Source organism: Mesorhizobium sp. M0045, assembly GCF_040323385.1.
Lineage (GTDB): Bacteria > Pseudomonadota > Alphaproteobacteria > Rhizobiales > Rhizobiaceae > Mesorhizobium.
Genome location: NZ_JAMYUY010000004.1, coordinates 338,517 through 396,187, shown reverse-complemented (window position 1 = coordinate 396,187; position 57,671 = coordinate 338,517). Strand labels below are relative to the sequence as shown.

The window sequence follows — 57,671 nt, the reverse complement described above, 5'->3', positions numbered from 1 at the left end:
CAACGTAATGTTCTCCCAGCGCGGTCAACTCGTCACCGCGCATTCGGCCGATCAGCTCGACGGTTTCAGCCACCGCGCCAACGTCATGCGGCTGAACGGCATCGACGCCGACATCCTCGATCGCGAAGACGTGCGCCGGCTGGTGCCCTATCTCGATTTTTCCGACACCGCCCGCTTCCCGATCCATGGCGCCATCTTTCAGGGCCGCGCGGGCACGGCACGCCACGACGCCGTCGCCTGGGGCTATGCGCGTGCCGCCGACAGCTATGGCGTCGACATCATCCAGAACTGCGAGGTGGCAGGCTTTGTCCGTGACGGCGACAGCATCGTCGGCGTCGAAACGACGAAAGGCCGGATTGGCGCCGGCAAGGTCGGCCTCGCGGTCGCTGGCCACACGTCCGTGCTCGGCGCCAAGGCTGGGCTTGAACTGCCGATCGAAAGCCATGTGCTGCAAGCTTTCGTCACCGAGCCGCTGAAGCCGCTGGTAGATCACGTCGTGGCCTATGGCGCCGACCATTTCTACGTCAGCCAGTCCGACAAGGGCGGATTGGTCTTCGGCGGCAATCTCGACGGCTACAATTCATACGCCCAGCGCGGCAATCTCGGCGTCGTGCGCGAAGTGGCGGAGGCAGCGATTGCGCTGATGCCATGCATTTCGCGCGTCCGCCTGCTTCGACATTGGGGCGGCGTCATGGACATGACCCCCGATGCTAGCCCGATCATCTGCCCGACGCCGATCGAGGGTCTCTATCTCAACGGCGGCTGGTGCTATGGCGGCTTCAAGGCGACGCCGGCTTCCGGCTGGTGCTTCGCCCACACGATCGCCACCGGCAAACCGCATCCCTTGATCGCGGCCTACGGGCTCGATCGTTTCCGCACCGGCCAGACGCTCGACGAGGCCGGCGCCGGCCCTTCAGCCTGGCTGCAATAGGAGGCGGGACAAAATGCTGCGCATCGAATGCCCCTGCTGCGGCCCGCGTGACCATGACGAGTTCCGCTATGGCGGCGATGCCTCGGTCAAGCGTCCGGCCCATGACGATCCCGATCCGGAGGCCTGGTACCGTTATGTCTATGTCAGGACAAACCCGGCCGGCCCGCACCGTGAATTCTGGCAGCACGTGACCGGTTGCCGGCAATGGCTGGTGGTCGAACGCGACACCCGCAACCATGCCATCGCAGCCGTCGACTTCGCTAGAAAATTGCGGGCCAGGAAATCAACTCTCAGGAAGTCACCGGCATGAGTTCAAACCGCAAACGGCTGTCGGTGGGTGCCCGCATCATTCGCGAGCAGCCGGTCGAGTTTACCTTCGACGGCCGCAAGCTGGCTGGATATCGCGGCGACACACTTGCCTCCGCGCTGCTCGCCAATGGCGTCACGCTGGTCGGGCGCAGCTTCAAATATCATCGCCCGCGCGGCATTTTTTCCGCCGGGCCCGAAGAGCCGAATGCGCTGGTTACGCTCGGGACCGCCGGCAGGCGCGAGCCGAACCTGCCGGCGACCACACTGGAACTCGCCGACGGCATGGTCGTGGAGAGTCAGAACCGCTGGCCATCGCTTGCCTTCGACATGCAAAGCGTCAACGGGCTGTTAGCACCGTTTCTGTCCGCCGGCTTCTACTACAAGACCTTCATGGGCCCAACGCGCCGCGCCTGGATGTTCTACGAGCACTTTATCCGCAAGGCTGCCGGTCTGGGCAGAGCCGGCACCGGCGCGGATCCCGACCACTACGAGGTTCGTCATGCCTTCGCCGATGTCGCCATCGTCGGCGGCGGCCCGGCGGGATTGTCGGCGGCGCGGGCGGCCGCCGCGGCCGGCGCGCGGGTCGCGCTGATCGAGCAGGATTTCCTGCTTGGCGGCCAGCTTCTGGCGGAACCGTCCGACAGCGCAGCCGCCGCATGGCTGCGGCAGGCCGAGGCCGAGTTGGAGGGCTTCGAAACCATCAGGGTGATGAAGCGGACGACCGCTTTCGGCAGCTATGACGGCAATGTCCTTGGACTGGTCGAACAGCGCGATCCAACCAATCCGCAGCCGAATGGCGAGACACGGCAGACGGTCACCATGCTGCGCGCCCGCTCGATCGTTTTCGCCACTGGCGCCATTGAGCGGCCGATGGTGTTCTCGAACAACGACCGGCCCGGCGTCATGCTTGCCTCGGCCGCCCGGACCTATCTCAACCGTTTCGCCGTCCTGCCGGGCAAGAAAATCGTCGTCGCCACCACCAATGACGGTGCCTGGCGCACCGCCTTCGACTATGCCGCAGCCGGCGCGGAGGTGACGGTTGCCGATCTGCGCCCCGTCCCGCCCGCAGCACTTGCCGCAGAAGCCGCACGGCTCGGCGTGGTGGTGCGGGCCGCAACGCGCATCGTCGACCTGCATGGCGGCCATGCGATCAGGCGCGTAACGCTCAATGGTCCGGAGGGACAATCTTCGGCCGCCTGCGACCTGGTCTGCATCTCCGGCGGCTGGTCGCCAACCGTGCATCTCACCTCACATCTCGGTGTCAAACCTGTGTATCGCGACGACATTGACGGCTTCGTGCCGGGCGTCCTTTCAGCCAGCCAGTTCGGCGCCGGCGCAATGATAGGAGCCTACGCGACCGCCGCTGCCGTCGAGGACGGCCATCGCGCCGGCATCGAAGCGGCAGCCTCCTGCGGCAAGTCGGCGCCAGTGTCCGCTCCATCGAAACTCGATCTCGGTGAGACCGGCTCGAGCGTCCTTCGCGAAGCCCTGCCCGCTGGACGTGGAAAAGCCTTCGTCGATTTCCAGATGGACGTGACGACCGGGGATATCGAGCTCGCCCATCGCGAGGGCTATGAATCGGTCGAGCACCTGAAACGCTACACCACGCTCGGCATGGGCACCGACCAGGGCAAGACCAGCAATTTTCCCGCACTTGCCGCGATGGCAGCGCTGCGCAACACAACGATTCCTGAGACCGGCACCACGACCTTCCGCCCGCCCTATACGCCGGTTGCCATCGGGGCGCTTGCCGGGCGCGCCATCGGCCATCATTTCAAGCCGATCCGCCGCACGCCGATGCATGACTGGCACGTGGCGAACGGCGCCGAGATGCTCGAGGTCGGGCTCTGGATGCGGCCCTATTTCTACCGGCAGTCGGGACGTGACGTGAACGACGCCTATGTCGCCGAAATGCGGAATGTGCGCCAGGCCGCGGGGCTGATGGACATCTCCACACTCGGCAAGATCGATGTCCAGGGCCCGGATGCGGCAATCTTCCTCGATCGCGTCTACGCCAACGGCTTTGCCAGACTGGCGGTAGGCCGCGCCCGCTACGGCATCATGCTGCGCGACGACGGTATCGTCTTCGACGACGGCACCACGACGCGGCTGGCGGAAAACCGGTTCTTCATGACGACCTCGACCGCCAGGGCCGCCGATGTGCTGTCGCGTCTCGAATTCCTGCTCGACACGGCCTGGCCGGATTTGCGTGTGGCCGTCACCTCGGTCAGCGATGAATGGGCGGCAATGTCGGTTGCCGGGCCTAACAGCCGCGCAATCCTCGGTGCTGCTTTTCCTGCCCTTGACGTTTCCGATGAGGCACTTCCGCACATGGGACTACTCGAAAGCGAGTGGGAGGGCCGTGGGCTCCGCATCTTGCGTCTCAGTTATTCCGGCGAGCGCGCTTGCGAAATCTATGTCGGCGCCACTGCCGGTGAACAGCTCTGGAGCCGTCTGCTCGAAGCCGGCAGACTGCTCGAGCTGAAGCCCTACGGCGTCGAGGCGCTTGGCGCGCTGCGGGTCGAAAAGGGCCATGTCGCCGGACCGGAGATCGACGGGCGCACGACGCTCGACGATCTCGGCCTCGGCCGCATGGCCGGCAAGCGCAGCGGCTTCGTCGGCGACGTCCTGCGACGGCGCCCTGCCCTCCAGGCCCCCAACCGACAGCGCCTGGTCGGACTGGAATGCATTGAGGACGGAAAACGCCTGCGCGGCGGCGCCATCCTGTTCCTGCCGGATGAGAAACCCTATGGCCATGGGCGCGGTCGCGTCACCTCCGTCACTTTCAGCCCCGAACGCGGCCATTATGTCGGGCTGGCCCTGCTTGCCGGTGATGTCGCGGCAGAAGGAAGCGAGGTCGTAGCAGTTTATCCGATGAAGGCCGAAACGGTTCGCGCCCGCCTTGTCTCGCCGGTATTCGTCGATCCACAGGGAGAGCGGCTGCATGGCTAGCTTGACCTCTTCTCGGGATTTCAGCCTGTCCGTGGCAGATTGTCCGCTTATCCAGATCGAGGGCTGGGACGCGACATTGACGCAATTCGAAAAGAGCCTCTCGGCGCCGCTGGGCAAGAAACTTCCCGCTTCTGTCGGAGAGACGGTTCGCCGCAAGGGGCTTCTAATTATCCGCGTTGCACCTCGCCGCCTCTGGCTGGCTCTCGACGACGGCACGCAAGCGCCTGCCTTCGTCGTCGACCCCGATCTCGGCTGTTCCGTTCCCCTCGCGGAAGGTCGTGTTCGTTTGAAAATGGCCGGCGCTGGTATCGCAAGGCTTCTGTCCGGCTGCATTGCCGTCGACTGGCACGCGCCGGCCGCCGCTCCGGGCCGCGCCGTGCTGACATCCTTCCATCACGTGTCCGTGCTCTTCCTGCGCACCGGCGAGACCGCGTGCGAACTTATCGTGCCGCGAAGTTTTGCCCGCAGCCTCGCGGATTGGATCGCCGACGGCTAGCCCTGGCCGAGATCCGCCAATTCGAGGGCGCAGCTGAGGTCCGCCTAACTGACGGCAAAGCTGCAACGGGCTACTAGGCCCTCGCCAGGCGCAAGCACCGACAGTCCATTCCATTTGTCGATCGAACCACGATTGTGAGCATCGACAGCATGACTGACCGGTTCAAAACAGAAGAAGTCGCTCTCGTCCGATGGCGAATAGACCAGGTAGAAATTCAAGGGCGATGAAGCTTCAATCCGCAGGCTGCAACTGTGCTCCGGCCACAATATGGTGGCGACGCCGCTCCAACCGGCAAACAGATTGTTTATCCATCCACTCGGCAATACGAGTGGGGCGCCGAAATCCCAATCGGCATGGGTTTTGACTTCCACAAACCGTTCAGGGAGATGGTTGGGCAGTTCGAGACAAACCTGCGAGGCCGGCGCATGAAGCGCGGTTCGTGCCGTTCTCGGGAACCATGGATGGATGCCAAGCCCGAACGGCAATCTGATCGATGCCTGATTGACGATGCGAAGCTTCAACTCGAGCCCCTGTCCGGCCAGCGCGTAGCTCACCTCGGCGCGATATCGGTATGGGCCGGGCCCGTTGCTGATGAGGGACAGCTTCGCGTTGTCCTGCGCTACGCTGTCGACGTCCCACTCGCTGGAAAATCCGTTGCCGTGGATGGGAAATGGCTCGCCTGCAACATTGGCAGGCAGTTCGTGGAATTTGGAGTCGAATGTGAACCCGCCGCCTGAGATGCGATTCGACCATGGCAAAAGCAGGTTGCAGGCAAGGTCGAACGGGTTGCTGCTCCCGCCGTTTGGCCAAGGCCTGAAGAGCGGCACGCGCCCATAGACCAGTCTCGCAAGACCGGCCCCAAGCGCTGGGACGATTTCAGCAGACAGGTCTCCGCTTCTGATCTTGATCGTCCCGACCATCACGTTCAGACGGTATCGGCCTTGGCAGCGGCGATCGGCTGTTGACGGCGGCCTTTGCGAGCCACTGCAAGAAGGTCGTTCGACGCGATCCCGATGAGCGCCTTCATCTGATCGTGAGCGTCGTCGGCCCTGCGCATCCTAATTGCCTCCAGCACGTCGCCATGCGCGCTGAGCGTCTGCTGGTAATTGGCGGTGGCCGATGTGGTCAAGCGGAAGGAGAAGCTGAGGGCGGCGGCAAGCATATTGCCGAGATTGGCGAACACCGGGTTGCGGCTGGCACGAAGGATGGCGGTATGAAACCTGACGTCGGCGTCGAGACACGCAGCGAGATCGTCCTGCGGAGCAATGCGCATGGCTTCATAGGCCGCTTCGATGACTGCGAGATCGCCTGACGTCGCCATCTTGGCGGCAAGTTGGGCGGCAGCGGGTTCAATGACCAGTCGCGCTTCGATCAATCCGCGGACGAAATCGAGGTCGGGCTCGATATCGCGCATCCATTCCAGAACCTGTGCATCCAGCCTGTTCCATTCGCTCGACGCGCGCACACGCGTCCCGGCCCGCTTGCGTGCCTCGATCAGTCCTTTCGCCGAAAGCGTCAGAAGAGCATCGCGAAGTGCAGTGCGGCTCGCCCCGTAGATGACGCAAAGTTCGGCTTCCGTTGGCAGCACGGAATGCTGCGCGTAGGAACCGGCGAGGATGCGCTGTCCTAGATCGCGTGCGATGCGATCCTTGAGCGATGACGTGGTGCCATCCGCGGCAGGAATGTCCTGCTTGCCCTGGCCAGTCGAAGCGATCGCCGCGTCCATCGTCATGTCCTGTTCAAGTGGTACTCGGCAATTACCACAGCAAGTATCAGCAGCGAGCCCTTGGCAAGCAACTGATAGAAGGTTGGCACGGACGTCAGTATCATCCCGTTGTTGAGGACGCCAATGATGGCGACGCCCAGCAGCGCGCCGATGATCGTACCCTTGCCGCCCTGCAAGGCGCAGCCACCCAGCACGGCCGCTGTGATGGCCTCGAGTTCCAGACCTTGGGAACCGGATACGGGCTGCCCCGAGCCGGTACGGGCAGCCAACAGAATCCCGGCCAATCCGGCCGCCACGCCACTCATGATGTAGATGCCGACGCGGTAGCGGTTGATGTTGATGCCGGAGAAGCGCGCTACAACGGGATTGCCGCCCAAGGCATAGATGTTACGGCCAACGATCGACCGGGCAAGGAAGAGATGGAACACGATCGCGGTCAGCAAAAGAATCCAGATCAGCAGAGGCAGGCCGAGGATTCGCCCGATCCCGATGAAGCGGAACGTGTCGCTGAAGATCGCGATCGATTGCCCATCGGACATGATGAATGCGATGCCGCGGAAGATCGCCATCGTACCGAGAGTCGCGATGACTGCGTTGACCCGCCCATAGGTGATGATGATGCCGTTCACAAGACCGGCAAGACCGCCCAGGACCAGGCCGGCAACAATGCCCACCGCAGGCGAGCCCGTCGACTGGATGGCCATTGCCGTCGATACAGTGGTCAGACCAACAATTGCCCCAACGGCGATATCAAGTCCGCCCGCGACAATGACCACCGTCTGGCTCATCGCCAGAACGCCCAGGATGGTGATGCCGAGGCCGATGTTCAGCAGGTTTCGGCTGGAGAAGAACACATCGCCTCTGATCGTGCCGAAGATGAGCACGAGGATGGCGAGAGCAACCAGAAGGCTTATGTTGTGAATGCCGATGCGCTCCGCGATGCGCAAGGAGGCGCGCCTTTTGTCGGTTTGTGCTGTTGCTGTCCTGAGCTCAAGGCTATTCACTGAATTTGTCCTCCGAGCGATGGTACAGATTGCGGCATTGCGTGTTTCAGGATCGTCGCCTCGTCGATGTCGGGGCGGGAAAGTTCGGCGGTGATCCGGCCTCCAGCCATGACGAGCACCCTGTCGGCGAGCCCGATCAGTTCCGGCATTTCCGAGGAAATCAGGATTATGCCGATGCCGCTGGCGGCGAGTTCATCGATCAGGCGATAGATTTCCGCCTTGGCGCCGATGTCGATGCCGCGGGTCGGTTCGTCGAGGATGAGAAGCATAGGCTGCCGCGCAAGCCAGCGCGCGAGAACGACCTTCTGTTGATTGCCGCCCGACAGTTTCGAAACCGGTTCGTCGAGGTTAGGCGCCTTGATCGACATCTTTGCTGCGAGCGGTGAGACAATCTCCAGCGCCTTGCGCCGGTTGAAGAAGCCGAAGGTCGACGTCCTGTCGGGCACGCAAAGCGAAGCGTTGTCAAGAATGCTGCGGAACAGCAGCAGGGCTTCGTGCTTGCGGTCTTCCGGGGCGAAGCCGATGCCCGCCACGATCGCTGCATGCGGGCTGTTAGGGCCAACGGGCACGCCATTCATCGTTATGGTTCCGCCGAGGCGCCGATCATAGCCGACGATCGCCTTCGCCAGTTCGGATCTGCCCGCCCCCATAAGGCCGGCGATGCCGAGCACCTCACCGCGGCGGACCTTGAGGCTCACATCGGTGACGCGGTCGGTGGTCAGGCCCGCCACGTCCAGCAACGGTTTTCCCGATTGCCACGTCTCGCGCGTAAACAGATCGGCGATGTCGCGGCCGACCATGAGCTTGGCTATGGTCTGCTCGCTGGCACCTGCCGCGGGGGAATCGTCGACCAGCCGGCCATCCCGCAAAACGACAATGCGGTCTGCTAGGTCGATGATCTCGTTCAGCCGGTGAGAGATGTAGACGATCGAAGTGCCCTCTTCGCGCAGCCGGCGGATTACTGAAAACAGACGGCGCGCTTCGTCGTCGGTCAGTGACGAGGTCGGCTCGTCGAACGCGATCAACTGGCCGCCGGCACGTATTGCGCGCATGATTTCGATCATCTGACGCTGCGCCGGACCGAGCGTGCTGCAGAGTTGCCGCGGCCGCATATCCTGTTGCATGCCGAAGGTCGCAAGCACCCGGTCGGTCTGTTCCTCCAGCCTGTGCCAGTCGAGCAGGACGCCCGCCAGCCGCGGCAGTTCCCCAACGAAAATGTTCTCGGCCACGGTCAGGTTCGGAACGATCTCCGGCTCCTGATGGATGACGCGTATTCCGGCTCTGTGGCTGTCGCGCGGTTCGCCGAAAACGATCGGCGTGGAACCGTGCCGCACAGTGCCGCTGTCGGGCCCGAACACGCCCTCGAGAATTCGCATCATCGTCGATTTGCCGGCCCCATTCTCGCCAACCAGGGCGAGCACCTCTCCCGGCCGAAAGGCAATCGAGACGTTGTCGAGCGCCTGCACGACGCCGAAGCGTTTCGATACCCTATCGAGCGAGAAGAAATCCGATTGCGTCAAAGCTCACTCCCGAGGATCGATCCTGTGTCGGTGGCGTGTGTGCGCTGACAACCTGCCGGCCCAAAAAGCGTCATGCGCCCTACGGCGCATGACGCATAGCCGGTTCAGTGGCAGAGCTTGGCTTTGTAGTCCGACGCAAAATTGTCGGCGGTGATGTATTCCGGGTCGGTGAAGGATTGAACCGGCAGCTTCGTTCCATCCTTGATCGAGGCCAGCAGAATCTTCACCGCAAGCGCGCCGTGATTTTCCGAATTGAGCCACATCGTGCCACGGAATGCCGAGGGCTTTCCTGATCCGAAGGCGTCGCAGGCGCGGCTCCCGTCGATGCCTATCCCCATGCCCTGGTCTGCGGTGTAGCCGGCATTCTCCAGTGCTCGCGCACCACCCAGCACGCCATCATCGTTGCATGAGTAGAATATCCAGTTCGTGACGCTGGGATTGGCCGTCAATGTGGTGGTCATCACGTCGATGGCGTTGACCATCGTGTTGTCGTAGGGGACGCGCACGATATTCCCAGGCTTGAAATCGGGCACCGCCTTCAAGAACGCTTCTTCCGCGCCCTTGTTGCGCTGCATGCAGGTATCCGCCTTGCGATCCTCGATCGAGGCGATGCGCACCTCTTTGCCCGCCCAGCCGTCGGCCTTGTAGAGCTTGGCGAGCTCTTCGCCCACCCGCGCACCGATGTTGTAGGCATTCATGCCGACATAGGGGACCTGGGTGCCATCCTGGTAGTAGATATCGTCGTCGACCGCCACCAAGGGAATTTTTGCGGCCTTTGCTTTCTCCGCGATGACCGGTCCCAGCGCCTTGTCGGGGACGACGATGGCGATGCCTTTCACACCATCGCCGACCATCGTATCGAAGGTCGTGATCGTCAAATTGGCGTCGAACTGGACGTCCTGCGACACGAACGCGGCCCCCGCCGCCTCAGCCGCTTTCCTGGCGCCACCAACTTCGGCGACAAACCATGGATGGTCACCCATCTTGTTGATGTAGCCGATCTTGATTTCGTCTGCGCTTGCTGCGCCACTCATCAGTCCGGCAGCCAGTACTGCAAATGTCGCCAAAGCCTTTGTTGTGGTTTTCATGAAGATCCTCCCTGAGCTCTTTGGTGGTTGCTAGTCGTGGTAGAGAACCGAGCGCCCACCATCGATGGTGATCGTCTCGGCATTTATGAACGGCGCTTCGTCCGAAGCGAGGAAAACCGCCGTCATTGCAACCTCGTCCGGCCGGCCAATACGCTTGGGCGGATGGAGGTCGTAGGCTCGCCGCTTCTCCTCGGCGGGGTTCGGGAATGTGTTCCAGTAGGCTTCCGCGATTGGCGTCTCGATATAGCCGGGCGCGATCGCGTTCACCCGGATACCGCGTGCGGCGTATTCGATGGCGAGCGAACGGGTCAGGCCCAAAAGTGCATGCTTGGCGACCGGGTACGGGAACGTATGGGGAATGATCTGGAAGGCGTGACAGCTCGCTATGTTGACGATGGACCCCGAGCCCTTCGCCAACATCGTCGGCAAAACCGCCTTGGCGCAGAACCACGCGGCCTGGAGGTCGAGCTTGAGGCAGCGCTCCCATTCCTCATCCGGCATCATCAATGGTTCGTAGAAGACGTTGGCACCGGCATTGTTGACCAGAATGTCGACGCCGCCATAGGCCGTGATCGTCCGCGCGACCATGTCCGCGACTGCGGATGCGTCGGTGACGTCAGTCTCGACGAACAGAGCGTCCGCGCCTTGTGCCAGCAGTTCGTCGGCGATCGCTTTCCCGCTTGCCGCATTCAGTTCGGCAATAACGGTCTTTGCCCCATGCATCGCAAAGGCGCGGGCCGTGGCGGCACCAATGCCCTGGCCCGCTCCCGTGACGATTGCGATCTTTCCTTGCAGCCGGCCTGCCATCGCATTCACCAGTCGACCACGGTGCCGTCCGGCATGACGGCGTTACGGGCATGCAGCACTTCCTGCTTGAAGGGGTGGCGCGCGATCACGTCCTCATTGACGGTGACGCCAAGGCCCGGCAGTTCGGGCAGATCCCAGCGGCCGGGTTTACGCTGAATTGGCCAGGTGACGACGTCGTCGTACCAGGCGACGGCACCGGACATCTCTTCCTGAATGACAACGTTCGGCGTCGATATGCCGAAATGAAGAGCAGCCACGCCGGCGATCGGGCCAAGCGGGTTGTGCGGCGCAAGGCCGATGCCTGCGGTTTCCGCCATGGCCGCGATCTTCTTCGTCTCGAGCAGACCGCCAGTGTGGCAAATATCAGGCTGGGCAATGTTGAAGGCGCGGGCTGCGATCGAGTGCGTAAATTCGCGGCGCCCGATCAGCCGCTCGCCGGAAGCGATCGGCACGGCCGATCGCGCCGTGATATGCGCCAGTCCGGCAACATCTTCGGGTGGAACGGGTTCTTCCGCGAACATGATGCGGGCCGGCTCGATTGCCTTGAGGTAGTCCATCGCTGCGTTAACCGATGCAGGGCGTCCGTGGAAATCGACCATGATGTCGATATCCGGGCCTACCGCCTCGCGAAGTGAGCCAACCATATTGGCAACGGAATCGACTGCCTTGGCGGGCGATACGTAGTGGGTGTAGGGAACGCAGACGACCTTGACCGCATCGTAGCCTGCTTGCGTCACGATGCGTCCGCGTTCTGCGATGGCATCCGCGGATCCGGTCTCATAGACCGCCTTCATGTCCCCGAGGCCGAGATGCGTGTAGGTGCGCAGATAGTCGCGGACCTGGCCGCCCAGAAGGCGCCAGACGGGGACGCCCAATGACTTGCCCAGGATGTCCCAGAGCGCGATCTCGATGCCGCTGACGGCAGACATTCCCTCGACGCCAAGACGCCAAAAGCCGTGGCGCGTAAGTATCTGGTAGCACTGCTCCACGTTGCGCGGATCTTGCCCGACGAGCAGGGCCTCAAGATCCTGAAGCGCCCCAACGACGGCTCGGGTCTTCCATTCCAGCGTCGCCTCACCCCAGCCAAACAGCCCGGGCTCGTCGGTTTCGACGCGAACGAAGACCCAGTTGCGCATTTCCGCATTGCAGACGCGCGCCTTGATGGCCGTGATTTTCATCGGTCCCCCCAGACCTGCCGTCTTTTTTGAAGGCAATATGTATGATTTATTACAGATAATATGGACGAGTCAAGCGCAACGTCGCTGTGGACCAAGGCCACGCCTCGATGTTCAGCTCGCAACCATCATGTCCTCGCCGCCCATCCAACGCAGGCATCAGCAGCTCACTCAGCTTGCCTGATCAGTATTCGCCAACGTCGATGACAGCCTGGGCAAAGGCTTGCGGGGCTTCTTGAGGCAAGTTGTGGCCGATACCGCCGGTGATGATCCGGTGCGTGTATCTGCCCGAGAATTTCTTGGCGTAGGAACTGCTGTCCGAATGGGGTGCGCCATTGGCATCGCCCTCAGGGTAATGGTCGGCACTGTGATCACGGGAGCTTCGGCCAGCCGGTTTTCCAGAACGTCATACTCCGGCTCGCCATGTGCCAGGCCGAGCCTCCAGCGGTAATTGTGTATGACGATGCTGACGTGATCCGGGTTGTCCAGGGCTGCGGCGCGCTCAGGCCGAGTTCGGTGGCGGCGAACGTCATTGCAGTCGCACCGACAATGCGCCGGCGGCGATGATCAACCGTGTCGGGGGCCTTACTCGCATTCATGATGAAGCCTCTATGACGACCAACAAGCGGGAACGACTATACTGCCCGCATCGGCCGACAGGAAATATTGCGCTTATTTCGATGGTGACTGCGCCGAATCCAGTATTGCAACCACTCGGCCAGGGGGCAGTGCGGCGAGTTCTGACGGAATGTCAGTAAGGTCCAGCATTTCTTCGATTTCCCTTCGGAGAAATTCGAGATGTAGGCCGTCCCCGCGCTTGGAAGCGGCAGGATGTAGCATCCGCAGAAACGGCAGCATGAGAATGACTCCTGATCTTCTGGCGGGGAGAGAGGATATGTTGCGTCTGACCTTATGCTCGGGGCCACCCTCGGCTTTAGGCGAGGCCCTCACGATCCATTGCGATGCGCACAGCCGGTCGGGCAGCCATTCGGGCGCGAAGGGCTTGCAAAGGCGCGGGAACAGGGACGTGGAAGCGGGCCGCCCAAAGCAGCATCACGAAAAGATAAAAATCCGCGACGCTGGGTTTGTCGCCGAACAGATAGTCGGTCTTGAGCCCGTCTGCGAAGAACTCGAGTTGGCTCGTAATCGTCGCGCTCGCCTTGGCCTTTTCAGCATCGCTGCTTTGGTGCCACATCGGCTTGAAGCTTCGATGTATTTCAGTCGAGACATAGGTCAGCGCTTCGAGAACGCGCGTACGGCCCAAAGGCCCTTCCACTCCCAGTGCCGGGTATCGCGACGCGAGCCAATCGAGGACGGCGATGTTTTCCGTCAGCGTTTCGCCGCTATCCAGCACGAGGGCTGGAACATACCCCTTGCGCGTCACGGTGGTGAAATCATCCCCGGAGGCCGTCCGCTTGGTTTTGAGATTGACGGTTTCGCGCTCGAAGGATGCACCAGCCTCCTCCAGCGCGATGTGGTCGGCCAGGCTGCAGGCGAGAGGGCTGTAGTAGAGTTTCACCGCTTTTCCCTTTTCTGAACCCGATTGAATCGCGCTGGTCGTCGTCGGGCGGAAAACCTGCCACGCGAGACAACCGCTCCAAGAACTCGCACTTGGCGGGGACGGCGACTACGACACCGACAGCTAGACGTGCCTATGCCGAGGTATGGTCGGGCTGAAGTTTGGGATCGCCGTGCGCAATGCCGGGGCATATCGGTTATCTGGAGGAATCCAGAACCTTCCATGATGGCATCATCGCCAGCCCGGCCAGTCCTTCGCTCAGGAAATCCTAAACGAAAGTATTGGACGCGCGTGCCGTTGGCACGATGGCTCACACCCGGCCACGGCCGGCATATTCGGCGCGGCATGAGCAGACTGGAAAGGCGAAAGCCGTGGCCTGCTTTTGCTCGATTGCCACCAACGCGATGACGCAGCTTCCAACAACAGGAGTCGCCATCATGGCCGACCTTTCCGAAACCTCCACAGCCGAGCACACATTGCGCGTCGAAGCGCCCGCCGCGATCGAGGTCGACGTCTCGTCGTTGACGCCAGGAATGTCGCTCGTCGTGAAGTGGCGCGGCAAGCCGGTGGTCGTGCGCAACCGCACCGAAAAAGAGATGAAGGACGCCGAGGCGGTCAATCTCGCCGAACTCAAGGATCCAATCGCCCGCAATGCCAACCTGCCGGCCGATGCGCCGGCAACCGACGCCAACCGAACTGTGCCGGGCAAGGAAGCCTGGGTAGTGATGATCCAGGTCTGCACCCATCTCGGCTGCATCCCGCATGGTCAGGAAGGCGATTTCGGCGGCTGGTTCTGCTCCTGCCATGGTTCGCAATACGACACCGCCGGCCGCATCCGGAAGGGGCCGGCACCGGAGAACATGGCGGTACCGGTGTTCCAATTCGTTTCCGACACCAAGATCCGTATCGGCTGAGGCAGGGGCATTTCGATGAGCGGCGACAAATACTCGACCTATACGCCCAAAACCAGAATCGAACGTTGGTTCGACGCCCGCCTGCCACTGCCGCGGCTGGTCTATGACAGCTTCATCGTCTATCCCGTCCCGCGCAACCTGAACTACGCCTATACGTTCGGCGGCATTCTCACGATCATGCTGGTTTCACAGATCCTGACCGGCATCGTGCTGGCGATGCATTACGCTCCTGATACGGGGCTGGCCTTCAATTCGGTCGAGAAGATCATGCGCGACGTGAATTCGGGCTGGCTGCTGCGCTATCTCCATTCCAACGGCGCGTCGTTCTTCTTCGTCGCCGTCTACATCCATATCTGCCGCGGCCTCTACTACGGCTCCTACAAGGCGCCGCGTGAGCTGCTGTGGGTGCTCGGTTGCATCAACCTCCTGCTGATGATGGCGACGGCCTTTATGGGCTACGTGCTGCCTTGGGGACAGATGTCGTTCTGGGGCGCCACTGTCATCACCAACTTCTTCACGGCCATTCCGCTGGTTGGCGACTGGCTCCAGCAGCTTTTGCTCGGCGGCTTCGCGGTCGACAATCCGACGCTGAACCGCTTCTTTGCGCTGCATTACCTGCTGCCATTTGTGCTTGCGGGCGTGGTGACCTTGCATATCTGGGCGCTTCACGTCGTCGGCCAGAACAATCCGACCGGCATCGAGGTCAAATCGAAAACCGATGTCGTAGACTTCACGCCCTATGCCACCGTCAAAGATGCCTTCGGCATCCTCGTGTTCCTGCTCTTCTTCGCCTACTTCGTCTTCTACTTGCCGAACTATCTCGGCCATCCCGACAACAACAGCATCGCCAATCCGCTGAAGACGCCGGCCCACATCGTGCCGGAATGGTACTTCCTGCCGTTTTACGCGATCCTGCGGGCCATCACGTTCAATATCGGGCCGATCGATTCCAAGCTCGGCGGCGTGCTCGCGATGTTCGGCTCGATCGCGGTGCTGTTCCTGGTGCCGTGGCTCGACACCTCGAAGGTGCGCTCGGCGGTCTATCGCCCCTTGTACAGGGTGCTCTTCTGGCTGTTCGTTGCCAATGCCCTCTTTCTCGGCTGGCTCGGCTCCCGGCCGGCGGAAGGCGCATACGTCGTCATGTCGCAACTAGCGACGCTTTGCTATTTCGCGTTCTTCATCATCGCCATGCCGGTGCTCGGGCTGATCGAAAAGCCGCGACGGCTGCCGAATTCGATCACCGAAGCAGTTCTCGAAAAAGACAAGGCCAGCGGCAGAGGCCCGATCGCCGGGCCGGAGACCAAACATTGAACTGGGCATCGCAGTGATCGTTCATGAACTGGTGGAACTCTCCTCTGGTCTATATCGTGTTGCTCGGCTTCGCCGGGATCGTCGTTTGGTCTCTCATCCCCAGACGCTTCGCCAATGCGAAGCTGGTCGTCCAACTCGCCTTTTTCGTCGCGATGTCGGCCATGGTTCTCCACCTGCGCGTCGTGCCGTACGAGGCCGCAGGGAACAACGAAACAACCGGGGGAGCGATCCTCATCGGCTCGGTCAAGCTGCTCTGGTGGGTTCACCTTGCCTGGGCGCTGATCGGATTTGTCCGCATCTATCTCGTCTTTGAGCGAAAGCCGCGCGAGGCACGTCTCCTGCAGGACGTCGTGGTCGGAATCGTCTATGCTGGAATGTTCCTGTCGATCCTGGCGTTCGTCTTTGCAGTGCCGGTCGGAACGCTCATTGCCACGTCGGGCGTGTTTGCCGTCATCCTGGGACTGGCGCTCCAGAATACGCTTGGTGACGTATTTTCTGGGATCGCGCTTAACCTCGGCCGCCCTTACGTGCTTGGAAACTGGATCATTCTGGGCGACGGAACCGAAGGCCGCGTTGTCGAGACCAACTGGCGGTCGACTCAACTCCTTACCCCGACCCACAATGTCGTCGCGCTGCCAAACAGCCTTCTCGCCAAGATCGGGGTAACAAATTTAAGCGGTCCGGACGAGAGCCATGGACTTGCCGTCACCGTCAAGGTGGCGCCAACGAAGACGCCGGCGATCATCGTAGATCTCATGCGCACTGTCTTGCTGAGCTGCAATTCAATCCTCCAGGACCCTTCGCCTTCGGTTACCATCAGAAGCCTGGATGCTGCAGCTATCGAGATCGAGTTGTCGTTTCGCGTCGCAAGTATTGACCAGCGAAATGCCGCTCGGAACGACATCTTCGATCTCATTTATCGCCATTCAAAGTCGACCGGCATGCTGCTGGCGCAGCCACTTTCGGGCTCGATTGCCATGACCAACCGGCCGAGCGACGAGACGGCAGCCTCGCAAGGCTTCACCCCGATCGAGCTTATCAATTCCATACCGGTATTCTCGGCCCTGACCGGGTACCGAGCAGGAGTCGCTCGCCAAAGCGGCCTCGGTTCACACCTACCATAAGGGCGAGATCATCGCACGACAGGGAGAGATGCTGCCGTCGCTCATGATCGTACGGACGGGCGTCATCGTCCGGCAAATTGGCGAGGACGACGATCAACTGCAGGAGATCGGCCGGCTTGCACCTGGCGATTTCTTCGGCGAGACCGGCCTGCTCGCCGGCATCGGCGAGATGTCGAGTTTGCGGGCAATGACCTCTGTCACGGTTTACGAGATAGACCAGGAAAGCTTTGCACCGCTGCTGCACGACCGGCCCGAAATGGCCGAAGATCTTGCCGCGATCCTGTCGATGAGGGTGTCGGCTTTTAATGAAAGCGGCATCGCCGGACAGCACCACGCGAGCTCCAAATTCGCGCTCCTCAAAGCCATTCAGACGGTCTTTCGCGCCGCTTCGTTCAAGCGCGTTCGAGCACCTGGCTGACAAGGCATGCAGAAGGACAGAGATCCATGACCATCCGCCAAAGCGATATCACAGGCATCGATCCAGCCGGCTATCTGTGATTTTGCGGACGGACTGAAGGTAGGGCGCGTATTGCCTCCTCGAATCGCCTCATGATCGGGCCCTTCGTCCTGTTCGACCATTTCGGCCCCGCTATATTCGACGCAGGTCACGGTTTCGATATGGCACCGCATGATAAGGCAGCGGATGGTGACCTCTGCGCCGCGACAGCTTTACGCCGCTAGCACGAGCAGACCACTACGACATCAAGTAGAGAGCGTTCATCGTTTCCTCATCGAGCAAACCGTCGAACCAGACGTCGAAGATTGTCTCGAGCAGGAACTCCTCGTTGCTTGCTTCGGAAAACAGCGTGAGGGACGCGTGCAACTTCTTCGCATCAACGTCACCGAAGACAGCGCGAGCGCTCAGGCCCGAGAGCCGTTGCAGGGTGCCAACGCATTCCCGATAACGGCCTCCCAGTATCGGGGATGAGAGATAGGCGCTGGCTTCGTCGAGCGATGTGATTGCATATGGCTCAGGCGCTGCACCACTTCGCCTTGTGGCCAACCTTGGGAAAATGAACTCCATGTAGGGAGTGCACATCATCCCTCGACGTAGAATGGCCAGCGCGTCGTCGTAGACCGGATCCTGTGCGCTGACGAACCTCTGCAGATCATACTCGTCAGGCATTTGGATAGATCCTTGGGAAACCCTCAACATTCGTGCCCATGACTAGCCGCCGACGACATCTGCATAGTCCGGGTGCTTGGCGAAAAAGCGGCTCATGAAGGGACATTTCAAGATCGCTTTACGGCCGGTTTTGCGGAGCAGTTCGAAGGTCCCGTGGGCCAATTGCGACGCGATCCCCTGTCCGGAAAATTCCGACGGGACTTCGGTGTGTATCAGCGCAACCTTCCCGCCCTCGAGCCGATAATAGGCCGCCGCAAACATATCGCCGGCGATCGGCAGCTCGAAACGGTGCTGTTGGACGTTTTCGACGACTTGTGCATCCATCTTTATCTCTCGATTGTATGTCACGTTTGTCACCGGAGGCAGATTGGCGGGCCGCTATCGCATCGCAGGCAACCGCAGAGTGACGGTCGTGCCTGCTCCAAGTGTGCTCTGAATATCGATGCTTCCGCCTGATTGCTCGGCAAAGTGCTTCACCATCGGCAAACCGACGCCGCCGAGGCCTTCGCTTTTGGTGGTGAAGAACGGATCGAAGGCGCAGACCATCGTCTCGCTGGTCATCCCGATACCGTTGTCCGCGACACGGATATCTACCTGACTGGCGGCGGAGGTTTCAGAGGCCAAGCCGGCATCGATCGAGATGAAACCGCCTTCAGGCATTGCATCGCGCGCGTTGAACAGAAGATTCAGAACGGCATTTTGCAACCCAAAGCGATCGCATCGCACCAAAGGCAGGTCGGACCCGACCCGAAGCTCAAGACCGAAATTGGCGTCCAAGGCGCTCCGTACGAGGGTCTCGATCTCAGCCAGGCAAGCACCTACGTTTGTGTATTCGATTTCAGCGTGGCTCTCTCGGGCCAGGCTGATGGTTTGCCGGACAAGGCCCCCGGCCCGTTCCAAAGCCGTTTTGGCGCCGGCTATTACAGGCCTGAGCGCCGGAGCCGCTTGGATGCTCGGATCGCGGGCCAGGTGGTTCAACGCCGACGAGGCGACCTGAATGAGATTTCCCAGGTCATGGACGATGCCGGCCGTCGACATTTGCACGGACATACCACTTCCAGGGCCATCGGGCGGGCCGTCGAAGACATCTTCTTTTATGTCCGGACGAAACATTTCATTCCCCGCTGGTTAAGTCGTCACCTATTTGCTTCAATACGCTATAATTTTCGACCTTTATTTTCTACTATATCTAAGAAGACGCCGATGCATACTTCCGTATATTCAATCGCGAGACCATGGTCTATTGGTAGCCGATCCCGCTGATGTAGTTGGCAAGTAGCCGTTCCTGCAGTTCCTCTTGTTTAAAGAGCGCCTTCATCGCATCACGGATATCTAGGACGCCTAGCGGTTTCGAGTCAGCCCCGAGCACCGGCACATTCTGCAGGCCTTGCGCGGCCATGGTCTGCCAGACTGAATGAAGATCATCATCGGGACCACAGGACACGATGGACCGGCTCATCAATGCCGCAATCGGCGCTTCTGTTGGCCCTGAATTGGCCAGATGGCGGACAAGGTCGGACTTGCTCAGCACGCCTGCCGCCTCCCCACTGCCGTGGCACACCACGACCAGGCCTATTGCGGGCCTGGAAAGTGAGAGTGCCGCACTGCGGAGTGGAGCGTCGACATCGACCACCATGAGACGGGCCGATATTACTGGATGCAGACTGTCAATGCGCATGACGCCCTCCTGAGAGCGCCTCGCGGCCGCGGCCGGGAGGCTGAGATCGGTTCCAGTGTTGGTCGCCGAGCTCGGCGCCTTTGCCCGGCCGCTCAGAATGGCGCACAAACAAGCGCCATTCTGACCCATTCCAAAGATTAGCTCAGCGCTGCTTTGCTCAGGCCAAACTTCGCATCGCCCGAGCCCGGGACGGGTTTGAAGCCGATGTTCAGACGGTTCCAAGAGTTGACCGCCATGACAACGAAGGTCAGATCGGAGATTTCCTTCTCGGAAAGCTGCGACCTGACCCGATCGTAGATCTCGTCCGGGACACCCTGCTCGGGCAACTTCGTCAAGACTTCCGTCCATGCCAAGGCTGCACGCTCGCGAGGAACGAACAAGGTCGACTCCCGCCAGGCTGCCAGGTGGTAAAGGCGCAGTTCGCGCTCGCCATGAATCTTCGCCTGTTTGACGTGCATATCGAGGCAGAAGGTGCACCCGTTCAGCTGCGCGGCCCGGACGGCAACAAGGTCGCGGATTGGCTCTTCGATCGACCCCTCTCGCGTCGCTCCAAGAAATTCAATAAATTTCTTCAGAAGTTCGGGCGACTGCTCGGCATAACTCGCGCGTTGGGCGGCGGCTTTTCCTTTCGGAGCGACCGGTGACGCTGCAATATTCATTACTTTATCTCCTTGAGGTGTTTGCAATCCATTGCCGCGTAAGGATGACCGGTGAGCCAAATTGTTGCTATCGTGCCCGATGATATGTACTGCCATTCATTAGGTCGGGGCGCCTAAACCGAAGTATAGGCGGTGGAAATTGGCACCTGACCGCTGCCCTCGGCAATTCGCTTTGGCGCAGGCATGCGACAGGCGCAGCGTTTGGGTCACTTGAAAGGCGAGGCTGAACCGACCGGTGTCGATTGAACCTGGATCGAAACTGCGTTCACTCTTCGAAGGGAGCGTTCATCACAAGATCAACTGCCGAAGTCGCTTTGTAGCCTGAAACAAAGCGCTCGCCGAAGTCCCGGGCAAAGTTGTCGTAGGTGGTTTCGGGCCTGATCTCGGCGATATGGCAAAAGCATCGCGTCATCCGCCGCTTCATCCCGAGGCGCGGAAATTCACCGATGATCTTTGCAATCTCGGCTGACGAAACGAGGCTGTATTGCAAGCCGACGACATCGAGACAGATGCCGGCTGTGCACAGCGCCACCTCAGCCTCCTTGTAGAGGCCGATCGACGGCGTCGAGTTGAGGGCGACGCTGTCCCAGATCAATTGGGCGCGCCGCTCGTCGAAGCCGCCTTCCCGAACGAAGGTGCGGGCAAGATCGGCGCCTTCCACTTCGAAACGGCGCGGCCCGGCGAAGTCCTCATTGAGCGTGACGTCATGCAACAGGGTTGCAACGGCAACAACCTCCGCGTCGTGCTGGATATTCTGCATCTGTCCGATCCGGGCCGCGAAAAGCCAGGATCGGACAACGTGGTTGAACAAGTAGGGTTCACATCGCTGGCGGGCATGTTCGATCGCTCGGCCAACAAGCAGTGTATCGGGGACCGAAATCCCCGCAAGTGTGCGGCTGGCGATCGAATTCATGTCACTGACCGTCCCTTCGCATACGCCCCGATAGTCCCAAGGGCCACGATTTCATTTCGCGTTCGTCGTCAGTTCCGTCTCGCTGGTGTCGACGACGAAAATAGCAAGCAGACGAGCGCCTTCCGTCTTGCTGGCGTTTTCGCTGACGGCATGACGGTCGCCCGGGAATTCGGAGAAACTCTCGCCGGCGCGATAAGTCTTCACCGGCCCATCGTTGACCTGGCTTCGGATCGCCCCCTCCAGAACCGTGGCATAGATGAACGCGGATTTGGGATGGGTATGGGCCGGCGACGTACCCCCCGGCGCGTACTCGACGAGCACGGCCTTCATGCTCTTGCCGGGCACGTTTGGAAGGGCCTGGTCGTAGACAAGCTTCACGCTGGCGGCGTCATTGGCCATTGCTGCGGTGACGGAAGTGGCGGTGAGCGCGGCACAGAGAAGTGTTTTGATCATGTCTGGTCTCCTTGTTGTGAGAATGGCCTATCCGATGATTGCTTATTTCGGTGGCGTGTATCGGCTGAGCCAATCATCGAAACGCACGGCGCCGATGCGCGCATTCTCGCCGGGCACCAGCGTTCGGTCGTCGATTGCCACTTGGCCGTAGTAGAGCGCGCCGGGATCCGGGACGACTTTGCGCGGGTCGTTGGTGGCCTTCAGGAAGCGCTCGACAAGTTCGCTCATGCGAACACGCTCCGGGCCGGCAATTTCGATCATGCCGTTCAACGGCGCGGCAAGCGCGACGTCCGCCATCGCATCGGCAACATTATCAGCCGCCATGGGTTGGAAGTAGGCCGGCGACATATGAATGGTATCCCCGACGGCGCCCGTGTTTGCGATGGCGGCGGTGAATTCGAAGAACTGAGTGGCGTGAACGATGGTGTAGGGAATTCCGGATTCCCTGATCAGCTTTTCCTGAAGCAACTTGCCGCGGAAATAGCCCATGCCCTGCAGCCGGTCGGTACCGACGACCGACAGCGCCACGTGATGACGGACGCCGGCGGCCGTTTCGGCGGCAAAAAGATTACGCCCGGATGCCCCGAAGAACTCCAGGGCAGCCTTTTCCTCGAACGACGGCGAGTTCGCCAGGTCGACGACGACCTGCGCACCGGCAAGCGCGGACGCCAGACCCTCTCCCGTAACGGTGTTGACGCCCGAATTCGGCGACGCCGCCAGCACGTCGTGTCCTTTGTTTCGCAGCCTCTCCACGGTCTTTGAACCGATCAGCCCGGTTCCGCCGATGACGACGATCTTCATGTCTGGTCTCCTGGTGTTGCGTGTCTATTTTCGTTGCTCGATCGGATGCAGGCGCTTCCAGCCTGCTATTGACTGACCGATGCAGCAGCATCCTCGATGAGTGACGTGACCTCGTCGGGGTGCGAAACCATGAGCGCGTGGGACGCACCCTCGATGACGACGGTCTTTACCGCGTGCGCACGCTTGGCCATGAAGCTCATGACGGCTGCCGGGATGTTGCGGTCATCCGAGCCGTAGATCATGTAGGACGGCAGCGTCTTCCATGAGGCGACGCCCGAGGCTTCAGCCAGAGCCGCCTGCGCAACAGGACGTTGAGTGGCAGCCATCAGCAAAGTCTGCTCTTGCGGAACGTCGGCGGCGAACTGGGCGCGGAACTTGGCCGGCTCGATGAAGAGGTCTTGCCCGCCGTCCGGCAACGCTACCGGAGCAAGCGCGCTCCCCAAGGTGCTGCCGGGAAACATGCTGGACAACGTAAGGCTCGATTCGCCGGTATCCGGCGCGAAACCCGCCACGTAGACCATCGCCTTTACATTGGGATTGCCATTGGCGGCCTCGGTGATGACAGGCCCGCCATAGGAATGCCCCACCAGCACGACCGGCCCGGAAACCGACCGGACGATGGCTGAGACTGCTTTCGCATCGCTGGCAACGCCGCGGAGCGGATTAGCTGCGGCTATCGCTACATAACCGTCTTTGCTGAGCTTGGTGATGACTGCGTCCCAGCTCGACGATTCCGCGAAGGCGCCGTGCACCAGTACGATCGTCGGCTTGGGCTGAGAATTGGCGGCCTGCGCCATCCCGCCGCTCGACGCGGCCAGCGCTGCGGTGAGCGCCAGGGCTCGAGTTATGTTTCGCATTTGCTTTCTCCCGTGTGGCCTGTGGTGACCAATGCTCAAGAGAATGCGCCGACGCAGCCCGCCAACCTATTGTGCGGAAGGGTCTGTCATACAATGCCAAGGTGCAGGGTAGGTCACCGGGGAGATCAGGTGCCTGCAGCATAATTGAGGTGTCTATGCCGGGTGTGCATTGTCGGCGGACGCCGGAACAGACACTGAGGGCGCGCGGCCGGAGAGCTGTGTTTGCAAGACGCCGCTGCCGCCGTGGCGAGACCTGGCGAGCCGACTTCTCTTGCGCGTCGATCCCTGCAATGCGACTTGCTATTTACGTGGCTCAATTTGCGCCACGTCGACAAAACGTGTCGCCTCCGACCTATTTGGCGCGACTCGTGCGGCAGCTTCCCAAAAAATTTTCGTGAGGAAGACCGATTGCTCAGCCGATAACCGGCAGTCTATTGGCGGGATCTCGCAGTCATGGCTCACAGCACTGCCATCCCGCCATCCACCCGCAGATTGATACCCGTGACGAAACTGCTCGCGTCCGAGGCAAGGAACAGAGCAGCTTTTGCCAGCTCGTCCGGCTGCCCCATCCGGCCCAGGGGTATTGCCTCCGCCATCGCCTTTTCAAACAGCCCGCGCTGCTCAAACGGTATGCCTAGCTTATCGAGAATAGCCGTATCCACCGGACCTGGGCTGAGCACGTTGACCCGGATGCCGCGAGACTTCAGTTCGATCGCCCAAGCGCGCGCAAAGGCATTTATAGCCGCCTTCGAGCCCGCGTAAACAGCATGACCGTCCAGAACCTTCTCGCTGGCGAGCGAGCCTGTGAGGATGATTGCGCCGCCGTTCCGCATGATCGGAATCAGCTTCTGGACGCCGAAGAAGACGCCTCGCGTGTTAACGGCAAATTGCGCATCATATTCTGCCTCGGAGACGTCGGCCGAGTGCGTGATGGTGTTTATGCCGGCGTTCGCCATATAGATGTCGAGCGCCCCGAACCTCTGGCGGATCTGCTGCGCTACCTCGTCATGGTGCGACACGTCGGCCACATTTCCCTGAATGCCCAGCGCGCCTGCCCCGATCTGTGCGACCGCTTCCTCGACCGCCTGCCGCCGGCGGCCGGTAATGACGACTTGCGCGCCCTCGGCCGCAAAGATTTTTGCAGCCGATAGTCCGATCCCGCTGTTTCCGCCGGTGACCACCGCGATCTTGCCTGAGAGTGCGCCCATGTCGTTCCTGCCTTCGAAAAATTGTGCCGGTGCTGCTGCGATGGTCGCAACTGCTGGCCAAGAAAATTTCACGCCGAATTGAGACCGCCAAAATGAGCGGCAATCGCAAACGGCTACCGATTGATAAACTCCCGGCGATTAGCCAGTTTGACGTCCTCGAGAGCGCTTTGGCCTTCAAGGCGCGGCGGCGACCCCGGCGATCGCCTCCGCGCTGCACAGGCGCAGTTGCCCGAATGGCAGCGCTGTCGCGGCATATGTTTGCCGCCTTTGCCAGCGCTCCAACTCGATGGCGCAGTGGTTCGGTTCCACAATCCGGGACATGAGCCGACAGAACCGGCATTCAGGCCACCGCTCGGCTATGCGAGCGCACAAGGTTTGACCTGGCGCGCCACCTGAAATGCTGTTCAGGGCGCGCGAAATATTGCCAAAGGTGGTCATCGGCGGCTCCAAGGAAGTGCGGACAACATGCGGTCGTGTCTGAGGGCGTACTATCCTTTGATGAAGGCGAGCAGGTCAGCATTGACCTGATCCTGGTGCGTGGCCGTGATCCCGTGGGGCGCGCCGGGGTAGTAGATATCCTTTGCGCCTTTGATCAGTCGGGCCGACTTGACTGCCGAGTCCTTGACGGGGACGATCTGGTCGTCCTCGCCATGCAGGACCAGGGTTGGTACGTCGAACTTTTTGAGGTCCTCGGTAAAATCGGTCTCGGAGAACGCCTTGACGCTTTCGTACGCGTTGACGAGACCCGCCTGCATGCTCCAGAGCCAGAACTGATCCAGAGTCCCCTGGGAAACCTTAGCGCCCGGCCTGTTCGCGCCATAAAACAACGGTGCGAGGTCCCGGTAGTACTGCGAACGATCCTTGACGAGGCCAGCCCTTATGCCGTCGAATACCTCGATCGGCAGGCCTTCCGGATTGGCCGGCGTCTTCACCATGATCGGCGGAACAGCGGCGATAAGAACAGCCTTGGCCACCCGCTTCGTCCCGTGCCGTCCGATATAGCGAGCAACCTCGCCTCCTCCGGTGGAATGCCCGACCAGCGTGGCGTCCCGGAGATCCAGCGCCTCGATCACGGCTGCAAGATCGTCCGCATAGCCGTTCATGTCGTTGCCGGACGTGGCCTGGCTCGATCGGCCATGGCCGCGCCGGTCATGCGCAACGACGCGAAAGCCGTTATGGGCAAGAAACAGCATCTGGCCGTCCCAGGCGTCGGAATTCAGCGGCCAGCCGTGCGAAAATGTGACGACAGGACCCTTGCCCCAATCCTTGTAGTAGATTTCGGTGCCGTCCTTGGTCGTGATGGTGCTCATCGTCTTGGTTCCTTTGATGGAGGGGGAAGAGGAAAGCTTTTGTTTTCGGCTCGCGGCCGAAGCAGCGCGGGGCAGTCCGGCGGCTACCGTAGAGATCAGGCCTGCCAACAAGACATCGCGGCGAGATCCGCCGACGGAGAAAAGTCCGTCTTTGTTCATCATGTCCATCCATGTGCTTTGAAATCCTGCTCACCATCACGACCGTCGAGTCGGCCTGTGCGGTCGCGTTCGGGGAGGAGCGAGCGAGGAGCGGTAGAAACGCGACGGTCGTGATGGCTTGCGAGGAACAGGATGCACCGATCCGGGCCGCGAACCTATTCTACCGAAGCATCTGTCATACGATGCCAAGGTGCAGGGCAGGCACGCCGAGGATAGGGGCGGGCCAAGGCAAGCTCTTATAGACACACGTCAATTTAGGCTTGGGTAGCGGCGCGGGGACCGACGCGGCATGGCCGGCGTCAGTTGTTGTTGGATGGAATGTTGCGAGTTTGTGGGTCAGGCTGGGGCCGCCAAGGAGCGCCGCTCAATGGTAACCGATGTTGGCGCGGGCCTTGCCGCGAAACACCCAACAGGACACCGATATACATCAGGATCACCCGCATCAGCACGAGCGTACCGACAGCAGGAAGGCCTGGGCGCGCAGAGGAAGCAATTTCCCGCAGCCTGAAGCAGCCGGGCGCGCCGGGCGATCCTATTGGATGGGGCATGGATCGGCTTGTGCCAAATTCCTAGGCCTGGCGCATCGGCGCGGGCAGCGTTTCCCATGTCCTGATCAGCTCACCGATGGAAGCGGCTTCCATCTTGCGCATGACATTGCCGCGATGCAGCTTGACCGTCACTTCGCTGATGCCGAGGTCGAAGGCGATCTGCTTGTTGAGGCGTCCGCGCGCCACTTCTCGCAGAACCTCGCGCTCGCGCGGCGTCAGCGTCTCGACCCGCTCTACATTGCGCTTGACGATCACCGCATCCGCCCGCCGCTTGGCGTCCACCGCAATGCCCGTGATCACCGCGTCAAGCAGCGTCTGATCCCGCACCGGCTTGGTGAGAAAGTCCACGGCACCGGCCTTCATCGCTTGGACAGTCATCGGGATGTCGCCATGCCCGGTCAGGAAGATGATGGGTTTGGGGTTGCCGTTTTTCGCGAGATGGTGCTGCAGATCGAGACCGCTCGTCCCTGGCATGCGCACGTCGAGGATCAAGCAGCCGGGACTTTCCAACACATCGGCGTCAAGCAATTCGCGGGTCGAGGTAAAGCTGACCGGCAGGAAACCCGCCGACAGGATCAATTCCGACAGCGCCTCCCGAACAGAGGCATCATCATCAACAATAATGACCAGCGGCTGCTCGGCTTCAGCCCTCCGCTGCTGTGATGACGGCGTCGATCTCCGTAATGTCAATTGGTCAACTGTCATGTTTAGGCTCCGTTTTGGGGTTGCGTAAAGCATCGCCGATCGCCGCAAGCAGGGCCTGGCCATCGAAGGGCTTGCAGAAAAGCCCGCCAATGCCCTTGGCGCGGTGCTGATCCACTATCTCGTGGCGACCGGTGATCAGGAACACAGGCAGGTCCGGATGCGCCTTCTTGACCAGGTCACGAAGTTCAAAGCCGTCCATGCCGGGCATCCCGATGTCGGTGATGAGCATGTCCAATCCAGACAGGCCGCTGACCAGCAATGCCCCCGGCGACGAGAAGCTGCGGGCCACATAGCCGGCGGACTCCAAGAGGTCCTCCAGCGACTCGAGCAGTCTTGGGTCATCGTCGACAATCGCAACGACAGGCCTCCGCTTGCTCACCCTCAGCTCCCCCCTGCCCGGCGCGAGTGCGTGATCGGTATTCCCAATCGCTCGGCGATGCGCACTAGGTCGGCGAGCGACGCCGCGATCATCTTCTGCATGACGTTCCTTCTATGAATTTCCAGCGTAACTTCGCTGATCCCTAGTTCAGCGGCGGCCTGCTTATTGAGCAGGCCGCTGACCACCAGCGGCAGCACCTCACGTTCGCGCGGCGTCAGCTCGAGATAACGTTGCTTCAACACGCCCAGCTCGGCGCGCTCCGATCGCTGTATCCGATCCTGGGCAATCGCCGCATGGATTGCGGCCATGAGGTCTGCATCGCTGAAGGGCTTGGTCAGGAAATCCACGGCGCCGTGCTTGATCGCACGCACGGAGGACGGGATATCGCCATGTCCTGTCAGGAAAACGATCGGCGGATGATCGCCCTCGGCAATCTGCCGCTGCAGATCGAGGCCGTTAATATCCGGCAACTCGATATCGAGGATGAGGCAGGCAGGGACGTCCGGCTTGTCAGCGCGGATATAATCACCCGCTGATCCGAACGCTGCGGCACGCAGGCCATGTGCGGCCAGCAGCTCACTAAGCGCCTCGCGAATGCGTTCATCGTCATCTACGATGAAGACAATTTGGCCGTCCGTCGTCATGACGCCGCTTCCATTTCAACCGGCAACGTGAAGATAAACGTCGCTCCACGTGGTTCGTTCTTCTCGACCCATAAACGCCCGCTGTGCGACTCGATGATCGAACGGCAGATCGCCAGTCCCATGCCCATCCCTTGCTCTTTCGTGGTAAAGAACGGTTCGAATATCCGGTCGGGAAACTCGACGCCCCGGCCGCGATCTCTGACTTCGGCCTGGACAACATCCCCGATATGGCGCACGCGGATGCTGATAACTCCGTCATCCGCACCAGAGTCCATCGCCTCCATGCCGTTGCGAATGAGATTGACCAGAACCTGCTGGATCTGGACGCGATCGAGCGCGACTAGCGGAATGTCGCTTTCGACATCAACGCTGATGCGAACGCCCCGCCGCATCGCTTCCTCAGTCACGAGGTCGCGTGCCTCTGCGATGACACTGCTGAGCGCCGCATTGGTCCTCGTCTCGGTGGATTGCTTGAACAGCGCGCGGATGCGGCCGACGACGTCCGCCGCCGAATTGGCGTCCCGGATAATGCGCTCGGCCGTAATCTTCGCGCGTTCGACGTTCGGCGGGACGGCGCCCAGCCAACGGTGGCATGCATGGGAATTGGCGACGATCGCGGCCAGCGGCTGATTCACCTCGTGCGCGATCGAAGCGGAAAGCTCGGCGAGACTTGCAGCCTGAGTGGCTTGCGCGAGTTTGTCGGAGGCTTGTCGCAGCGCTTCCCGCGCGCGCACCTCTTCGTCGATGTCGAGGGAAACCCCGTACCATTCCACAACCGCCCCGTCTTCATCACGCCGCGGCTCGACCCTGCACTCCGCCCAGCGATAGCCATCTGTTTCGCGCCAGCGAAACCGCATCGCGGAACCGCTGCCTGTTTCGAAACAGGTCAGCAACGTGCGCAGCACCTCGGGAGCATCTTCGGGATGAACCAGTTCTTGCAGCAATTCCTCGATGCGCGGCTCTCCGAGTGTTTCGAAATTGGCGATGACGGCGCGGAAATGGTCCTGGTATCGCTTGTTGAAGTAGGCCGGCCCGCCGGTCGGCACCGCGCTCCAAATGCGGACCGGCACAGCGTCGATCATCTGCTGAAGCTGCAATTCGCTCCGCCGCAGCGCCTCTTCGGCTTGCATCTGATCGTCTATGTCGTGACAGAGGCCGTACCACTGCACGATCAGGCCAGCGTGATCGCGCATCGGCTCCGCCCGGCTCGACATCCAGTGATAGACCCCATCGGCGCGGCGCAGGCGATACCTCATGGAGAAGCGCTCGCCGGTAGCAAGGCAGTGACTGAGCGTGTCGCCGAATGCTGCTGCGTCGTCCGGATGGACGGTGGCCGCTATCATCGCTGCCAGCCGGCCGATGCCCTGTTTGTCCAAATCCGTTACGTCAAGGCCGAGAAAGTCGACCATTCGCTTGTTGAAAAAGGTCGGCTCGCCGTCCGGCGTCAGGCGCCAAACGTGGCTCGGAACCATGTCGACAAGCTGCGAGAGCTCCCGCTCCCGGTCGCGCAATGCCTCCTGCGCGCGCACCTCATCGTCGATGTCGATGCTGGCAGTGTACCATTGAACGATCGCTCCACTCTGGTTCCGCAGCGGCTCGGCGCGGCCCTCCCTCCAGCGGTAGACACCGTCAGCGCGACGCAGGCGATACCGTATGGGATAGGGTTCGCCGGTGGCGAGGGAGCGGCTGAGCCATTCTCTCATCCTGGGTCCATCGTCGGGATGGACGGCTGCCGCGACTACGGTCGCCAGGCGGCTCGTGCCCGGCTTGTCCCAGCCCGCGATGTCGTTGAGGCCGATATAGTCTGTCGTGCGCTTGCTGAAGAAGGTTGGTTCGCCGTTGGGCGCCATGCGGGCGATGTGAGCGGGGATCATTTCGACCAGCAACGAGAGTTCTCGCTCCCGCTCCCGCAAGGTCTCCACACTTTGGCGCAAAGTGAGCACCGCCGCCTGATGCTGCCTGGAAATGGCGGCTACGACGAGCGCCGAAAATGCAGAGATGCCCAGAAAAAGCTGCAGCATGATCTGGTTGTGCTTCTGGGACTCGGGATCGCCGGCAAATTGGCTGGCGCCGGATATCGTGAATACCGCCGTGATCAGAGCGAGAACGGTCAATGCTACGGCGGCGCCTCGGAACTCAAAGCGCACCGCGGCCCAAAGAAGAGGCGGCATGATGATGTAGGCGAAGGGCAGATAGCCGCTCAAGGAAAGGGCGGCGATCCCAAGAAAGATCAGCCCTAGGACGCAAGCTTCCATCCACCGCGCTGCCGAGAGCTGCGCCTTGCCGCGCCAGTTCTGGAACACGACCAGCGCCAGTGGCGCTACGATCAGGACTCCCGTCGCGTCTCCGATCCACCACAGCGGCCAAGCCGTCGCAAAGCTTTGCGATTGTATGCCAAACCACGCAAGCGCCGCACTTCCGACCGTGGCGCTTGCAACCGGCGCAACTCCAGCGGCCAGTACGACGAATGCGAGGACGTCCCGCAACGTTTCCAGCCGAACTGGGCGCTTGCAGGTCTGGTTCACAAGGCATGCCCCGGTCACCGCTTCAAGAGCATTGCCGGCAAAGATCAGGAAGGCCGCGGGCAGCGGAGTGTGGAACCACAAGAAGTTGCTGAACAGTTCTGCCACACAGGCCCCCAGCACCCACCACGGCCAGCTATACCTGGAGGCGAAGACAAGCGTAGCGATGAAAAGCCCGCTCGGAGGCCAAATGGAAATCCCTGTTCCAGGTATGATTGCGAGCGACTGGGCGAAGCCGCAGCCCAGGACATAGGCCGTAATAAAAAGCCCCAGATGCGAGAATTGAGGACGGTGCGACCAGACGCGCGACAACCTGCCTCTTTCAAGATCGCTGATCATGTTGCCGCGAATCAGGCCCGGTTCATTCGTCGCGAAAGGTCGGCCACTTCCCGGTCCGGATCGGTCCAACTCATGCGTTAACGCGAGCGTTGCGTTGGAATCGGTCTCGCCAAGTGAGTTGGGCGCTATCGTCATCGGGTGCCCCTGACGGACAAACAAAGTCTGGAGATTGTCGGCGCTTCGTGTAGCACTTGTTCTTGATAGCTGGACTGGGCTGACGGACTCACGTCGCCACCCTAATCCCGCCACGCCCCAACCGCACCTCATGGAAATCCATGCATTGCACAGGGCGGCGGCGCCCCTTCACCGAGAGCCGAAAAACCAAGCCTTACTGAGCGCCGCCGGTGGCCGAGGTGTCGCCCGACTTATTGCGCAGCTTTCGCTTCAACCGGGAGGGTGAAGATGAATGTCGCCCCACGCGGCACGCTATTTTCCACCCAAAGGCGGCCGCCGTGAGACTCGATGATCGAACGGGAGATCGCGAGCCCCATGCCCATCCCGTTCCCTTTCGTTGTAAAGAACGGCTCGAATATCTTGTTAGGACGTTCGATACCCGGGCCTCGGTCGCTGACCTCGGTCTGGATCGTGTCCTCTATCCGGTGCACGCGCATCCCAAGAACCTTGTCGCCCGCGGTGGTGTCCATCGCCTCCATGCCGTTGCGAATGAGGTTGACCAGGACCTGCTGGATCTGGACGCGATCGAACGCAACCAGCGGAAGGTTGCTTTCGACGTCGATGTCCATGCGAACGCGACGCCGCATGGCTTCCTCGGCCATAAGGTCACGGGCTTCCGCAACGACGCTGGGGATCGGCGTACTGGTTCTCATTTCAAGCGAAGGTCTGAACAAGGCACGGATGCGGCTGACGACATCCGCCGCCGAGTTGGCGTCGCGGATGATGCGCTCGGCCGTGATCTTCGCGCGCTCGACGTTCGGGGGCTCGGCGGACAGCCAACGGTGGCATGCGTTCGAGTTGGCGACGATGGCGGCCAGCGGCTGGTTCACCTCATGAGCGATGGATGCGGAGAGTTCGGCAAGGCTCGCCGCCTGACTCGCACGCGCCAGTCTCTCTTGTGCCAGTCGAAGCTCCTCTTGTGTCCGCACCTCATTTTCGATGTCGAGGCAGATAACGTTCCACTGCACTATGGCGCCTTCAGCATTGCGCATCGGCGCGGCACGCGTCTCGACCCAGCGATATTCACCATCGAAGCGCCGCAGACGGTGCCGTCGCGCATACGGCTCGCCTGTGGACAGACAATGGGCATATCTTTCCTTGACACCTGTCAGGTCGTCGGGATGAACACCGGCGTCGAGTGTGCCAGCCAGCCGCGACTTTCCCGCTTCGTCCAATTCCTCAAGATTGTATCCGAGGAATTCGCGGAGCTGCTGGCTGCGGTATATCGGTTCGCCATCCGGCGCGGCGCAATCGATCATTGCCGGCAGCGTTTCAACGAGCTGCCAGAGAGCGCGTTCTCTCTCGCGCAGCGCCGCTTCGACGCGCAGCTGATCGTCGATGTCGTGCGTAAGACCGTACCACTGGACAATGCGTCCGCCGTGATCCCGCAGCGGCTCCGCGCGGCCCTCCATCCAACGATAAACGCCATCGGCACGGCGCAGGCGATACCTCATGAAGAAGCGCTCGCCGGTGGCAAAGCAGCTGTCGAGTGCTTCCTTCAGGCTGGCTGCATCGTCGGGATGGACGACGGTGGCAATGAAGGCCGCCAGCAGGCTCGTGTCCGGCTTTTCCGCGTCCGCTATGTCCAGGCCGAGAAAATCTATCAGGCGCTTGTTGAAGAAGGTCGGCTCACCGTTGGGGGACAGCCGCCAGAGGTAGCTCGGAACCATGTTGACGAGTTGCGAGAGCTCTCGTTCCCGGTCGTGCAACGCCGCTTGCGTGGTCACCAGGTCATGGATGTCGACGCTCACACCGTACCATTGGAGAATGCTGCCATCTTCGTCGCGCAGCGGCTCGGCGCGAGTCTCGGTCCAGCGATAGCCGCCGTCGGCCCGCCGTTGGCGATATCTCTGAACGTAAGGCACGCCCGTTGCGAATGAATGGCGGATCGCCTTCCGTGCGGTGTCGATATCGTCTGGATGGATGACGCTCAGCGACGGCGAGCCGTCCGGGGCCGTGATGTCATGGAGCGTGGCCCCGGTTACATCGGTGAACCGCTTGTTGACGTAGGATGGCGTCCCTTCCGGTGTCGTACTCCAGATCAAAGCGGGCACGGTGTCGATAAGCTGCTGAAGGCGCCGCTCACTTTTGCGCAACGCCGCCTGCGCGCGCACCTCATCGTCGATGTCGAGAGAAACCCCGTACCACTGCACGACCGTTCCGTCGTCATCGCGCCGCGGCTCGACCCTGCACTCAGCCCAGCGATAGGTGCCGTCTTTTTCGCGCCAGCGAAACCGCATCGCGGAGCCGCCGCCAGTTTCGAAACACCTCAGCAACGTGCGCTGCACCTCGGGAGCATCTTCGGGATGAATCACCTCGTGCAGCAACGTTTCGATTCCCGGCTCGCCGAGCGCGTCAAAGTTCGCGATAACGGAGCGGAAATGGTCCTGGTATCGCTTGTTGAAGTAGGCCGGCCCGCCGGTCGGCATCACGCTCCAGATACGGACCGGCACGGCGTCGATCATGTGCCGAAGTTGTTGCTCGCTCTGCCGCAACGCCGCTTCGGCGTGCATCTGATCGTCTATATCGTGACAGAGGCCGTAACACTGGACGATGCGGCCGGCGTCATCGCGCATCGGCTCCGCCCGGCTCGACATCCAGCGATAGACGCCATCGGCACGGCGCAGGCGATAGCGCATGGCGAAGCTCGCACCGGTAGCGAAGCAACCACGGAGTGCATCGCCGAATGCTGCCGCGTCGTCCGGATGAACGGCGGCCTGGATCATCGCCGCCAGCCGGCTCATGCCCGGTCGGTCCAGATCCGCTACGTCGAGGCCAAGAAAGTCAACCATGCGCCCATTGAAGAAGATCGGCTCGCCGTCGGGATCGAGCCGCCAGATGTGACTCGGGACCATATCCACGAGCTGCGAGAGTTCCCGCTCCCGGTCGCGCAATGCTGACTCGGCCCGCTTCTGATCCTCAATGTCTATTGTCGTGCCGTACCATTGAATGATGCGCCCCTGGCTATCGCGAAAAGGTCGTCCTGAGCTTCGAAACCAGCGATAGGCGCCATCGGCGCGCCGCAGGCGATGCTCGGCATCATAGGGATCGCCGGTTTCGAGGCAATGCCGCCATCTGGCGGCTACAGGATCATAATCGTCGGGATGGACGGCTCGACGCCAGCTGAACTCATCGTTGTCTTCGGAGGTGTTGAGACCCTCATGCGTGTTGCCGATGAACGCCAGGGTATTTGGGCTGACATAGGTGAACCTTCCGATGGCATCGGCTGCCCACGCGTTGCCGGGCATGCTCTCGATGATTTGCAGCGCGAGCGTTGCTTCGGGGTCGATTTCGCCAAGTGAGTCGGACGCTGCTGTCATTGGCTTCTCCTGTCGGACAAAAAAGCCTGGGGAGGGTCAGCGCTTGATATAGCACTTGTTTTCAATATCTGGACAGGCGAACTCACCGCCTAAATCTAGTTCCGCCATGCCTCGGCTGCATCTCATGGAAATCCATGTATTGCGCGGAATATCGCCGCTACGAGGCCCCTAACGATGGCCTCGCGTGAGGCTAACGCGGTGCGACACGCAGCCCGGCGGCATCGAAGAGATGCATGCGCTCCGGCGGCAGAGCGAGGTTGATCGGCGGCCCTTGCGTTTCAACGCCCTGCTGCTGGAGAACGGCGATCAGTTTGGTGCCGCCGGCAATGGTGGCGTGGACAACGGTTTCCGGTCCCAACGCCTCGGCCAGCGTTACACGCGCTTCCACCGATCCCTTGCTGCCATTCGAAAGTTGGATGTCGTGTGGCCGGATGCCAAGCGTCGCGTCGTCTCCCGGTTTCAGCGCGACCCCTTCGGCCGCGATCGAGGCTGAGAGCCCGCCTGGACCTTCGACACGTACCTCGGCGCCGCTTGCCGAACGCACCTTCACCGGCAGCAGGTTCATCCGCGGCGCGCCGATGAAGCCGGCGACGAACAGGTTGGCCGGCGCGTTGTAGAGATCGAGTGGCCGGCCGACCTGTTCGATCCGCCCCGAGCGCATGACTACGATGCGGTCCGCCAGCGTCATCGCCTCGATCTGGTCATGGGTGACGTAGATCATCGTGGTTGCCAGCCGCCGGTGCAGGCCCGCCAGTTCAGCGCGCATGGTGATACGCAGTTCGGCATCGAGGTTGGACAGCGGTTCATCGAGTAAAAAGGCGGTCGGATTGCGCACCACCGCACGGCCGATCGCCACGCGCTGCTTCTGGCCGCCCGACAGCTGACCGGGCCGGCGGTCTAGATAGGGAGCAATTTCCAGCATGCGCGTCGCTTCCGTGATCCGCGCGTCGATCTCGGCTTTGGGCATACGGATGTTTTCGAGGCCGAAGGCGAGGTTCTGGCGCACGCTCATGTGCGGGTAGAGCGCGTAAGACTGAAACACCATTGCCAGACCGCGCTGCGCGGCCGAAACGTTGGTGACGTCGACCCCGTCGATCTCGATCTTGCCGTCGGTCGGTCGATCGAGCCCGGCAATCAGCCGCAGCAACGTGGACTTGCCGCAGCCCGACGGGCCGACGAGGACCAGCATCTCGCCGTCACCGACGTCGAGGTTGATGCCGTGCAAGATCTTCATCTTGCCGTAAGCGCGATCGATGTTGGTCAGCGTTATCCGTCCCATAACATCCTCACTTCAGCCCGGTGCCGGCAATGCCGGAAGTGATGTAACGCTGCAGGAAGACGAAGACGAGGACGACGGGGATCATCGTCACCACGGTCATCGCCAGGATGTAGTGCCACTGCACGTTTAGCTGGCCGGCATAGGTATTGAGGCCGACCTGGAGTGTGTAGAGTTCCTTGCGCGACAGCACCACCAGCGGCCACAGAAAGTCGTTCCAGCGCCAGACGACCGAGAAGATCGCCAGCACGGCGAGCGCCGGTGCTGCAAGCGGCAACACGATGCGCCAGTAGATCTGCCATTCGGAAGCGTTGTCCATGCGCGCCGCATCGAGCAGCTCGTCGGGGATGGTCAGCATATATTGGCGCAGCAGGAAGACGCCGGTTGGCGTCGCCACGGTCGGCAAGATCACGCCCCACAGCGAATCGAGCAGCCCAACGGCACCCACCACCGAATAGAGCGGCACCAGGATGACCGACAACGGCACCATCAGCGTACCGACGATAACAAGCATCGTCAGATCGCGACCGCGGAACTTGTATTTCGACAAGGCGAAGGCCGCCATCGAATTGGTGAGCAGCGTGATCAGCGTCGCCATTGCCGTCACAAAAACCGAATTGCGCAGATAGCGCAGGAAGTCGAAATGGACGAAGGGCTCGGTGTAGTTCTCCGTCGCGAAGCCGATTTCGCGCACCGGCTGCCGGTCGGCGATGTTGATCTTGACGACATCGTTCGGCGCCTGCGGGTCTACCATCTGCGCCATGATGCCGATGCGCCGCACCTCGGCCAGCACCTTGGTCGAACCATCCGGCAGCTTCACCTTGTAGAGGGTCAGCGGTTTGTCGTAGCCTTCGACCCTCGCCTGTTGGCTGACATAAGGCATTATGGTCGGCGGGAACTCGGCGAGCTGTGCCGGCGTCTTGAATGACGAACCCACCAGCCAGACGGCCGGGCCGAACATGATGACAACACCGCCGAGCAGCCACAGCCAGCTCACGATATCCGTCCAGTGCCAGCCGCGACCGCCGCGCCGGCGGGTCAGGAATGTCACGACCCGGCTCATTCGCGGGCTCCTTTCCGCTCACCCCGGCGTCCGACCTGCAGCTGAACCAAGGTGAGCACGACCAGCACCAACCCCATCAGGATCGAAGCCGCCGAAGCCAGCCCCGGATTGCGCAACAGGGAGGCGAAGCCGATCTCATAGATGTACTGCGTGATATAGAGGGTCGAGGTTCCCGGCCCTCCACCCGTCAGCACATAGACTTCGTCGAAGATCTGCACGGCGCGGATCAGCGTCAGTACGATGACGACAAGCAGATTCGGCATCAGCAGCGGCAGCGTGATGCGCCAGAACACCCGCGCCGGCTTCGTGCCGTCCATCTCGGCCGCTTCGTAAAGGTCGCGCGGGATCGCCTGCAATCCGGCAAGCAGGATGAGCGTGTAAAAGCCCATATGTGCCCAGACCGAAACGCTGACGGCGGCGGTGAAAGCCCAGAAACGGTCCGTCAGCCAGTTGTGCGGCTCGCCGCCCAGATCATGGACGATCAGGTTGAGCAGGCCTTGGCGCTGCAGGATCCAACGCCAGATCAGGCCGGTGACGACAGGCGACAACAGCACCGGAAAGAAGAACACCGCGCGCCAGAAGCTGCGCCCGACGATCTCGCGGTTGAGGATCAGCGCTGTCGCCATCGACACGGCCGTCATCAGCGCCACCTGCACGACGACGAACAGGCCCGTATTGTGCACGGCCTTCCAGAAGAGATCCTCGTGGCAAGTGGCAGTGTCCAGGTAGTTGCCGCAATCGAGCAGGCGGCGGTATTGCTCGAGCCCCACATAGGTTCGGTCCTGCAGGAAGTAGGCCGTTCCCGACGTGGCCGAATAGAAGAAGTTGATGATCATCGGCACCAGGACGAAAATGCCGAAGATCGCCATGTTTGGCGCGAGGAAGAACGCGGCCATGCCACCGGTGCCCGTCGCGCGCTGCCAGAACTTCAGCGGCACGTTGACGATCGATGCCAGCCAGACGACCGGCGCCGCGAGCGCGGCGCCAGTCCATGCCTTCAGTGTCGCGGCGGCGGTCACTTCGCCTCGGCAACCTTGTCGGCGATATCCTGGTCGATTCTGCCCCAGGCATCGTCGAGGCTGAGTTCGCCGGCCATCACTTGGCTGACGCGCGTCACCAGCGCGGCGAAGTAAGCGTTGGCCCACTTCCACGGCGGCAGCGCATCGGCCGCCGGCAGGGTTTCACCCGCCGCCTTGACGAACTTGTCGAGCGCCGGACCGACGTTCTTGTCGGCCGAGACCCATTTCAGCCCGCCCTTGTCTACGACGCCCTTGTGCGCGGGCAGAAACAGCGTGCGCTCGCTGAATTCTTTCACCACGTCTTCACGGGCCAGATAATCCATGACCTTGGCGACGTCCTTGGGATTTTTGGTGTATTTGATGGCAACCAGCGCCGCGCCGCCCTTCACGCCCGAACATCCTGCGGTACCGCAGGGCGAGCCGGTTGCCACCCAGTCGAAACTATCGCCGATCTTGGTCGACAGATTGGCGACCTGCCAGCTGCCCGAATAGTAGAACGGGATCTGGGCGTTGATGAAGTCGTCGGCGGCCGCGCGATAGGTCGAGCCTGCCGCCGACACCCAGGTATCCTTCAGCATCAGGCCCTTGGCGGTCCAGTCGACGAGCTTGCCGACGAACGCCTTGGTGCCGTCGTCCACTTTCGCCGGCATGCCATCGGGGCCTATATAGTTCGCTCCGAAGGAGACATTCGGACCCGAAATGCGGTGACCGGAACGGTCGATGGCGAAGGCAGCCGGAAGCTGCTGGCTCTTCGCCACCTCGGCGGCGGCGGCGATCCAGTCGTCCCAGGTCGCCTTGTCACCGGGCAGCGGCACGCCGGCCTGTTCGAACAGCGTCTTGTTGGCGAAGCCGCCAGTGAGCGTGAGCTGGGTCATGAAACCCGGGATGGCGTTGGAGCCATCGGGGCGCATCCAGTCCAGCGTGTCAGCGAAATTGGCCTCCCAGTATTTCGGATCGGCCACCAGTGGCCTGAGATCGAGCCAGTGCTGGGCAAGCTCCTTGATGTTCGTGACGCGGGCGATGTCCGGCCCCTGGCCGGCTTCGAGCTGGATGGGCAGCTGCTCCTGGATCACCTTGTAGGCGACGTTGTCGAGCGTGACGTGGATGTCGGGATTGTCCTTCATGAAGCGGTTCAGAATGTCCTGGATGACATCGCCCTCGACACCGTCCGAATACCACATGATGCGCACGTCACCGGCAAACGCGCTGGTCGATGCGAGCAGACTGACCGATAGCGCGGCCAGCAAAGTGCGGGTCTTATTCATGCTTCGTCTCCTCCTTTAGCGGGGCGGCGCCCCGATGGTTCAAGCGGCCACGCCCTCTCCTCTTGAGCGTCGCAGCCGATTTCCTCCCTACTCTCTTTGCTTCATGCGCATCGCCTCACCGCGCACGGTCCAATTGGCCGGATCGAGTGTGCGTCCCTCAGCCACGATCCTTGCGTCGGCCAGGAAATGCACCGTGCCGTACTCCGGATCCTCGACGGTCAACTCGCCGTTGGGACCCGACCGCACAGACAGGCCGGCAACGGCGCCCGCCCAGGCGTCGAGCGCCGGCAGATTGGCATTCCGGTCACCGAGGCGGACGATCCATGTCGTCCTGCGTCCCGCCGCCCGCAACTCGTTGCCGGCGGTCGGGCCGGCCACGACCTGCGTGAGCGGAACATCCGTCTTCAGCATGACGAAGGCGTCGCCAGATTGCGCGAGCGCCCGATCGCCACCCACTTGCACGGCATCGAAGGCACTTGCGGGGAACCAGGCGTGTGTAAAGTCGGGCTGTTCATCCGAGCAGGAGAAGCTGACTATGGCGAGGTCGCGATATTGGTGAAGCCGGGGCAAAGTGCCTGAGCCGCCCCAATATGATGGTCTGCCATATCCCGACTGCAGCACTTCGCCGGGGTGGTTGATCCAGATCTGCGCATCCGGATTCTTGCCCAGCCGGGCGTGAATGACGGTCTCCTGATAGCCCCATTGGTTCCAGCGGTAGCCAGCGGCGCTGCCCATCGCATAGTCGCGCGTCTTGTAGTGGTAGAGCCGCGCGAAGCGGTCTTGTCCCTGCGCAAAAGTCCATTCCCACGCCGTATCGTCGGTGAGGGAAGCAATTGCAGCCAATCCATCCGGAACGCTCAAATCGTGATCCCGGAGACAGAGTGCCAGCTGCGGCAGCGCGTGAAAGCGCATGCCGTAATTGCCCTTGCCCCAAAGCATGCGGCAGATGCCGGATAATTCCAGGGAACGCGCGGCGCGCAGCGTGTGCTCATAGGAGCGGCCCTGCGCCCCGGTGAGGATGCCGCGATGCGCCGAGCGCGCGACGACTTCAAGCAGGCGTATGATTGCCTTGCCGGCACGTTCGGCGATGTCCTTGTCCGGGGCCAGCGCGTAGAGCGCGCACAGGCCCTTGAGGTCGATCGGGAAATAGGGCGCCGAGTTGAACTCGGCCATCTCCCATGTCTCGAAATGGTCGAGCCAGGCGCGCACACGCGCGGCTCCAACCGCGGACTGTTCGCGGCCAAGGCGGCCCGACCGCACGAACCGCACATCAGGCAACAGGCCCCCAGCAATATAGGCGGCGGTGTGGAAGAGCAGCGCGTGGTTCTCGGAAAAGTACCACTGTACATCATTGCCGGGCTCGTCCATCCAGTAGCGATAGCCGAGGATGGCGTTGTCGACGCGCGCACGCAGGCTCGCTTCCAGCCGATCGCCATAGGCCGTGCGGCACCACAGCAGCGGCACCAGGATGAAGTCGGCGCAATCGTGACAATCCTCGATCGCCGGCAGCGTGCCGGCGATCATGGCGTCGGTCTCGGCGCCCTGCTGTCCGATCGCCAGGCGCGCCAGCGCGCGCACGGTGTCGGCCTCGGCGTGACCGGCGACCTCGCGCAGGGCTTCATCTATACGCGCGGTAAGCGTTTCCGGCGCATTGCCCTGACGGCGCGCGTGGCATATCTCGACGCCGAAGACACGTGACACGGCATGGTCGGCGACCTTCAGCGTCACCTTGAAATGGCGAAAGTCGGCCGGCAGTTGCTCGGTATCGGCGATCGGCAGCCGCGCCTGGCCCGCCGGCAGATCGAAGGCGAAGCGCACCGGCGCCTCGATCGACATGAAATCGCCTTCGATCTCGACCTCGACTTGCGCGTCGCGCGGCAGGGCCACGCCGGTGACAAGCGCCACCTGGCCGCCGTCATAGGCGGGACGCTCGAAATGCATGTCGTCGAGGGCTGCTTCCATCGCGTCGGCAACGCCGCTCTCGACTTCGATCGGCAGTGCCACCGAAGCAGCCGGACCGGATAGATAGTCGAGCTGGAAATAGTAGCGGGCGTCGCGCTCGGCGAGATCGTCAAACCACACGCGAATGTCGTTACGGCCGGCCTTCAGCGCGATCTTGAAATGCTCGGCACTTTCCAGATTGCGGCCGTATGGCGCCATCCAGCCGGCTTCCCCACCGTTGGCAAAGAGTATGGCGCCGCCGCATGTGCGCAGCCGCACCACCGCCTCGCCAGTCGAGGCCGCCTCGATAGTGGTCTCGGCCCAGGTTCCAAGCACCGTCGGCCGAAACCAGAAGCCCGACAGGTCGATGCGCGGTGAGGCGAAGGGCAGCCAGATGCGCTCGGCGCCGAATTCGGCGCTGACCTGTGGTCGCTTGCCGCGGCGTTCCGCTGCGAACTGCGTGCGGCACGGATATTCATGCGGAATGAAATTCTTGTGCTTGGTCAGGAAGAAGAAGGGATCCATCTCGCCTTGCATGGGCTGGTCGGCCACGTCGTAGCGCTGCCCGGCGATGGACCCGAGCCGCCAATAGACGATAGGCTGCCCCGCCGTGAGCGGCCGGCGCAGCGTAAAGTCCGTCCGAACGCCTTGCGCGGCCTCGCTCATCGCAAATCCTTCACGGCAACTGGATCGACATCGGTATAGGCCTGGTTCTCGCCGGTCATGCCCCAGACGAAAGCATAGGGGCCGGTGCCGGCACCCATATGGATAGACCAGGCGGGCGACAGGACGACGTCACCGTCGGCGACCATCAGGTGGCGCGTCTTGTCTGGCCGGCCCATCAGATGGACCACACGGTCGGCCTCGGCGAGGTCGAAGTAGCAATAAGCTTCCATGCGCCGCTCATGCAGATGCGGCGGCATGGTGTTCCACACACTGCCCGGCGCGAGGTCGGTGATTCCCATGAGCAAGAGGCAGGACGGGGCCACTTCGGGATGGATGTACATACGCAGCGTGCGCCTGTTCGCACGGGCCTCGTCGCCGAGCACAAGCGGCTTGGCTTCGCTGCTGACGATAAGGCGATGCGCAATGTCGGCGGCGGCTGGCACCGAGTTCATGTAGAAGCGTGCCGGCCTCTCCGGATCGTCGCTCTCCAGCGTCACCTCACGCGCTCCGCGTCCGACATAGACGATGTCGCGGTTAGCCACGTGAAAGCGCCGGCCGTCCACCGCGACCGCGCCATTGCCGCCGAGATTGGCGATGCCCATCTCGCGCGCGTCAAAGAAGAGCGGGGTGCCGACTTCGGCCCCGTTGCCGAATGCCAGCGGGTTGGCCAGCGGCACCGCACCACCGACGATCATGCGGTCGACATGGGTGTAGACGAATTCGATCGCGCCGGGCCGGAACAACCCGTCGACGAGGAACTCGGCCCTCAGCCGGTCCGTGTCCATGCCGGCAATATCGGCCGGCGACACGCCATAGAGCGTCCGCATCATGCCGCCTCCACCTTCGACTGCAGATGCCGCGCCCCTTCGGTCAGGCACAGAATGGCCAGCGCCTGCCCGTAGCCCGTCGGATGGATGGGGATATCGCGATAGAATTGCAGGTCGGCGCCCATGCGTGTGCCATAGGACACGTTCGCAACCACACCTTTGTCATCGATGTTGGCCACCACGGCTTCCAAGGCGCGGAGGCCGGCGGCACGGCACTCTGTCGAGCCGATTCCGAGCCGCGCGGCTTTCATCAAGCCGTAGCCGAAGCCGGCCGTGGCGGAAATCTCCTCGTAAGACGTCGGGTCGTCGAGCAGAGTGTGCCAGGCGCCCGAACTCGCCTGCACCTCGAGCAGGGCGTTGATCTGCGTCTCCAGCACGCCGAGCAGATAGGCCCGAACCGAAGGCGCAACTTCGGCGAACTCCACCAGTTCGAGGATACCGACGGTAATCCAGGCATTGCCTCTCGCCCAAAGCGCGCGGGCGAAATTGTGCCGGCCCGCGAACGTCCAGCCGTGGAACCACAGCCCTGATGCCGGATCGGCAAGATAACGGGCGTGAACCAGGAATTGCCGTTCCGCTTCCTCGACGAAGCGGCGCTGGCCGGCAGCCTGGCCGTAGGATGCGAGGAACAGCGCCACCATGAACAGCGTGTCGTCCCACAATTCGTCGTCGTTGACCCGGTCCGAAACATCATGCTGGAAACCGCCTTCGGGCGTCCGCGGCAAGGCGGTGACTACCTGCTCGGCCCATTCGCGCAGCACCGGCTCGAAGCGCGGCTGGCGCCGGCGTCGCCACAATTCGCTTAGCGCCAGCAGAGGCGCGGTGGTGTTGACGTTCATCGCCGGGAGACCGGCAGCGATGCGTCGATCGTACCAGGCCTCGATCGTCTGCAGCAGCCGATCGTCGCCGGTCTGCGCCCACAGCCGAACCAGCCCGTAGAGCCCCACGCCTTGCGGCCATTCCCAGCTGTCGAAGCTGACATAGTCGCCCGGCGTGCCGTCGAGATTTGGCTCATGGAACCGCCCGTCATGACGCAAGCCGGTCATGCCCGCCACGAGGCTGGCAAGCGCGGAATTCAGGCGTTCGGCCGATAGCGGCATCACTCCTCCCGTTTCTTCCGCTTCATCAGAACTGTTTCACAGCCATTTTTCTTGCGCAATCTGAAAATTTTTTGCATTAGTCGGATGACTATGCCGGAGATGACGGAGCGGATGAGTATCCAGGGCAAGCGCGGCCGCCCCAGCCGCCGCATTCGACTTGAAGAGATCGCGGCGCGTTGCGGCGTGTCGGTCAGCACCGCCTCCCGTGCGCTGAGCGGCGTCGGCGGCGTGAGGGATGAGCTTCGCACCAGGATCATCGAAATAGCGAAGTCGATGAACTACGCCATTCCCGCCTCGGTTGCCGGGCGCAAGGTCATCCTGGCTGCAAGCAGCGTGGCAATGGTGGACAGTGCCCGCAATCAGTTCACCTATCATGTCCTTGACGGACTCAACGAGCGTGCCCGGTTGCTGGGCGTCGAACTGGTGACCCGGCCGGTTTCGGCGCCCGAGGACGAAATCGCGCTGCTGCGTGAATCCGAGCGCGACGACAGCGTCGCCGGTTGCCTGTTTCTGACGCTGGACGATGACGATGTGCTGACGCTGACAGCCGGCTTCGCTAAGCCGATCGTGCTCGTCAACGGCGACGATCCCTCGATGCGCCATTCGAGCGTGACGCCCTGCAATCGCTCTGCCGCCATGCTTGCCGCGCAACATCTGCTCGGCCTCGGCCACCGCCGCATCCTGTTCCTGATGCGGCGTGGCCGGCGCACAATCCAGCGGCGCTATGAAGGTTGGCGCGACGCGCTGATCACGGCCGGCATTGCCGGCTTCGACGACTTCGTGGTCGAGGTGCGGGACTGGCTGCCGGAACTTGCGAGCAGAGCCGTGACCGAGCGCATCGCGGCCCGCGGCCTCGATTTCACCGCCGTGCTGACGGCCGGCGACAGCCTGGCCTTTGGTGCCATCGCCGGCGTCCAGGAGGCCGGATATTCGGTGCCTGGCGATGTGTCCGTGGTCGGTATGGACGACTTGCCGCTCGCTGCCTTCTGCAATCCGCCGCTGACGGCGATGCACATTCCCATGCGCGAGATCGGATCGGCAGCACTTAGCCTGCTGCTCGACGACATGGCCCATTCGGGGTCGCCGCCGCGCCGCGTCGAACTTGCCTGCAATCTCGTGGTGCGCCAGTCGACGGCACCAGCCCGGAGCGGCGCCGGCGGTCATCAACTGGCCTCTTGAGCGCGCGACTTGCCGCCAGCAAAGAGCAGCGGCAAACCCTCTTGCGTCTCCAGTTCAAGGACACGTCCAAGCAGGATCATATGGTCGCCAGCCGGGAAACGGTCGGCGACGCTGCATTCGAACCGCGCCAGTGCGCGCGGCAGCAATGGCACGCCGTGCTCGCTCCACGACAGGTCAAGATCGGCAAAGTCCGTCCCCGACTTCGAAAAACGCCAGCACAGATCGATTTGATCTTCCGCCAGCACGTGAATGGCGTAGTGCGCGGAATTAGCGAAGGCTTCGAACCGGCGCGAGTGGCGGCCGATTGACCAGAGCACCAGCGGCGGGTCGAGCGACACGGATGAGAAGCTGTTGGCAGTGATTGCGACCGGGCCGTCGGCCGTGCCGGTGGTGACGACCGTGACGCCGGTGGCGAAACGCCCGAAGGCATTGCGCAAAAGGCGTCGATCGCACACGACATGCTCCATCAGCGGCGCTCCCCCGTTCCCAGTGGTGTCGCAGGGATCCGTTCCGGCACCCGGCCATAGGCGTGCGGGAGCGAGCATGTCTTGAGCTGGGGCAGCACCTTGGTGCCGAAATGACGCGCCTCGTCGAGATGCGGGTAGCCGGAAAAGATGAAGGCGCGGATCCCCATCTTCATATACGCCTCGATTTCCGACAGAACCTGATCGGTCGAGCCCACCAACGCCGCGCCGCAGCCGGAGCGCGCTCGCCCGACGCCCGTCCACAGATGCGGCTCGACATAGCCTTCGGCATCGGCGATCTGGCGGTTCCTGGCCTGGTGCGATACGCCGAGCGATCGGGCGTCGAGCGCGCGCTCGCGGATCGCCCTGCCCTGCTCGTCGTCCAGCTTCGAAACCAGCTCCCGGGCATATTCCTTTGCCTCGGCCTCGGTGTCGCGCACGATCATGTGGACGCGCAGGCCGTAGTCGAGCGTCCGCCCATGGCGCTCGGCGCGTTCGTGGACGGCTTTCATGCGCCCGGCAAGTTCCACCCTGGTTTCCGGCCACATCAGGTAGACGTCGCACTGTTCAGCGCAAAGCTCGAGCGCGTCGGGCGAATAACCGCCGAAATAGAGCAGCGGACCGCCGTTTTGCTGATAGGGCTTCGCCGGCGCCGTCGAGAGCCCCTTGAAACGATAGACCTCGCCCTCGAAATCGATGCTGTCCCTGGTCCAGGCCTGGCGCAGTATCTGCACTACCTCGCGCGAACGCTGATAACGGTAGGCGCTGTCGGCTGTCTCGCCCGGAAAGTCCGACGAAATGATGTTCACCGTCAGCCGGCCTTCCAGCATGTGATCCAGCGTCGCAATCGTGCGCGCCAGCATGATTGGCTGCATCTCGCCGCAGCGCACAGCGGCGAGCAGATTGATCTTCGAGGTGATCGGCGCGCAACCGGCTACGAAGCTGAGCGTGTCCTGGCCGACCTGATAGGACGACGGACACAAGATGTTGCGGAAACCGAGTTCCTCGGACGTCTTCACGATCTCGGAGCAATGCGCCCAGCTCGAGCGCAGCGCGCCGTCCGGAACGCCGAGATAGCGATAGTCGTCCGAGCAGAGTGCGGCGAACCACGAGACTTCGGCAGCTTCGAGATCCGGCGAGGTGATTGGGACGATGCTCATTGCCACTCTTCAGAAAAGAAGCCCGGGCCACTCTTCAATGACCTCAGGAGCTACGAATAGGGCTTGCGTAGCATTCGTTTTGGTGTAGATCAATACTGTATCAATTTTGGAGCCAAACCCTAAACCAGGATGCGATTGGAACACCGGATGCATTTGACAAGGGCGGACCCCGGCCACCGATCCAGCCAGATGCGCGGCCCCCTGCCTGTGCACTTGCAGACCAGCGAAATGCTGATCCGCGAAATCGCGGCCGGACGGCTGGCCGACGGGGCGCGGCTGCCGCCCGAGCGCGCGATGGCCGCGAGCCTCGGGATTGCCGTCGGCACGCTCAGGCGGGCGCTGGCAGATTTGACCGAAAAGGGCCTTCTCGACCGCATCCAGGGCTCGGGTAACTATGTGCGGGCGCGCGGCGACTTGCTCGGGATCTATGCTTTCTTTCGCCTGGAGCGTATCGGTGGCGGCGGCCTGCCGAGCGCCGACGTGCTATCCGTCGAGCGACTGCCCAAGCCAGCCGACCTGCCGCAATTCGGCAGCGCCGGCGAAGCCCATCGGATACGCCGGCTGCGGCGGCTCGACGGAGAGCCTGCCGCGGTCGAGGAGATCTGGCTGGACGTCAGCCGCGCCGAGCGGCTCAAGCGCGAGGACCTGTCTGAATCCCTCTATCTCCACTACCGGCTCGCGCTCGGCTTTTCGATCGTTCGCGCCGAAGACCATGTCGCCGTCGCGCCTGTGCCGGACTGGGCCCCGCTCGAGTTCAGGCCACCGCCGGGGACGGTCGTGGGTTTCATAGAACGTATCGCCTGGGCTGGCGACGGCGCCAGCGCGGAATATTCCCGCAGTTGGTTCGATCCGGGCGCGGCGCGGTACGTCACACGTTTCAGATAGGCCGGAGCAAGACGCAGCGTGACCAGATCATCGATCGGCTACGGCATCATCGGCTGCGGCATGATGGGCCGCGAGCATATCCGCAACATCGCTCTGTTGCCCGACGCGCATGTGGCCGGGATCTTCGAGCCGGACCCCGGCATGTTGGCGGCGTCGCTGACGACGGCGTCGGGCGCGCGATCGGCGGCATCGATCGCCGAGCTGCTGGCGATGGACGAGGTGGACTGCATCTTGATTGCCAGCCCCAACCACCATCACCTCAGTCAGATGGAGGAGATCGCCGCACTTCGACCACTGCCGGTGCTGGTGGAAAAGCCGCTCTTCACCGAGGCCGCCGACGAGAGGCGGATCGCGGCGTTGAAAGCTCGGCTTCCGCTCGTCTGGGTTGCCATGGAATATCGCTATATGCCGCCCGTCGCCGCATTCGTCGAGCAGGCGCGCCACGCCACCGGCGGCATCCGCATGCTGACGGTCCGCGAGCACCGCTTCCCGTTTCTGGCCAAAGTCGGCGACTGGAACCGCTTCAACCGCAACACCGGCGGCACGTTCGTCGAGAAATGCTGCCACTTCTTCGACCTGATGCGGCTGATCCTCGAATCCGACCCCGTCCGTGTGATGGCGAGCGCTGGACAGGCCGTAAACCATCTCGACGAACGCTATGGCGGTGAGAGGCCGGATATCCTTGACCATGGCTATGTGCTGGTTGATTTCGCGAGCGGCACGCGCGCCATGCTGGAACTGTGCATGTTTGCCGAGGGCAGCCGCTACCAGGAGGAACTCTGCGCTGTCGGCGGCGACGGAAAGATCGAATGTCTGGTGCCCGGACCAGGCCGTTTCTGGCCGACCCACCTTGGCCCTGCGCCAGTGCCCCAGTTGATCGTCAGCCCGCGCGATCCGCCTGGACCACGACTGCTGGAGATTCCCGTCGACCCCCGGCTGCTCGAGGCAGGCGACCATAACGGTTCGACCTTTTTCGAGCACGCTCGCTTCACCGCTGCGGTGCGCGGACAAGGCAAAGTGGAAGTGACCTTGCGAGACGGCTGGTGGGCTGTCGTCATGGGCCTCGCCGCCGAGAGATCGGCCCGCGAAGGCCGCGCCATCGAACTCGCCGGTGAATTCGCATTGCCGACCTAAGGCCGACCACGCATTCACCGGACCACCGAGTCAGATGCGCCGACCGGTTGCTGCGTCGAACAGATGCGCACATGCGCGGTCGATCTCGATCCGCACCCCTTCGCCTTGCTTGAGCGCAAGCCTTTCTCGGAAAAGGCAGGAGATTTCTTCACCGGAGCAGTCGACCCTGGCGAAGATTTCCGAGCCGGTCGCCTCGAGAAGCGTGATCGTGCCCGGCACGCCCTGCCGGGTCGCCCGTATATGTTCCGGTCGAATGCCGTAGACGAGTTCGCGTCCTGCGGCATCCGCCGGCTGGGCGCCTTCCGGCAACGGCAGGATCAACCCGCCGGCGCTGCGGAACACGCCCTCCTCGATGCGGCCGGCAATGAAGTTCATGGCGGGCGAGCCGATGAAACCGGCAACGAAGAGGTTGGCCGGATGGTCGTAGAGGTCCAGCGGCGCGCCGATCTGCTCGACCAGGCCGTCATGCAGCACGACGATCTTGTCGGCCATGGTCATGGCCTCGATCTGGTCGTGCGTGACATAGATCGTCGTAGTACCCAGCCGCTGGTGCAGGGCCTTGATCTCGCCGCGCATCTGGACGCGCAATTTGGCATCGAGGTTGGAGAGCGGCTCGTCGAACAGGAAGACCTGTGGGTCGCGTACGATCGCGCGGCCCATGGCAACGCGCTGGCGCTGGCCGCCAGAAAGCTGGCGCGGATAGCGGTCAAGTAACTTTTCCAGGCCAAGAATGCCGGCTGCTTTCCGGACCCGGCCAGCGGTGTCGGCCGGATCGGCTTTCTTGATCTTGAGGGCAAAGCCCATATTGTCGGCAACAGTCATATGCGGATAGAGCGCATAATTCTGGAACACCATGGCGATGTTCCGGTCCCGCGCGCGCAGATTGTTGACCATGCGTTCGCCGATGGCGATCTTTCCGCCGGAGATCGTTTCAAGGCCTGCGATCATGCGCAGCAGCGTCGATTTTCCGCATCCCGACGGACCGACCAGGATGACGAATTCGCCGTCGGCGATGTCGACGCTGACATCGTGAATGATTTTGGTGGCCCCGAAGGCCTTCTGCACGTTGTTGATTGTTACCGATGCCATTGGATCTTTCCTGGAAAAGAGTGATGTCAGGACGCACCCTCAGCCGCCCTTGACGGCGCCGGCGGTCAGCCCCGCGACGATCTGCCTTTGCGCGAACATGGTCAGGATCAGCACCGGCAGCGTCACCACCAGCGCCGCCGCGGCGAGCGGGCCCCAACTGACCTGCTCGTAGGACAGCATGTTGTAGACGGCGACCGGGAGTGTGCGCGTCTCACGGCTGGCGAGCACCACGCCGAAAACGAAATTGTTCCACGAGAAGATCACGGACAGGATGAAGGCGACGACGATGCCCGGCTTGGCGATGGGCAGGGCAACCAGCCGGAAAACCTGCCACGAGCTGGCGCCGTCGATGTTGGCCGCCTCCTCCAGTTCCATCGGCGTGGTCTCGAAATAGCCGATCATCACCCAGACCACGATCGGCACCGTCACCACCAGGTGGATGATGATCTGTGGCCAGAGCGTGCCGAGGATCCCGATCCATTGAAACAGCAGAAACAGCGGGATGAGATAGGATAGTCCGGGCGTCATGCGGGCGATCATGATGACGACCGCCGATCGTTCAGCCTTGAGCCGTGCGATGCCATACCCGGCCGGTACGCCGATCAACAGCGCCAGCAAGGTCGCCGTGCCGGTGACCAGAACCGAATTCCAGAGATACAGCAGGAAATTGTTCTCCTCGAACACTTTCACATAGTTCGACCAGGCGAAACGTTCGGGGATCAGGATCGGCGGATAGGCACCGTTATCGATTTCGAATTTCAGCGACAACGAGATCATCCAGAGGAAGAACAGGATCGCCGGCGAGACGAAAACCAGGGCAGCGAAAAACAGACCGATCCGGTTGAGCAGCCGTGAACTCATCTATTTGCCCTCCGTATCGATCCACTGCGAGCGTTGGCGCAGCATCAGCAGGACAAAAGACAGGGCCACGATGACGACGAAGAACACCACGGCCATGGCCGAGCCGTAGCCGATATCGTAGTAGGAGAAGGCGGTGTTGTAGAGATAGATGTTGATGGTCTCCGACGCCGTGCCCGGGCCGCCCTGGGTCATCGCGTAGATGATGTCGAAGCTCTTCAACGCATCGATGGTCCGGATGATGACCGCGATCATCAGGAACGGCGCGATCATCGGCAGAGTGAGATAGCGGAATTGCTGCCAGGCATTGGCGCCGTCGATCTCAGCGCTTTCGAAGGGCTCGCGCGGCACCGAGGCCAGCCCGCCGAGCACGATCAGCATGACCAGCGGCGTCCACTGCCAGGTCTCGACCGCGACCAGCGACGGGATGACCGTGTTGGCGTTGAATATCCATTCCTGAGCCGGGATGCCGACCAGCGACAGCAGGTAGTTGAGCACGCCAAGCTGAGGATGGAACATCATTGTCCAAACCAGTGCCACGGCAACGGGTGTCGCCATCATCGGCATGACGAAGACGCCGCGCAGCAAGCCGCGCAGCGGAAACCTGGCGTCGAAAATCAGGGCGGCCAGAGTGCCCAGCAGCATCGGCGCTGCAACCGAGAGGAAGGTGTAGGTCAACGTATGAACAAGGGATTCCCAGAAACGTGGGTCGCTTGCCAGGCGGAGATAGTTTTCCATCCCGGCAAAGCTCCGCGATTGGCCGAGCGTCCAGCGGTTAACGCTCATCCACAGGGTGAAAGCCCAGGGGAAGACGATGACGGCGCCGACGACGACGAGTGCGGGGACAACGAAAGGCCAGTAGTTGGGAGCCAGCCGGATGGTCTGGCTCCCGTCGATAACCGGCATCGTCACCCCGGTCTGTTCTGGGGTGGTGGCCGACATCAGCCCTGCTCGCTCCTGTCGAGAACCGGCTGGAACTGCTCGGTGGCCTTCTTCAGCTCCGCGGCGGGATCGGCGCCGGCAATCATGTTGGTCAGCGCCACGCCATAGATGTCGCGGAATTCCGTGACGGGGATGATGACCGGCAGCGCCAGCCGGCTGATATTGCCCGAGCCGACCACGGCATCGAGCCAGCTTGCCGGCATGGTTACGCCTTCGCGCACCTTGGGATCCTCCAGCACTGATTTGCGGAACGGAACGCCAGCGCCGGCCTGCAACAGCCGCGCGCCCATGGCTGGCGATACCGCCCACTGGCAGAACAGATAGGCAGCTTCCTTCTTCTCGCTGGCGGCGGTAACGCCAATCCCGTCGCCGAAGGTGCCCGAGGCATGCGCCTTGGGACCCTTGGGCATGACGCCATAACCGACTTTGCCGACCACCCTCGACTTTTCCGGGTTTTCCATCGGCGGGGCAAAACCCACACCGTCGAACCACATGCCGATCTTTCCCTGCAGGAAGGCAGACTGTGCTTCGGCCCAATTGAACCCCGTGACGCCCGGAGGGGCGGACTTGGTCATCAATCTTTGATAGAGCTTGGCAGCCTCGACCGCCTCGGGAGCCTCGGTGCGCAGCTTGCCCTTGTCATCGAGCGGCGTCATGTCGTAGCCGAGCATCAGCGACGTCCACACCGGCGTGTTTGCGTTCTTGAGCCCGCGGGCGACGAAACCGTATGTATTGGTCGAGGGGTCGGTCAGCGCTTCGGCGGCGGCCACCAGTTGCTCGAAGGTCTCGGGGTATTTGAGGCCCTTGGCCTCGAACAGCTCCTTGTTCCAGTAGAGGATCCAGTAGTCCACCGAGAAGGGTAGCGAGCGCAGCACGCCCTGGCCGTCCTTGGCAAACAGCATGCCGGCTTCGGCGAAGTCGCTTTCGACCAGCGCCGGATCGGTGAGCGACGGGTCGGCGAGATAGCCGGCGATGTCGGCCAGCCAGCCGCCCTTCTCGAACTGGCGCTTCTGCACGTGGTAGCTCAGATGCACGACATCGAAGCTCGGCTTGCCCGAGCTCAACTCGATCACCGTCTTCTGGCGCTGCTGCTGCTCGGGCGTTGCCTCGGCATTGACCTTGATGCCGGTCAGTTCCTCGAACTCGGCAAGATATTTCAGGATGGTGTCGCTGCGCGGGCTTTTCACCAGATTGACGTCAAGCGTCGTCCCGGCAAAGCGTTTCCAGTCGACGCCTGCGGCAAAGCCGGGGCGAAGCCCCACAAGGCCGGCAGCGGTTAGCGCTGCGGTTCCGGCAAGGAGTTGCCTCCTGGTTGGGTTGAACAGATTGGACGACATTTCTTCCTCCCGGTTGCTGTCGTTGTGGATGCGCCGCGAACCCGCGGCGCGGCTATATTTCCTCAGATCTGGAGCGCCAGCCGGCGCGCATTGTCGATATGCAGACTGATCGCTTCAACCGCCTTTTGCGGATTGCGGCTCTCCATAGCTTCGATGACCGCCAAATGTTCGCGCATCACCGGCACCACACGTCCGTCGATGCGGAAACGCTCCTGGTGGATCAGCCGGATTTTCACCGAGTTGACCAGGTAGGCCTTGGCGATAATCTCGTTGCCGAGCGCATTGATGAAGGTGTCGTGCATGGCCCAGTCGATGTTCTGGGCCTTGGCCTCCATTTCCGGCGTCGGCGCCTGTCCCAGAGCTTGAGCCAACATCTCCTCATGTTCGCGCCGCATGCGGGCAAGTTCGGCATCAGAAGCGCTGGTCGTGAATAGCGCCACTGCCTCGCGTTCCATGAACAACCGAAACTGAAACGCCTCGCGGATCAGATTGATGTCGATATGCGCGATCTGCATGCCGCGCTGCGGGATGGTGGTCAGCAGTCCCTCAGCCTCGAGACGCGGAACGATCTCGCGAATGGCACCCAGCGGCAGTCCGGTGAAAGCGACCAGTTCGCGCTGTGACACGAATTGCCCCGGCCGCAGATCACGGGCCAGCAAATGCCGCGTGAAGCTGGCATAGGCTTTCTCCCGGAGAGTGATCGGTTCGCTGCCGTCTTCCACTTCAGCTCGCTTCCTTGTCGGTCAGCCCGGCCTTGTCGGTTAGGCCGCCTCTGTCGCAAACAGCCTGTCGTATGCAGCAGCAAGCTGCCGCTGTCCTTGCGGGCCGATCGCCTCCAGGGGCGGGCGAACCGCCAGCCAGCGCTCGTCGCCGATCTTGCGCGCGACCATGACCTTCACCGCCGGCGTGACCGGGTATTTGAGCAATTCGAGCACGAAGTCCTCGACGCGTGAGTCGTCGCGGCCCTCTTCGACCATTGCGCGGATTTCGCCGGTAACAAAATTAGCCATGCCGGAAATCGCACCCTGTCCGCCGCGGCGCACGCTTCTCGCCAGATGCCGTTCGTCGCCGATGAGGATCACCAGATCGCCGTGCGCTTCAAGCAGCGCCTCACTGTAGCTCCAGTCCCCACCGGAATCCTTCACCCCGGCCACCGCGGCGGGAAAAGCGGTGCGCAGCCGGCCGATCAGCCCAAGCGGGAGCGGCACCATGGTGACTGAGGGGATGTTATAGAGGAGCACGTCGCGCGCCAGCGGACCGAGTGCGGCGAAGACGGCGGAAAACCATCCGAACAGCCCGTCCTCGCCGACATTCTTGAAGTAGCTCGGCGGAGCCAGCAGAATGTTGCGAACGCCGCGCTGCAAAGCGTGCCGGGCCTGATCGGCGGCATCTTCGGCTGCATCGACCAGCACGCCGGTAACGAGCTGATGTGCCGGAATACCGGCCGCCAGCATGGCCTCGATCACGATCCGCCGCTCGTCGGTGCCGACCGAGGCACCTTCGCCGGTGGTGCCGAACAGCGTCACACTGCTGCAGCCGGCGCCAAGGCAGGCTCGGGCATGCGCGATCATCGGCGCGAGCGCTATCTGCCCCGACGGGTCGAAGGGTGTGGTTAGGGCAACCGAAAGACCAAAGCGGAAAGCCAATACGAACTCCGTTGAAATCAATGTGCAGGTAGCGTTAGCACACTAACATGTCAGATGTAAACTGGCGATCGGCATCGCCGACTGGCGCTGCCGCGGCAGCGCCATCGCCGATCATTTCCCGCGTCTGAGCATCACATAGGCTGCTGTCCCCGAGCCTCTGCGGGATTGGCTGGACGAGGCAGCCTAAGTTCGATCAAGTAGCGACGAGGTGGCCGTCGCCAACATCTTCGAGCTTGAGTTTCCGGGGCTCCTCACCGATGCGCCGCACAGCGCTTGGAATTTCGCTGTCCAAACGGGCGAACCGGGCGCGGCGCCGGCCCGGATCGGGAACCGGAACGGCTTCGATCAGCCGCTTTGTGTAAGGATGGCACGGGTTGGAGAAGATCTGGTCGCGGGTGCCCATCTCGACAATCTGCCCCAGATACATTACCGCCACGCGATCCGAGATGTTTTCTACCACCGCCATGTCGTGCGAGATGAAGAGATATGCGACGCCGAATTCGCGCTGCAGTTCCTTCAGCAATCTTAACACGCGCGCTTGCACCGACACGTCGAGAGCAGAGACGCTCTCGTCGGCAATGATCAGCTTCGGTCGCAGCGCCAGCGCCCTTGCAATACAGATTCGCTGGCGCTGCCCGCCGGAGAATTCGTGGGGATAGCGCTCCATCTGGTCAGCGGAGAGGCCGACGCGTTCGAACAGGGCGGCGATCTGGGCACGCCGTTGCTCTCTGTCACCAAGGCCGTGGATCAGCAGAGGCTCGGCGACGAGATCGCCTACTCGCATGCGCGGGTCGAGCGACGCGAAGGGATCCTGAAAGATCATCTGCACATTGCGGCGCACAGCCTTGCGCTCCTTGCGGCTGAGCGCCGACAGGTCGTGGCCGCCGATTGAAATGCTGCCGGTGTAGGGCACCAGCCCGGCGATCGCCTTGGCCGTCGTCGACTTGCCACAGCCCGATTCGCCGACCAGCGACAGGGTTTCGTGCGGCGCGATCGAGAAACTGACGCCTTCGACCGCGTGCACCCTGCGGTCGACGCGGCCGAAGAAGCCGCCGTGCAGGTCGAAGCGGACGTGAAGATCGCTGACAGACACAAGCTCGGCCGGCATGTTGGCGGCGTCTTGTCGGTCTTCGGCGGTCCGTCCGCCGCCGATGCGCGGCACCGCGGCCAGAAGCTCGCGCGTATAGTCGGCCTGCGGGCGATTGAAGATGTCAGCCGCCCTGCCCTGCTCGACCATCCGGCCATCGCGCATGATGATGACGCGGTCCGCCATCTCGGCGACGACGCCCATGTCGTGCGTGATCAGGATAACGCTAGTGCCGTGCTCGCGCTGCAGGTCACGCAGCAACTCCAGCACCTCGCCCTGAACCGTGACGTCGAGAGCAGTCGTCGGCTCATCGGCGATCAGCACATCCGGGTTCAGGGCCAGAGCCATGGCAATCATCACGCGCTGGCGCATGCCGCCTGAGAGTTCGTGCGGATAGTGCTCGAGCCGCCGTTCGGCATCCGGAATTCGGACTGCCTTCAGCGCCTCGAGCGCCCTCAGCCGCGAGTCGGAGCGTGACAGCGAGGTGTGTGCCTCGATCGCCTCCGTGAGCTGACGGCCGATGGACAGAACCGGATGAGCGATGTCATCGGTTCCTGAAAGATCATTGCAATACGGTTGCCGCGGATGCGGCGCATGCCGCTCTCGCTGAGAGCCGCGAGATCCTGATCGCCGAGCCGGATGGAGCCTGATCTGATGCGTGCCGCCGGCTGCGGCAGCAAGCCCATGATGGCCAGCGCCGTCATCGACTTGCCGGAACCGGACTCGCCGGCAATGCAAAGCGTTTCGCCGCGCATCAGGCCGAATGTCAGGTCGGAAACGACGTCGCGCTCGCCCTCCTCGCCACGCACGGCGACGCTCAGACCTGAGACGCTGAGTACCGGCCTAATGGAGCCACTCTCCGCGGCGGCCTGCCCGGATCGTTTGATGTCCTCCACGTTCATTCAAAGACGCAGCGGGGGAAGTAGAACGAAACCACCCAGTTGGGCATGTCGACGATCTCGCTGATGCGCAGGTCACCGCAAACCGAGACGAGCATATAGGCGTCTACCGGATCCATGCCGTAGCGGCCGGAGAGCAGGTCGATCATCTGGGAGACGGCGCTCCTGGCGCCGTCCATCAGATCCGGCCCGATACCGGTTGTCACCTCATAGCCCTTGGCGTCGAGATGCCGCGACACCGGACCGGGCGTTGTGAAACGCGGCGTCCGCAGCCGGGCATCCTTGACCAGATCGAGCGTCAGCACGGCATTCATGGGGCTCTCGATTGCCGTGCCGCAGACCTCGCCGTCGCCTTGCGCGGCGTGCGTGTCGCCGACCGAGAACAACGCTCCCGCGACCTCTACTGGCAGGTAGAGCACCGTGCCGGCAGCGAGATCGCGTATGTCCAGATTGCCGCCCACGCGCCGCGGCGGGACCACCGAATGCAGACCCGGCTCAGCCGGGGCATTGCCGATGGTGCCGGCGAAGGGCTTGAGCGGCACCCGGCCGCTCCTGCCGAACAGCGCCGGTTCGAGCGAGGCGGCGTCGTACTTCCAGATATTCAGTGCCGGTTGAGTGAAGTCATCCGCCAACAGACCGAATCCCGGGATATTTGCCGTCCACCCGAAGCCGGACGGCTTGAACGCCTCGATAGTGATTTTCAGGGCGTCGCCCGGCTCCGCCCCGTCGACATAGATCGGCCCAGTGACCGGGTTCACCTTGGCAAAATCGAGCACAGCAACGTCGTCGACGGTGCTCTCCATCGTCAGCTGCCCGCCGGACGAGTCCAGGCATTGGAACTCGATCGTCGACCCTGGCGCCACTCGTTCGGCCGGGACAAAGGAATTGTCCCAGCCGAAATGATGGTGGCGCCCGTGGATGGTGTAGTCGCAGTTATTGCACATCGGTCACATACACATTGTCGTAGTTGATCGGGATGTGGACCGGGTCGACATAGAGGTTGTCGGCGCCACCCATGCGGGCTGATTTCATGGTGAAACGCTGCTCGTTGAACACCGGTGCCCAGGGCGCGTCTTCCATAATCTTGCCGTAGATCTCGCTCCACATCTTGGCGCGTTCGCCAGCCTTGGCCGGGTCGACGATGGAGTCGGCTTCGGCTGCCT

At 62.2% G+C, this 57,671-nt stretch carries 51 protein-coding genes and 3 pseudogenes (2 of these 54 cut by a window edge); 10 read left to right on the top strand and 44 right to left on the bottom strand.

Annotated features, from left to right (window positions below):
- The 4 genes in view from NKJ72_RS09200 to NKJ72_RS09185 are tightly spaced (at most 13 nt apart) and all read left to right on the top strand, a layout consistent with a single transcriptional unit that may run on beyond the window.
- Positions 1–931 carry the 3' portion of a sarcosine oxidase subunit beta family protein gene (locus tag NKJ72_RS09200; protein ID WP_352476738.1) on the top strand. 326 nt of this gene lie to the left of the window's left edge, so 931 of the gene's 1,257 nt are visible here — the last part of the coding sequence; its start codon lies beyond the left edge, outside the window; the stop codon is at positions 929–931.
- 13 nt (positions 932–944) lie between these two features.
- Positions 945–1,241 (top strand): sarcosine oxidase subunit delta, encoded by a 297-nt coding sequence (locus NKJ72_RS09195; RefSeq protein WP_352476737.1) that lies wholly within the window; start codon positions 945–947, stop codon positions 1,239–1,241.
- The gene (locus NKJ72_RS09190; protein ID WP_352476736.1) at positions 1,238–4,192 is read left to right on the top strand and encodes a sarcosine oxidase subunit alpha family protein; all 2,955 of its coding nucleotides are present in this window, start codon (positions 1,238–1,240) and stop codon (positions 4,190–4,192) included. Before NKJ72_RS09195 ends, NKJ72_RS09190 begins: the two co-directional genes overlap by 4 nt.
- Positions 4,185–4,688 carry a sarcosine oxidase subunit gamma family protein gene (locus NKJ72_RS09185; protein ID WP_352476735.1) on the top strand — a complete coding sequence of 168 codons (504 nt, stop codon included), beginning with the start codon at positions 4,185–4,187 and terminating at the stop codon, positions 4,686–4,688. Before NKJ72_RS09190 ends, NKJ72_RS09185 begins: the two co-directional genes overlap by 8 nt.
- A 44-nt stretch (positions 4,689–4,732) precedes the next feature.
- Here NKJ72_RS09185 and NKJ72_RS09180 read toward each other — a convergent pair whose 3' ends face one another.
- From NKJ72_RS09180 to NKJ72_RS09140, 9 genes and pseudogenes are all read right to left on the bottom strand, one after another.
- Positions 4,733–5,608, bottom strand: a complete 876-nt coding sequence (locus tag NKJ72_RS09180) for an aldose 1-epimerase (protein ID WP_352476734.1) — start codon at positions 5,606–5,608, stop codon at positions 4,733–4,735.
- A gap of 5 nt (positions 5,609–5,613) precedes the next feature.
- On the bottom strand, positions 5,614–6,414 hold the full coding sequence (locus NKJ72_RS09175) for a FadR/GntR family transcriptional regulator (RefSeq protein WP_352476733.1): 801 nt from the start codon (positions 6,412–6,414) through the stop codon (positions 5,614–5,616).
- 2 nt (positions 6,415–6,416) lie between these two features.
- Positions 6,417–7,361 (bottom strand): ABC transporter permease, encoded by a 945-nt coding sequence (locus NKJ72_RS09170; RefSeq protein ID WP_302895742.1) that lies wholly within the window; start codon positions 7,359–7,361, stop codon positions 6,417–6,419.
- A gap of 53 nt (positions 7,362–7,414) precedes the next feature.
- Positions 7,415–8,938, bottom strand: coding sequence for a sugar ABC transporter ATP-binding protein (locus NKJ72_RS09165; protein WP_352476732.1), 1,524 nt, complete (start codon positions 8,936–8,938; stop codon positions 7,415–7,417).
- Positions 8,939–9,042: 104 nt separating this feature from the next.
- Positions 9,043–10,026 carry a substrate-binding domain-containing protein gene (locus tag NKJ72_RS09160; RefSeq protein ID WP_254818518.1) on the bottom strand — a complete coding sequence of 328 codons (984 nt, stop codon included), beginning with the start codon at positions 10,024–10,026 and terminating at the stop codon, positions 9,043–9,045.
- Positions 10,027–10,056: 30 nt separating this feature from the next.
- Positions 10,057–10,833, bottom strand: a complete 777-nt coding sequence (locus tag NKJ72_RS09155) for an SDR family oxidoreductase (protein ID WP_352476731.1) — start codon at positions 10,831–10,833, stop codon at positions 10,057–10,059.
- A 5-nt stretch (positions 10,834–10,838) separates the two neighbouring features.
- Positions 10,839–12,011, bottom strand: a complete 1,173-nt coding sequence (gene dgoD / locus NKJ72_RS09150) for a galactonate dehydratase (protein ID WP_352476730.1) — start codon at positions 12,009–12,011, stop codon at positions 10,839–10,841.
- A gap of 181 nt (positions 12,012–12,192) precedes the next feature.
- Positions 12,193–12,506, bottom strand: a pseudogene (locus tag NKJ72_RS09145) (alpha/beta hydrolase); the annotation flags it as partial.
- Positions 12,507–12,942: 436 nt separating this feature from the next.
- Entirely contained in the window at positions 12,943–13,527 is a 585-nt protein-coding gene (locus NKJ72_RS09140; protein WP_352476729.1) for a glutathione binding-like protein, read from the bottom strand.
- A 437-nt stretch (positions 13,528–13,964) separates the two neighbouring features.
- Between NKJ72_RS09140 and petA the strand changes: the two genes are divergently transcribed.
- The 3 genes and pseudogenes from petA (at position 13,965) to NKJ72_RS09125 (ending at position 17,294) form a co-directional block, all read left to right on the top strand.
- Entirely contained in the window at positions 13,965–14,441 is a 477-nt protein-coding gene (gene petA / locus NKJ72_RS09135; protein ID WP_352476728.1) for a ubiquinol-cytochrome c reductase iron-sulfur subunit, read from the top strand.
- A gap of 15 nt (positions 14,442–14,456) precedes the next feature.
- Entirely contained in the window at positions 14,457–15,752 is a 1,296-nt protein-coding gene (locus NKJ72_RS09130) for a cytochrome b (protein WP_352476727.1), read from the top strand.
- Positions 15,753–15,775: 23 nt separating this feature from the next.
- Positions 15,776–17,294: pseudogene (locus tag NKJ72_RS09125) on the top strand (mechanosensitive ion channel family protein).
- Between the two features lie 276 nt (positions 17,295–17,570).
- On the opposite strand, the gene NKJ72_RS09115 reads toward NKJ72_RS09125, so the two are convergent.
- From NKJ72_RS09115 to bglB, 24 genes are all read right to left on the bottom strand, one after another.
- Positions 17,571–18,002: a DUF1810 domain-containing protein gene (locus NKJ72_RS09115; protein WP_352476724.1), complete on the bottom strand. Its 432-nt coding sequence runs from the start codon at positions 18,000–18,002 to the stop codon at positions 17,571–17,573.
- A 42-nt stretch (positions 18,003–18,044) separates the two neighbouring features.
- Complete coding sequence (locus tag NKJ72_RS09110; protein ID WP_352476723.1) at positions 18,045–18,326, bottom strand: GNAT family N-acetyltransferase; 282 nt, start codon at positions 18,324–18,326, stop codon at positions 18,045–18,047.
- A 54-nt stretch (positions 18,327–18,380) separates the two neighbouring features.
- The gene (locus NKJ72_RS09105; RefSeq protein ID WP_352476722.1) at positions 18,381–19,115 is read right to left on the bottom strand and encodes a sensor histidine kinase; all 735 of its coding nucleotides are present in this window, start codon (positions 19,113–19,115) and stop codon (positions 18,381–18,383) included.
- A gap of 127 nt (positions 19,116–19,242) precedes the next feature.
- The gene (locus NKJ72_RS09100) at positions 19,243–19,680 is read right to left on the bottom strand and encodes a CBS domain-containing protein (protein ID WP_352455793.1); all 438 of its coding nucleotides are present in this window, start codon (positions 19,678–19,680) and stop codon (positions 19,243–19,245) included.
- Between the two features lie 137 nt (positions 19,681–19,817).
- The gene (locus NKJ72_RS09095; RefSeq protein ID WP_352476721.1) at positions 19,818–20,339 is read right to left on the bottom strand and encodes a carboxymuconolactone decarboxylase family protein; all 522 of its coding nucleotides are present in this window, start codon (positions 20,337–20,339) and stop codon (positions 19,818–19,820) included.
- 265 nt (positions 20,340–20,604) lie between these two features.
- On the bottom strand, positions 20,605–21,099 hold the full coding sequence (locus tag NKJ72_RS09090) for a hypothetical protein (protein ID WP_352476720.1): 495 nt from the start codon (positions 21,097–21,099) through the stop codon (positions 20,605–20,607).
- Positions 21,100–21,303: 204 nt separating this feature from the next.
- Complete coding sequence (locus NKJ72_RS09085) at positions 21,304–21,705, bottom strand: cupin domain-containing protein (RefSeq protein ID WP_352476719.1); 402 nt, start codon at positions 21,703–21,705, stop codon at positions 21,304–21,306.
- Positions 21,706–21,747: 42 nt separating this feature from the next.
- Positions 21,748–22,506, bottom strand: a complete 759-nt coding sequence (locus NKJ72_RS09080) for an SDR family oxidoreductase (RefSeq protein WP_352476718.1) — start codon at positions 22,504–22,506, stop codon at positions 21,748–21,750.
- Between the two features lie 65 nt (positions 22,507–22,571).
- Entirely contained in the window at positions 22,572–23,363 is a 792-nt protein-coding gene (locus tag NKJ72_RS09075) for an alpha/beta fold hydrolase (RefSeq protein ID WP_352476717.1), read from the bottom strand.
- Between the two features lie 458 nt (positions 23,364–23,821).
- Complete coding sequence (locus NKJ72_RS09070) at positions 23,822–24,571, bottom strand: glucose 1-dehydrogenase (RefSeq protein ID WP_352476716.1); 750 nt, start codon at positions 24,569–24,571, stop codon at positions 23,822–23,824.
- A 174-nt stretch (positions 24,572–24,745) separates the two neighbouring features.
- A complete protein-coding gene (locus NKJ72_RS09065) occupies positions 24,746–25,009 on the bottom strand; it encodes a hypothetical protein (RefSeq protein ID WP_352476715.1) in 264 nt (87 codons plus the stop codon).
- A 50-nt stretch (positions 25,010–25,059) separates the two neighbouring features.
- Positions 25,060–26,043 carry an alpha/beta fold hydrolase gene (locus NKJ72_RS09060; protein ID WP_502894240.1) on the bottom strand — a complete coding sequence of 328 codons (984 nt, stop codon included), beginning with the start codon at positions 26,041–26,043 and terminating at the stop codon, positions 25,060–25,062.
- Between the two features lie 566 nt (positions 26,044–26,609).
- The gene (locus NKJ72_RS09055) at positions 26,610–27,293 is read right to left on the bottom strand and encodes a response regulator transcription factor (protein ID WP_352476713.1); all 684 of its coding nucleotides are present in this window, start codon (positions 27,291–27,293) and stop codon (positions 26,610–26,612) included.
- Positions 27,283–27,672, bottom strand: coding sequence for a response regulator (locus tag NKJ72_RS09050; protein WP_352476712.1), 390 nt, complete (start codon positions 27,670–27,672; stop codon positions 27,283–27,285). Before NKJ72_RS09050 ends, NKJ72_RS09055 begins: the two co-directional genes overlap by 11 nt.
- A 2-nt stretch (positions 27,673–27,674) precedes the next feature.
- The gene (locus tag NKJ72_RS09045; protein ID WP_352476711.1) at positions 27,675–28,316 is read right to left on the bottom strand and encodes a response regulator transcription factor; all 642 of its coding nucleotides are present in this window, start codon (positions 28,314–28,316) and stop codon (positions 27,675–27,677) included.
- A complete protein-coding gene (locus NKJ72_RS09040) occupies positions 28,313–31,150 on the bottom strand; it encodes a sensor histidine kinase (RefSeq protein WP_352476786.1) in 2,838 nt (945 codons plus the stop codon). The genes NKJ72_RS09045 and NKJ72_RS09040 overlap by 4 nt, the downstream gene beginning before the upstream one ends.
- A gap of 392 nt (positions 31,151–31,542) precedes the next feature.
- Positions 31,543–34,671 carry a PAS domain-containing protein gene (locus NKJ72_RS09035; protein WP_352476710.1) on the bottom strand — a complete coding sequence of 1,043 codons (3,129 nt, stop codon included), beginning with the start codon at positions 34,669–34,671 and terminating at the stop codon, positions 31,543–31,545.
- A 190-nt stretch (positions 34,672–34,861) separates the two neighbouring features.
- Positions 34,862–35,950: an ABC transporter ATP-binding protein gene (locus tag NKJ72_RS09030; RefSeq protein WP_352476709.1), complete on the bottom strand. Its 1,089-nt coding sequence runs from the start codon at positions 35,948–35,950 to the stop codon at positions 34,862–34,864.
- Between the two features lie 7 nt (positions 35,951–35,957).
- On the bottom strand, positions 35,958–37,010 hold the full coding sequence (locus NKJ72_RS09025) for a carbohydrate ABC transporter permease (RefSeq protein ID WP_352476708.1): 1,053 nt from the start codon (positions 37,008–37,010) through the stop codon (positions 35,958–35,960).
- Entirely contained in the window at positions 37,007–38,029 is a 1,023-nt protein-coding gene (locus tag NKJ72_RS09020; protein ID WP_502896023.1) for a carbohydrate ABC transporter permease, read from the bottom strand. Before NKJ72_RS09020 ends, NKJ72_RS09025 begins: the two co-directional genes overlap by 4 nt.
- Positions 38,026–39,294: an ABC transporter substrate-binding protein gene (locus NKJ72_RS09015; RefSeq protein ID WP_352476707.1), complete on the bottom strand. Its 1,269-nt coding sequence runs from the start codon at positions 39,292–39,294 to the stop codon at positions 38,026–38,028. The genes NKJ72_RS09020 and NKJ72_RS09015 overlap by 4 nt, the downstream gene beginning before the upstream one ends.
- Before the next feature lie 87 nt (positions 39,295–39,381).
- A complete protein-coding gene (locus tag NKJ72_RS09010) occupies positions 39,382–41,901 on the bottom strand; it encodes a hypothetical protein (RefSeq protein ID WP_352476706.1) in 2,520 nt (839 codons plus the stop codon).
- A complete protein-coding gene (gene kduI, locus NKJ72_RS09005) occupies positions 41,898–42,731 on the bottom strand; it encodes a 5-dehydro-4-deoxy-D-glucuronate isomerase (RefSeq protein WP_352476705.1) in 834 nt (277 codons plus the stop codon). Before kduI ends, NKJ72_RS09010 begins: the two co-directional genes overlap by 4 nt.
- Entirely contained in the window at positions 42,728–43,828 is a 1,101-nt protein-coding gene (bglB, locus tag NKJ72_RS09000; RefSeq protein WP_254818493.1) for a beta-galactosidase BglB, read from the bottom strand. Before bglB ends, kduI begins: the two co-directional genes overlap by 4 nt.
- A gap of 111 nt (positions 43,829–43,939) precedes the next feature.
- Here bglB and NKJ72_RS08995 point away from each other — a divergent pair, with 111 nt between their 5' ends.
- Entirely contained in the window at positions 43,940–45,007 is a 1,068-nt protein-coding gene (locus NKJ72_RS08995; RefSeq protein WP_352476704.1) for a LacI family DNA-binding transcriptional regulator, read from the top strand.
- On the opposite strand, the gene NKJ72_RS08990 is transcribed toward NKJ72_RS08995, so the two are convergent.
- Positions 44,992–45,474, bottom strand: coding sequence for a flavin reductase family protein (locus tag NKJ72_RS08990; protein ID WP_352476703.1), 483 nt, complete (start codon positions 45,472–45,474; stop codon positions 44,992–44,994). The genes NKJ72_RS08995 and NKJ72_RS08990 overlap by 16 nt on opposite strands.
- Positions 45,474–46,631, bottom strand: a complete 1,158-nt coding sequence (locus tag NKJ72_RS08985; protein ID WP_352476702.1) for an LLM class flavin-dependent oxidoreductase — start codon at positions 46,629–46,631, stop codon at positions 45,474–45,476. Before NKJ72_RS08985 ends, NKJ72_RS08990 begins: the two co-directional genes overlap by 1 nt.
- A gap of 228 nt (positions 46,632–46,859) precedes the next feature.
- Between NKJ72_RS08985 and NKJ72_RS08980 the strand changes: the two genes are divergently transcribed.
- Together NKJ72_RS08980 and NKJ72_RS08975 are read left to right on the top strand one after the other, a co-directional pair.
- Positions 46,860–47,516: a GntR family transcriptional regulator gene (locus tag NKJ72_RS08980; protein WP_352476701.1), complete on the top strand. Its 657-nt coding sequence runs from the start codon at positions 46,860–46,862 to the stop codon at positions 47,514–47,516.
- 60 nt (positions 47,517–47,576) lie between these two features.
- Entirely contained in the window at positions 47,577–48,650 is a 1,074-nt protein-coding gene (locus tag NKJ72_RS08975) for a Gfo/Idh/MocA family protein (RefSeq protein ID WP_502901841.1), read from the top strand.
- A 30-nt stretch (positions 48,651–48,680) separates the two neighbouring features.
- On the opposite strand, the gene NKJ72_RS08970 is transcribed toward NKJ72_RS08975, so the two are convergent.
- The 9 genes and pseudogenes from NKJ72_RS08970 to NKJ72_RS08930 form a co-directional block, all read right to left on the bottom strand.
- Positions 48,681–49,739, bottom strand: a complete 1,059-nt coding sequence (locus tag NKJ72_RS08970; protein WP_352476699.1) for an ABC transporter ATP-binding protein — start codon at positions 49,737–49,739, stop codon at positions 48,681–48,683.
- A 39-nt stretch (positions 49,740–49,778) separates the two neighbouring features.
- A complete protein-coding gene (locus NKJ72_RS08965) occupies positions 49,779–50,600 on the bottom strand; it encodes a carbohydrate ABC transporter permease (RefSeq protein WP_352476698.1) in 822 nt (273 codons plus the stop codon).
- Positions 50,601–51,503 (bottom strand): carbohydrate ABC transporter permease, encoded by a 903-nt coding sequence (locus tag NKJ72_RS08960; protein ID WP_352476784.1) that lies wholly within the window; start codon positions 51,501–51,503, stop codon positions 50,601–50,603. It abuts the gene before it with no gap.
- A 35-nt stretch (positions 51,504–51,538) separates the two neighbouring features.
- Positions 51,539–52,876 carry an ABC transporter substrate-binding protein gene (locus tag NKJ72_RS08955; protein WP_352476697.1) on the bottom strand — a complete coding sequence of 446 codons (1,338 nt, stop codon included), beginning with the start codon at positions 52,874–52,876 and terminating at the stop codon, positions 51,539–51,541.
- A 62-nt stretch (positions 52,877–52,938) separates the two neighbouring features.
- Complete coding sequence (locus NKJ72_RS08950; protein ID WP_023674176.1) at positions 52,939–53,598, bottom strand: GntR family transcriptional regulator; 660 nt, start codon at positions 53,596–53,598, stop codon at positions 52,939–52,941.
- Between the two features lie 39 nt (positions 53,599–53,637).
- Complete coding sequence (locus NKJ72_RS08945; protein WP_352476696.1) at positions 53,638–54,522, bottom strand: dihydrodipicolinate synthase family protein; 885 nt, start codon at positions 54,520–54,522, stop codon at positions 53,638–53,640.
- 193 nt (positions 54,523–54,715) lie between these two features.
- Positions 54,716–56,511: pseudogene (locus NKJ72_RS08940) on the bottom strand (ABC transporter ATP-binding protein).
- On the bottom strand, positions 56,508–57,452 hold the full coding sequence (locus NKJ72_RS08935) for an acetamidase/formamidase family protein (protein WP_352476695.1): 945 nt from the start codon (positions 57,450–57,452) through the stop codon (positions 56,508–56,510). Before NKJ72_RS08935 ends, NKJ72_RS08940 begins: the two are co-directional and overlap by 4 nt.
- Positions 57,442–57,671, bottom strand: the 3' portion of a protein-coding gene (locus tag NKJ72_RS08930) for an ABC transporter substrate-binding protein (protein ID WP_352476694.1). It continues 1,414 nt past the right edge of the window; the window shows 230 of its 1,644 coding nt (coding positions 1,415–1,644); the start codon falls outside the window, past its right edge; the stop codon is at positions 57,442–57,444. Before NKJ72_RS08930 ends, NKJ72_RS08935 begins: the two co-directional genes overlap by 11 nt.

Excerpts from the sequence above, each read along its gene's own strand:
- NKJ72_RS09060 (WP_502894240.1), bottom strand. The coding sequence starts at position 26,043 with ATGATGAACAAAGACGGACTTTTCTCCGTCGGCGGATCTCGCCGCGAT.
- NKJ72_RS08955 (WP_352476697.1), bottom strand. The coding sequence starts at position 52,876 with ATGTCGTCCAATCTGTTCAACCCAACCAGGAGGCAACTCCTTGCCGGA.
- NKJ72_RS08995 (WP_352476704.1), top strand. The coding sequence starts at position 43,940 with ATGAGTATCCAGGGCAAGCGCGGCCGCCCCAGCCGCCGCATTCGACTT.
- NKJ72_RS09090 (WP_352476720.1), bottom strand. The coding sequence starts at position 21,099 with ATGCAGAATATCCAGCACGACGCGGAGGTTGTTGCCGTTGCAACCCTG.
- NKJ72_RS09155 (WP_352476731.1), bottom strand. The coding sequence starts at position 10,833 with ATGGCAGGCCGGCTGCAAGGAAAGATCGCAATCGTCACGGGAGCGGGC.
- NKJ72_RS08960 (WP_352476784.1), bottom strand. The coding sequence starts at position 51,503 with ATGCCGGTTATCGACGGGAGCCAGACCATCCGGCTGGCTCCCAACTAC.
- NKJ72_RS09185 (WP_352476735.1), top strand. The coding sequence starts at position 4,185 with ATGGCTAGCTTGACCTCTTCTCGGGATTTCAGCCTGTCCGTGGCAGAT.
- NKJ72_RS08965 (WP_352476698.1), bottom strand. The coding sequence starts at position 50,600 with ATGAGTTCACGGCTGCTCAACCGGATCGGTCTGTTTTTCGCTGCCCTG.
- NKJ72_RS08970 (WP_352476699.1), bottom strand. The coding sequence starts at position 49,739 with ATGGCATCGGTAACAATCAACAACGTGCAGAAGGCCTTCGGGGCCACC.
- NKJ72_RS08975 (WP_502901841.1), top strand. The coding sequence starts at position 47,577 with ATGATGGGCCGCGAGCATATCCGCAACATCGCTCTGTTGCCCGACGCG.
- NKJ72_RS09175 (WP_352476733.1), bottom strand. The coding sequence starts at position 6,414 with ATGGACGCGGCGATCGCTTCGACTGGCCAGGGCAAGCAGGACATTCCT.
- NKJ72_RS09190 (WP_352476736.1), top strand. The coding sequence starts at position 1,238 with ATGAGTTCAAACCGCAAACGGCTGTCGGTGGGTGCCCGCATCATTCGC.
- NKJ72_RS08980 (WP_352476701.1), top strand. The coding sequence starts at position 46,860 with ATGCTGATCCGCGAAATCGCGGCCGGACGGCTGGCCGACGGGGCGCGG.
- NKJ72_RS09030 (WP_352476709.1), bottom strand. The coding sequence starts at position 35,950 with ATGGGACGGATAACGCTGACCAACATCGATCGCGCTTACGGCAAGATG.
- NKJ72_RS09105 (WP_352476722.1), bottom strand. The coding sequence starts at position 19,115 with ATGTTTCGTCCGGACATAAAAGAAGATGTCTTCGACGGCCCGCCCGAT.
- NKJ72_RS09080 (WP_352476718.1), bottom strand. The coding sequence starts at position 22,506 with ATGAAGATCGTCGTCATCGGCGGAACCGGGCTGATCGGTTCAAAGACC.
- NKJ72_RS09055 (WP_352476713.1), bottom strand. The coding sequence starts at position 27,293 with ATGACAGTTGACCAATTGACATTACGGAGATCGACGCCGTCATCACAG.
- NKJ72_RS09180 (WP_352476734.1), bottom strand. The coding sequence starts at position 5,608 with ATGGTCGGGACGATCAAGATCAGAAGCGGAGACCTGTCTGCTGAAATC.
- NKJ72_RS09025 (WP_352476708.1), bottom strand. The coding sequence starts at position 37,010 with ATGAGCCGGGTCGTGACATTCCTGACCCGCCGGCGCGGCGGTCGCGGC.
- NKJ72_RS08990 (WP_352476703.1), bottom strand. The coding sequence starts at position 45,474 with ATGGAGCATGTCGTGTGCGATCGACGCCTTTTGCGCAATGCCTTCGGG.
- bglB (WP_254818493.1), bottom strand. The coding sequence starts at position 43,828 with ATGCCGCTATCGGCCGAACGCCTGAATTCCGCGCTTGCCAGCCTCGTG.
- NKJ72_RS09065 (WP_352476715.1), bottom strand. The coding sequence starts at position 25,009 with ATGACCACCTTTGGCAATATTTCGCGCGCCCTGAACAGCATTTCAGGT.
- NKJ72_RS08935 (WP_352476695.1), bottom strand. The coding sequence starts at position 57,452 with ATGTGCAATAACTGCGACTACACCATCCACGGGCGCCACCATCATTTC.
- NKJ72_RS09070 (WP_352476716.1), bottom strand. The coding sequence starts at position 24,571 with ATGGGCGCACTCTCAGGCAAGATCGCGGTGGTCACCGGCGGAAACAGC.
- NKJ72_RS09115 (WP_352476724.1), bottom strand. The coding sequence starts at position 18,002 with ATGCCTGACGAGTATGATCTGCAGAGGTTCGTCAGCGCACAGGATCCG.
- NKJ72_RS09045 (WP_352476711.1), bottom strand. The coding sequence starts at position 28,316 with ATGACGACGGACGGCCAAATTGTCTTCATCGTAGATGACGATGAACGC.
- NKJ72_RS09130 (WP_352476727.1), top strand. The coding sequence starts at position 14,457 with ATGAGCGGCGACAAATACTCGACCTATACGCCCAAAACCAGAATCGAA.
- NKJ72_RS09015 (WP_352476707.1), bottom strand. The coding sequence starts at position 39,294 with ATGAATAAGACCCGCACTTTGCTGGCCGCGCTATCGGTCAGTCTGCTC.
- NKJ72_RS09195 (WP_352476737.1), top strand. The coding sequence starts at position 945 with ATGCTGCGCATCGAATGCCCCTGCTGCGGCCCGCGTGACCATGACGAG.
- petA (WP_352476728.1), top strand. The coding sequence starts at position 13,965 with ATGGCCGACCTTTCCGAAACCTCCACAGCCGAGCACACATTGCGCGTC.
- NKJ72_RS09085 (WP_352476719.1), bottom strand. The coding sequence starts at position 21,705 with ATGATCAAAACACTTCTCTGTGCCGCGCTCACCGCCACTTCCGTCACC.
- NKJ72_RS08985 (WP_352476702.1), bottom strand. The coding sequence starts at position 46,631 with ATGAGCATCGTCCCAATCACCTCGCCGGATCTCGAAGCTGCCGAAGTC.
- NKJ72_RS09110 (WP_352476723.1), bottom strand. The coding sequence starts at position 18,326 with ATGGATGCACAAGTCGTCGAAAACGTCCAACAGCACCGTTTCGAGCTG.
- dgoD (WP_352476730.1), bottom strand. The coding sequence starts at position 12,011 with ATGAAAATCACGGCCATCAAGGCGCGCGTCTGCAATGCGGAAATGCGC.
- NKJ72_RS09075 (WP_352476717.1), bottom strand. The coding sequence starts at position 23,363 with ATGCGAAACATAACTCGAGCCCTGGCGCTCACCGCAGCGCTGGCCGCG.
- kduI (WP_352476705.1), bottom strand. The coding sequence starts at position 42,731 with ATGATGCGGACGCTCTATGGCGTGTCGCCGGCCGATATTGCCGGCATG.
- NKJ72_RS09010 (WP_352476706.1), bottom strand. The coding sequence starts at position 41,901 with ATGAGCGAGGCCGCGCAAGGCGTTCGGACGGACTTTACGCTGCGCCGG.
- NKJ72_RS09035 (WP_352476710.1), bottom strand. The coding sequence starts at position 34,671 with ATGACAGCAGCGTCCGACTCACTTGGCGAAATCGACCCCGAAGCAACG.
- NKJ72_RS09160 (WP_254818518.1), bottom strand. The coding sequence starts at position 10,026 with ATGAAAACCACAACAAAGGCTTTGGCGACATTTGCAGTACTGGCTGCC.
- NKJ72_RS09100 (WP_352455793.1), bottom strand. The coding sequence starts at position 19,680 with ATGCGCATTGACAGTCTGCATCCAGTAATATCGGCCCGTCTCATGGTG.
- NKJ72_RS09095 (WP_352476721.1), bottom strand. The coding sequence starts at position 20,339 with ATGAATATTGCAGCGTCACCGGTCGCTCCGAAAGGAAAAGCCGCCGCC.